The sequence below is a fragment of the Methylocapsa sp. S129 genome (genome assembly GCF_009765995.1).
Taxonomy (GTDB): domain Bacteria; phylum Pseudomonadota; class Alphaproteobacteria; order Rhizobiales; family Beijerinckiaceae; genus Roseiarcus.
This window is the reverse complement of record NZ_LMUI01000011.1, coordinates 174640-231706: the sequence shown is the minus strand read 5'-3', so window position 1 is coordinate 231706 and position 57067 is coordinate 174640. Positions and strand designations below refer to the sequence as shown.

At 62.4% G+C, this 57067-nt stretch carries 52 protein-coding genes (2 of these 52 running past the window's edge); 28 read left to right on the top strand and 24 right to left on the bottom strand.

What is annotated here, in order from left to right:
• Window positions 1-733, bottom strand: the 5' portion of a protein-coding gene (locus GSQ90_RS03575) for a LysR family transcriptional regulator (protein ID WP_158813386.1). It extends 167 nt beyond the left edge of the window; the window shows 733 of its 900 coding nt (coding positions 1-733); its start codon is at window positions 731-733; its stop codon lies beyond the left edge, outside the window.
• A gap of 101 nt (window positions 734-834) precedes the next feature.
• Here GSQ90_RS03575 and GSQ90_RS03570 point away from each other — a divergent pair, with 101 nt between their 5' ends.
• Window positions 835-1983, top strand: a complete 1149-nt coding sequence (locus GSQ90_RS03570; RefSeq protein WP_158813384.1) for a TauD/TfdA family dioxygenase — start codon at window positions 835-837, stop codon at window positions 1981-1983.
• Window positions 1980-2579: an HD domain-containing protein gene (locus GSQ90_RS03565; RefSeq protein ID WP_158813382.1), complete on the top strand. Its 600-nt coding sequence runs from the start codon at window positions 1980-1982 to the stop codon at window positions 2577-2579. Before GSQ90_RS03570 ends, GSQ90_RS03565 begins: the two co-directional genes overlap by 4 nt.
• A gap of 49 nt (window positions 2580-2628) precedes the next feature.
• On the opposite strand, the gene GSQ90_RS03560 is transcribed toward GSQ90_RS03565, so the two are convergent.
• The gene (locus tag GSQ90_RS03560) at window positions 2629-3192 is read right to left on the bottom strand and encodes a methylated-DNA--[protein]-cysteine S-methyltransferase (RefSeq protein WP_158813380.1); all 564 of its coding nucleotides are present in this window, start codon (window positions 3190-3192) and stop codon (window positions 2629-2631) included.
• A gap of 264 nt (window positions 3193-3456) precedes the next feature.
• Here GSQ90_RS03560 and GSQ90_RS03555 point away from each other — a divergent pair, with 264 nt between their 5' ends.
• Window positions 3457-4281, top strand: a complete 825-nt coding sequence (locus tag GSQ90_RS03555) for an alpha/beta fold hydrolase (protein ID WP_158813378.1) — start codon at window positions 3457-3459, stop codon at window positions 4279-4281.
• A 97-nt stretch (window positions 4282-4378) separates the two neighbouring features.
• Here the strand turns inward: GSQ90_RS03555 and GSQ90_RS03550 are convergent, their stop codons facing one another.
• On the bottom strand, window positions 4379-5278 hold the full coding sequence (locus GSQ90_RS03550) for a LysR family transcriptional regulator (RefSeq protein WP_158813376.1): 900 nt from the start codon (window positions 5276-5278) through the stop codon (window positions 4379-4381).
• Window positions 5279-5397: 119 nt separating this feature from the next.
• Here GSQ90_RS03550 and GSQ90_RS03545 point away from each other — a divergent pair, with 119 nt between their 5' ends.
• From GSQ90_RS03545 to GSQ90_RS03530, 3 genes are all read left to right on the top strand, one after another.
• Window positions 5398-6276: an NmrA/HSCARG family protein gene (locus tag GSQ90_RS03545; RefSeq protein ID WP_158813373.1), complete on the top strand. Its 879-nt coding sequence runs from the start codon at window positions 5398-5400 to the stop codon at window positions 6274-6276.
• Window positions 6277-6357: 81 nt separating this feature from the next.
• Window positions 6358-7272 (top strand): alpha/beta hydrolase, encoded by a 915-nt coding sequence (locus tag GSQ90_RS03540; RefSeq protein WP_158813371.1) that lies wholly within the window; start codon window positions 6358-6360, stop codon window positions 7270-7272.
• A 148-nt stretch (window positions 7273-7420) separates the two neighbouring features.
• Window positions 7421-7636 carry a type II toxin-antitoxin system HicB family antitoxin gene (locus GSQ90_RS03530; protein WP_158813367.1) on the top strand — a complete coding sequence of 72 codons (216 nt, stop codon included), beginning with the start codon at window positions 7421-7423 and terminating at the stop codon, window positions 7634-7636.
• A gap of 125 nt (window positions 7637-7761) precedes the next feature.
• On the opposite strand, the gene GSQ90_RS03525 is transcribed toward GSQ90_RS03530, so the two are convergent.
• The 3 genes from GSQ90_RS03525 to GSQ90_RS03515 form a co-directional block, all read right to left on the bottom strand.
• Window positions 7762-8163 (bottom strand): nuclear transport factor 2 family protein, encoded by a 402-nt coding sequence (locus tag GSQ90_RS03525; protein WP_158813365.1) that lies wholly within the window; start codon window positions 8161-8163, stop codon window positions 7762-7764.
• Window positions 8164-8403: 240 nt separating this feature from the next.
• On the bottom strand, window positions 8404-8907 hold the full coding sequence (locus tag GSQ90_RS03520; protein ID WP_158813363.1) for a ferritin-like domain-containing protein: 504 nt from the start codon (window positions 8905-8907) through the stop codon (window positions 8404-8406).
• Window positions 8908-9009: 102 nt separating this feature from the next.
• Entirely contained in the window at window positions 9010-9921 is a 912-nt protein-coding gene (locus tag GSQ90_RS03515; protein ID WP_158813361.1) for a hypothetical protein, read from the bottom strand.
• A gap of 577 nt (window positions 9922-10498) precedes the next feature.
• Between GSQ90_RS03515 and alaS the strand changes: the two genes are divergently transcribed.
• Window positions 10499-13171, top strand: a complete 2673-nt coding sequence (alaS, locus tag GSQ90_RS03510; protein ID WP_158813359.1) for an alanine--tRNA ligase — start codon at window positions 10499-10501, stop codon at window positions 13169-13171.
• Window positions 13172-13184: 13 nt separating this feature from the next.
• Window positions 13185-14330, top strand: a complete 1146-nt coding sequence (locus GSQ90_RS03505) for an alpha-hydroxy acid oxidase (RefSeq protein WP_158813357.1) — start codon at window positions 13185-13187, stop codon at window positions 14328-14330.
• 41 nt (window positions 14331-14371) lie between these two features.
• On the opposite strand, the gene GSQ90_RS03500 is transcribed toward GSQ90_RS03505, so the two are convergent.
• Window positions 14372-15586 (bottom strand): NADP-dependent isocitrate dehydrogenase, encoded by a 1215-nt coding sequence (locus GSQ90_RS03500; RefSeq protein ID WP_158813355.1) that lies wholly within the window; start codon window positions 15584-15586, stop codon window positions 14372-14374.
• 199 nt (window positions 15587-15785) lie between these two features.
• Here GSQ90_RS03500 and GSQ90_RS03495 point away from each other — a divergent pair, with 199 nt between their 5' ends.
• Together GSQ90_RS03495 and dmeF are read left to right on the top strand one after the other, a co-directional pair.
• Window positions 15786-16064, top strand: coding sequence for a metal/formaldehyde-sensitive transcriptional repressor (locus GSQ90_RS03495; protein ID WP_158814204.1), 279 nt, complete (start codon window positions 15786-15788; stop codon window positions 16062-16064).
• A gap of 8 nt (window positions 16065-16072) precedes the next feature.
• Window positions 16073-17302 carry a CDF family Co(II)/Ni(II) efflux transporter DmeF gene (dmeF, locus tag GSQ90_RS03490; protein ID WP_158813353.1) on the top strand — a complete coding sequence of 410 codons (1230 nt, stop codon included), beginning with the start codon at window positions 16073-16075 and terminating at the stop codon, window positions 17300-17302.
• Window positions 17303-17769: 467 nt separating this feature from the next.
• Here dmeF and GSQ90_RS03485 read toward each other — a convergent pair whose 3' ends face one another.
• Window positions 17770-18576: an alpha/beta fold hydrolase gene (locus GSQ90_RS03485; RefSeq protein ID WP_210254807.1), complete on the bottom strand. Its 807-nt coding sequence runs from the start codon at window positions 18574-18576 to the stop codon at window positions 17770-17772.
• Window positions 18577-18719: 143 nt separating this feature from the next.
• Window positions 18720-18995, bottom strand: coding sequence for a hypothetical protein (locus GSQ90_RS03480; RefSeq protein WP_158813341.1), 276 nt, complete (start codon window positions 18993-18995; stop codon window positions 18720-18722).
• A 148-nt stretch (window positions 18996-19143) separates the two neighbouring features.
• On the opposite strand from GSQ90_RS03480, the gene GSQ90_RS03475 reads away from it, so the two are divergent.
• The 4 genes from GSQ90_RS03475 to GSQ90_RS03460 all read left to right on the top strand — a co-directional run bounded on the left by GSQ90_RS03475 (window position 19144) and on the right by GSQ90_RS03460 (window position 23333).
• Window positions 19144-19482, top strand: coding sequence for a hypothetical protein (locus tag GSQ90_RS03475; protein WP_158813339.1), 339 nt, complete (start codon window positions 19144-19146; stop codon window positions 19480-19482).
• A 283-nt stretch (window positions 19483-19765) separates the two neighbouring features.
• Window positions 19766-20848, top strand: coding sequence for an AraC family transcriptional regulator (locus GSQ90_RS03470; protein ID WP_158813337.1), 1083 nt, complete (start codon window positions 19766-19768; stop codon window positions 20846-20848).
• A gap of 128 nt (window positions 20849-20976) precedes the next feature.
• Window positions 20977-21678, top strand: a complete 702-nt coding sequence (locus GSQ90_RS03465) for a GIN domain-containing protein (protein ID WP_158813335.1) — start codon at window positions 20977-20979, stop codon at window positions 21676-21678.
• 74 nt (window positions 21679-21752) lie between these two features.
• The gene (locus GSQ90_RS03460) at window positions 21753-23333 is read left to right on the top strand and encodes a serine hydrolase (protein ID WP_158813333.1); all 1581 of its coding nucleotides are present in this window, start codon (window positions 21753-21755) and stop codon (window positions 23331-23333) included.
• A 129-nt stretch (window positions 23334-23462) separates the two neighbouring features.
• Here the strand turns inward: GSQ90_RS03460 and GSQ90_RS03455 are convergent, their stop codons facing one another.
• Complete coding sequence (locus GSQ90_RS03455) at window positions 23463-23723, bottom strand: hypothetical protein (protein WP_158813331.1); 261 nt, start codon at window positions 23721-23723, stop codon at window positions 23463-23465.
• A 214-nt stretch (window positions 23724-23937) separates the two neighbouring features.
• Window positions 23938-25377, bottom strand: a complete 1440-nt coding sequence (locus GSQ90_RS03450) for a serine hydrolase (RefSeq protein ID WP_158813329.1) — start codon at window positions 25375-25377, stop codon at window positions 23938-23940.
• 161 nt (window positions 25378-25538) lie between these two features.
• Here GSQ90_RS03450 and GSQ90_RS03445 point away from each other — a divergent pair, with 161 nt between their 5' ends.
• Window positions 25539-26303 carry a LytTR family DNA-binding domain-containing protein gene (locus GSQ90_RS03445; protein WP_158813327.1) on the top strand — a complete coding sequence of 255 codons (765 nt, stop codon included), beginning with the start codon at window positions 25539-25541 and terminating at the stop codon, window positions 26301-26303.
• A 42-nt stretch (window positions 26304-26345) separates the two neighbouring features.
• Here GSQ90_RS03445 and GSQ90_RS03440 read toward each other — a convergent pair whose 3' ends face one another.
• Window positions 26346-27143: a helix-turn-helix domain-containing protein gene (locus GSQ90_RS03440; RefSeq protein ID WP_158813325.1), complete on the bottom strand. Its 798-nt coding sequence runs from the start codon at window positions 27141-27143 to the stop codon at window positions 26346-26348.
• Window positions 27144-27259: 116 nt separating this feature from the next.
• Between GSQ90_RS03440 and GSQ90_RS03435 the strand changes: the two genes are divergently transcribed.
• The 4 genes from GSQ90_RS03435 to GSQ90_RS03420 all read left to right on the top strand — a co-directional run bounded on the left by GSQ90_RS03435 (window position 27260) and on the right by GSQ90_RS03420 (window position 31058).
• The gene (locus tag GSQ90_RS03435; protein ID WP_158813323.1) at window positions 27260-28810 is read left to right on the top strand and encodes a carboxylesterase/lipase family protein; all 1551 of its coding nucleotides are present in this window, start codon (window positions 27260-27262) and stop codon (window positions 28808-28810) included.
• On the top strand, window positions 28704-29615 hold the full coding sequence (locus GSQ90_RS03430; RefSeq protein WP_371418324.1) for a metallophosphoesterase: 912 nt from the start codon (window positions 28704-28706) through the stop codon (window positions 29613-29615). The genes GSQ90_RS03435 and GSQ90_RS03430 overlap by 107 nt, the downstream gene beginning before the upstream one ends.
• Window positions 29612-30073 (top strand): hypothetical protein, encoded by a 462-nt coding sequence (locus GSQ90_RS03425; protein ID WP_158813319.1) that lies wholly within the window; start codon window positions 29612-29614, stop codon window positions 30071-30073. Before GSQ90_RS03430 ends, GSQ90_RS03425 begins: the two co-directional genes overlap by 4 nt.
• Before the next feature lie 190 nt (window positions 30074-30263).
• A complete protein-coding gene (locus tag GSQ90_RS03420; RefSeq protein ID WP_158813317.1) occupies window positions 30264-31058 on the top strand; it encodes an extracellular solute-binding protein in 795 nt (264 codons plus the stop codon).
• Between the two features lie 126 nt (window positions 31059-31184).
• On the opposite strand, the gene GSQ90_RS03415 is transcribed toward GSQ90_RS03420, so the two are convergent.
• Window positions 31185-32714, bottom strand: a complete 1530-nt coding sequence (locus GSQ90_RS03415) for an MDR family MFS transporter (protein ID WP_158813315.1) — start codon at window positions 32712-32714, stop codon at window positions 31185-31187.
• 118 nt (window positions 32715-32832) lie between these two features.
• Between GSQ90_RS03415 and GSQ90_RS03410 the strand changes: the two genes are divergently transcribed.
• Entirely contained in the window at window positions 32833-33486 is a 654-nt protein-coding gene (locus GSQ90_RS03410; RefSeq protein WP_158813313.1) for a MarR family winged helix-turn-helix transcriptional regulator, read from the top strand.
• A gap of 184 nt (window positions 33487-33670) precedes the next feature.
• Here GSQ90_RS03410 and GSQ90_RS03405 read toward each other — a convergent pair whose 3' ends face one another.
• Window positions 33671-34630: an AraC family transcriptional regulator gene (locus GSQ90_RS03405; RefSeq protein ID WP_158813311.1), complete on the bottom strand. Its 960-nt coding sequence runs from the start codon at window positions 34628-34630 to the stop codon at window positions 33671-33673.
• A gap of 90 nt (window positions 34631-34720) precedes the next feature.
• On the opposite strand from GSQ90_RS03405, the gene GSQ90_RS03400 reads away from it, so the two are divergent.
• Both GSQ90_RS03400 and GSQ90_RS03395 read left to right on the top strand, forming a co-directional pair.
• Complete coding sequence (locus GSQ90_RS03400; protein ID WP_158813310.1) at window positions 34721-35071, top strand: nuclear transport factor 2 family protein; 351 nt, start codon at window positions 34721-34723, stop codon at window positions 35069-35071.
• A 20-nt stretch (window positions 35072-35091) separates the two neighbouring features.
• A complete protein-coding gene (locus tag GSQ90_RS03395) occupies window positions 35092-35514 on the top strand; it encodes a DUF6640 family protein (RefSeq protein ID WP_158813308.1) in 423 nt (140 codons plus the stop codon).
• Window positions 35515-35574: 60 nt separating this feature from the next.
• Here GSQ90_RS03395 and GSQ90_RS03390 read toward each other — a convergent pair whose 3' ends face one another.
• The 8 genes from GSQ90_RS03390 to GSQ90_RS03355 form a co-directional block, all read right to left on the bottom strand.
• Window positions 35575-36171 (bottom strand): transposase, encoded by a 597-nt coding sequence (locus GSQ90_RS03390; protein WP_246731392.1) that lies wholly within the window; start codon window positions 36169-36171, stop codon window positions 35575-35577.
• 242 nt (window positions 36172-36413) lie between these two features.
• Window positions 36414-36962, bottom strand: coding sequence for a hypothetical protein (locus GSQ90_RS03385; protein WP_158813306.1), 549 nt, complete (start codon window positions 36960-36962; stop codon window positions 36414-36416).
• Complete coding sequence (locus GSQ90_RS03380; RefSeq protein ID WP_158813304.1) at window positions 36952-37833, bottom strand: RHS repeat-associated core domain-containing protein; 882 nt, start codon at window positions 37831-37833, stop codon at window positions 36952-36954. The genes GSQ90_RS03385 and GSQ90_RS03380 overlap by 11 nt, the downstream gene beginning before the upstream one ends.
• Entirely contained in the window at window positions 37830-38195 is a 366-nt protein-coding gene (locus tag GSQ90_RS03375; protein ID WP_158813302.1) for a hypothetical protein, read from the bottom strand. The genes GSQ90_RS03380 and GSQ90_RS03375 overlap by 4 nt, the downstream gene beginning before the upstream one ends.
• Before the next feature lie 108 nt (window positions 38196-38303).
• Complete coding sequence (locus GSQ90_RS32805; RefSeq protein WP_158814203.1) at window positions 38304-38795, bottom strand: RHS repeat-associated core domain-containing protein; 492 nt, start codon at window positions 38793-38795, stop codon at window positions 38304-38306.
• Between the two features lie 403 nt (window positions 38796-39198).
• Window positions 39199-39768 carry a hypothetical protein gene (locus GSQ90_RS03365; RefSeq protein WP_158813300.1) on the bottom strand — a complete coding sequence of 190 codons (570 nt, stop codon included), beginning with the start codon at window positions 39766-39768 and terminating at the stop codon, window positions 39199-39201.
• A gap of 269 nt (window positions 39769-40037) precedes the next feature.
• Complete coding sequence (locus GSQ90_RS03360) at window positions 40038-40604, bottom strand: hypothetical protein (protein ID WP_158813298.1); 567 nt, start codon at window positions 40602-40604, stop codon at window positions 40038-40040.
• 3 nt (window positions 40605-40607) lie between these two features.
• Window positions 40608-44597 carry an RHS repeat-associated core domain-containing protein gene (locus GSQ90_RS03355; protein ID WP_158813296.1) on the bottom strand — a complete coding sequence of 1330 codons (3990 nt, stop codon included), beginning with the start codon at window positions 44595-44597 and terminating at the stop codon, window positions 40608-40610.
• A 1078-nt stretch (window positions 44598-45675) separates the two neighbouring features.
• On the opposite strand from GSQ90_RS03355, the gene GSQ90_RS03350 reads away from it, so the two are divergent.
• From GSQ90_RS03350 to rplA, 3 genes are all read left to right on the top strand, one after another.
• Window positions 45676-46242 (top strand): hypothetical protein, encoded by a 567-nt coding sequence (locus GSQ90_RS03350; RefSeq protein WP_158813294.1) that lies wholly within the window; start codon window positions 45676-45678, stop codon window positions 46240-46242.
• Window positions 46243-46871: 629 nt separating this feature from the next.
• Window positions 46872-47318, top strand: a complete 447-nt coding sequence (gene rplK, locus GSQ90_RS03345; RefSeq protein WP_158813292.1) for a 50S ribosomal protein L11 — start codon at window positions 46872-46874, stop codon at window positions 47316-47318.
• Window positions 47319-47321: 3 nt separating this feature from the next.
• Window positions 47322-48035: a 50S ribosomal protein L1 gene (rplA, locus tag GSQ90_RS03340; RefSeq protein ID WP_158813290.1), complete on the top strand. Its 714-nt coding sequence runs from the start codon at window positions 47322-47324 to the stop codon at window positions 48033-48035.
• 65 nt (window positions 48036-48100) lie between these two features.
• Here the strand turns inward: rplA and GSQ90_RS03335 are convergent, their stop codons facing one another.
• Both GSQ90_RS03335 and GSQ90_RS03330 read right to left on the bottom strand, forming a co-directional pair.
• Window positions 48101-49618, bottom strand: a complete 1518-nt coding sequence (locus tag GSQ90_RS03335) for a hypothetical protein (RefSeq protein ID WP_158813288.1) — start codon at window positions 49616-49618, stop codon at window positions 48101-48103.
• Between the two features lie 33 nt (window positions 49619-49651).
• The gene (locus tag GSQ90_RS03330; protein ID WP_158813286.1) at window positions 49652-51148 is read right to left on the bottom strand and encodes a hypothetical protein; all 1497 of its coding nucleotides are present in this window, start codon (window positions 51146-51148) and stop codon (window positions 49652-49654) included.
• Window positions 51149-51811: 663 nt separating this feature from the next.
• Here GSQ90_RS03330 and rplJ point away from each other — a divergent pair.
• From rplJ to rpoB, 3 genes are all read left to right on the top strand, one after another.
• Complete coding sequence (gene rplJ / locus GSQ90_RS03325) at window positions 51812-52327, top strand: 50S ribosomal protein L10 (RefSeq protein WP_158813284.1); 516 nt, start codon at window positions 51812-51814, stop codon at window positions 52325-52327.
• Window positions 52328-52378: 51 nt separating this feature from the next.
• Window positions 52379-52753: a 50S ribosomal protein L7/L12 gene (rplL, locus tag GSQ90_RS03320; protein WP_158813282.1), complete on the top strand. Its 375-nt coding sequence runs from the start codon at window positions 52379-52381 to the stop codon at window positions 52751-52753.
• Between the two features lie 245 nt (window positions 52754-52998).
• A protein-coding gene (rpoB, locus tag GSQ90_RS03315) for a DNA-directed RNA polymerase subunit beta (protein ID WP_158813280.1) crosses the window boundary here: on the top strand, window positions 52999-57067 show its 5' portion. Its footprint extends 53 nt past the window's final position; 4069 of the gene's 4122 nt are visible here — the first part of the coding sequence; the start codon lies at window positions 52999-53001; the stop codon falls past the right edge of the window.

The window sequence follows — 57067 nt, the reverse complement described above, 5'->3', positions numbered from 1 at the left end:
TCGCGGCCTGGCAGAGCGCCAGCGACGCCAGCAGAACGCCCGCTCCAGCCTCCGCCGCCGCCAATGCCTGCGCGAAAGTGTCGAAACGGAGCAAGGGCGCCGGCGGCGGCGGCTCGCCCATCGCGTTCGACCAATCCCGCCAGCCTGATCTTGGCCCGGAGGTCGCGATACGCGGCAGCGCCCGCCAGTCGTCCGCGATATCCCTAGCCAGAGCCGGCGACGCGACGGGCGCAAGCTCCTCCGGGAAGAGGCGACGCGCGTCGCGTCCGGGCCAATGGCCTTCGCCGAAACGAATCTCAAAATCAGCGTCCGAGCGCTCATAATCGGGCAGACGCTGGATCGTTTCAAAGGCGAGCTGAACATGCGGAAGACGGCGCGCAATAGGGAGAAGGCGCGGAACGATCCACAGCTCGATGACCGAAGACGACGCTGCGATCGCGATCTTGCGACGCGGCGATTCAAAAAGATTGGCGGCGCTATGCCCGAGCTGCGCGAAAGCGGCCTGCACATGCGGCAGCCACGCCTCTCCCGGCGTCGACAGGCTGACCCCTCGGGCCTGCCGATTGAACAGTTGCGCGCCTAATCGCAATTCCAGATGCCGGATGCGCTGGCTGACGGCGGCCTGCGTGAGCCCCAGCTCGTGGCCTGCGGCGGTAAAACTGCCCAGTCGCGCCGCGGCCTCGAAAACCCGGATCCATTCGAGCGGCGGCAATGTTTGACGATGCTCAGCCATAACGGATTTGATGCCTTCTTATCGATATTCGTTGTTTGTGTTTATGGCTTCTCGCGTCGCATATGTCGAGGACGCTGTCGATGCGCACACAGGAGCAGGGAATGCCGGAGCCATTGGAAATCCTCGACGGGGGCGCCGCCATCGCCCTGACTTTCCCCGGACGCGGCCGGCGGCGCTTCCATGCGATCTGGCTGCGCGACAACGCCTGGGACGAAGCCACCCGCGCGCCAGGCAACGGACAAAAGCTGATCGCGCTGCGCGACATCGCGGCCGCCACCCACATTTCCGCCGCCACGCGCGAGGCGGACCGGCTGCAGGTGACGTTCCAGCCGGAGAACCGGACTATCGCCTATGACATGCGCTGGCTGGCCGACCATGCCTATGATCACGCCGAGCCGCGCGCCTCAGGCTGGACAGCCCCGGCGATCGAGACCTGGGACGCGGGCCTTGGCGCAAGAATCACGCTGGCCGATTTTGGGACTGTCAGCCGCCATCAGGCGGCGTTGGGCGCCTGGCTGCATGGGGTGCGCCGCTACGGCTTTGGCAAGCTCACGGGCGGGCCTGTCGAAAGCGGCGCGCTGCTGCGGGTGGCGGCGCTGTTCGGCTATGTCAGGGAAACCAATTACGGCAAGCATTTCGAGGTCAGGACGGAAGTCAATCCGTCCAATCTGGCTTTCACCGGGCTTGGCCTTCAGGCCCATACGGACAACCCCTACCGCGACCCGGTTCCGACCCTTCAGATTCTCTATTGCCTGGAAAATTCGGCCGAGGGCGGAGAGAACATGGTGGTTGACGGCTTTCGCGCCGCCGAGCGGCTTCGGGAGGAAAACCCGCGCGGCTTTGAGCTGCTGACGCGCTATTGCGCGAGGTTTGAATATGCCGGCGGCGCGGGCGTCTGCCTGCGCGCGCGCCGTCCGATGATCGAACTCGCCCCTGATGGCGAAATGATCGGCATCAGATTCAATAACCGGTCGGCGGCGGCGATCACCGACGTGCCCTATGACGACATGGCCGGCTATTACGCCGCTTACCGGCGGCTGGGAGAAATCATCGACGATCCCGCCATGGAAGTGACTTTCAAGCTTGTTCCGGGCGAATCTTTCATTGTCGACAACACCCGCGTTCTGCATGCCCGCAAGGGCTATTCAGGGGCAGGCTCGCGCTGGCTCCAGGGATGCTATGCGGACAAGGATGGGCTGCTGTCGACCCTCGCCGCCATTGAAACGCAGCAGAAGGAGGCCGCGGAATGACGCCGCCGAAGCACGACGCGCTGTCGCCCGAGACGATCGTCGCTTTCCTCGGCGATATTTTCGAACGCCGCGGCGGCGAGGAATATCTCGGCGAACCGGTGACCATGGCCGAGCATATGTTGCAGGGCGCCTGTCTCGCGGAGCGGCAAGGCGAGGCGGAAATCATCATCGTCGCCGCGCTCCTGCATGACATCGGTCACTTCACCAGCGAGTTCGGCATGTTTTCGATGGAGGATACGCATGACAAACATCACGAAGAGGCCGGCGCGCGGGTGCTTGAACGTTTCTTTCCCAGCCTCGTCACCGACTGCGTGCGCCAGCATGTCGCCGCCAAACGATACATATGCGCGACGGATCCAAACTACTTTGCGCAGCTCTCCGAGGCCTCCGTTCATTCGCTGAAGCTGCAGGCCGGCCCGATGGATTCCGCGGAAGTCGCGGCGTTCCAGAAGCATCCGAACCTCAGGGAAATCGTGCGGGTTCGCCATCTCGACGACGCCGGCAAGATCGCGGGCATGGTCACGCCGGAATTCGCGCATTACGCGCCGATGTTGCAGCGCATTGTCGACGCCCATTGCGGCGTTGGGGCGAACTGACGGACAACGATAACGAGGGCGTTCGTAAAGCGCCGCCCTAATTTCGCGTTCAAAACTCAAACGCGCGCTGCGCTGGCGGCGGTGGCGCGACCTGAACGCCCTCGAGCGCCAGCATCCGCATCTTCGACTCCGATCCCCCCGGCGCGGAGAAGCCGCCGATCTTGCCGCCGGCCGCCAGCACCCTGTGACAGGGGATGATCAGCGCGACCGGATTCCTGGCCATCGCTTGTCCGACATCGCGCGCGGCCTCCGGCCCGGCGCCGACTTGCTTGGCCAAAGCGCCGTAGGTAGTCGTGCGGCCCCAGCCGACCTGCCGCGCCGCCGCGTAGATTTGCGCAAAGAATGCGTCCTGGCCGCCAAGGTCGACCGCGACATGAGAAAAGTCCGTCTCCTCGCCTGCGAAATAGCGCTTCACCGCGGCGATCGCTTCGGCGATTTCGGCAGTCGGCGCGCCAGGTTCCGCGCCGGGCGCCCGGCGCAGCAGAAGGCGTTGGGTCGCCTCGGCGCTTTTCGTCGGCAATTGGAAGCGCGTGACGCCCAAGGCGCTCCAGGCAAGGCCGCAAAAGCCGCTTGCCGTTTCGAAGATAGAATAAAACTGCGCGGCTTGGCCCATCTCGTGGCTCTCATATCTCAATGCGTTCTGAACATTGTGGAGCGGAGGATGAAATTCAACCCGGCTTTCGCGCCAACGCATGGATCGCGGCAAGTTGGGAACTGGGATAGGCTAGGACGCCAATCTCCGTCGGGGCGTCGCTGGTCGCCATTGGCAGTATCGCCTCGAGGAATGTCAGTTTCGCCAATCCGCATTATCGACCATGCGGCCTATCTCTTCCACATTGGAGGCGCTCAGCTCCCAATCAACAAAAGGATCAGCGAGATGCCCACGATCGCCACCAAGGACGGCGTCGAGATTTTTTACAAGGACTGGGGCGCCGGTCAGCCCATCGTTTTCAGCCACGGATGGCCGCTGTCGGCGGACGATTGGGACGCGCAGATGATGTTCTTCGTCGGGAAGGGCTTCCGCGTCATTGCGCATGACAGGCGCGGCCACGGCCGCTCGAGCCAGGTCGGGGGCGGCCACGACATGGATCACTACGCCGACGACCTCGCGGCGTTGACGGCGCATCTTGACCTCAAGAACGCGGTGCATGTCGGCCACTCCACCGGCGGCGGCGAAGTCGTCCATTACATTGCCCGCCATGGCGAAAGCCGCGTAGCGAAAGCGGCGCTCATCAGCGCGGTGCCGCCGCTGATGGTGAAGACGGCGGCCAATCCGGGCGGCCTGCCGAAGGAAGTGTTCGACGGCTTTCAAGCGCAGCTCGCCGCAAACCGCGCGCAATTCTATTACGATGTGCCGGCCGGACCGTTTTATGGCTTCAACAGGCCCGGCGCGAAACCATCGCAAGGCATCATCTGGAACTGGTGGCGCCAGGGCATGATGGGCGGCGCCAAGGCGCATTACGACGGCGTCGTCGCCTTCTCCCAGACCGACTTTACCGAAGACCTGAAGAAGATCGCCGTGCCAGTGCTGGTGATGCACGGCGACGACGACCAGATCGTGCCCTATGCCGATTCTGGACCGCTGTCGGCGAAGCTGCTGAAAAATGGCGTACTGAAAACCTATAAAGGCTTTCCGCATGGCATGCCTACGACCGAGGCCGAAACCATCAACGCCGACCTGCTGGCTTTCATCAAAGGCTAGAAGTTGCGCGGCGCCGGGCCTTCGATCCCGGCGCCAAAGCGCCGATTTTGTCGTCCTGCTTACGATTTACCAATGCGCGTGGAGTCGATGTCTTTCTTCAGGATGGAGGAACGAAGCTCTTCTCCGGAAAGGTCTTTTCCATCACGTCCAGGAATGCGCGCACTTTTGCGCCGATGAGCCGGCGTGAGCTTTGCAGCGCCCAGATTTCCACGGAAGGCGCGTCATGGGCGCCCCAGAGAACAAGCCGGCCCGCCGTAAGATCGTCCGCCACGAGTAGTTTCGGCAGCAACGCGGCGCCGGCGCCAGCCAGCACAGCCTCGCGCACCATCAACAGGGACGAAAGACGCAAGACCGGTTGAGGTCTGAGCACAAGGATGTCCTTCGTCCCGGTTCGTAACCGCCAGACGACGTCAGGAGGCGCGGCGCTCAACAGTACAGCCTTCACCAAAGTTTCCGGCGAACCGTTGGTTGCAGCGGCCGGGCGCGGCACATGGGGCGCCGCCACGATCAATCGCTCGTCGTTCAGGAAGCGGCGGCCAACGAGGCGGTCGTCGGGCGAAGGATCGATCCGGATGATCAGGTCGTAGCCGTCCTCGACCGGATCGACCTTTCGGTCATCGGCGACGATCTCGAGCTGCACCTCGGGATAGGCCAGCGCGAAGCGCGCGCCGATCCGGCCAAGCGCGACATGCGCGAAGACGACCGGCGCGCTGACGCGCAGCCGCCCGCGCGGAGTCGAAGCGCCCAAAACAACCGCCTCGCCCGCTTCGGCGACTTCCGTGAGCGGTCCCTGCGTGCGCTCATGCAGCGTCCGCCCTTCCTCGGTCAGGCGCAACGTTTGGGCGCCGCGCTCGATCAACCTGACGCCCAGACTCTGTTCGAGTTCAGCGACCCGGCGCGACAGCGTCGCCTTCGATCGCCCGGAGAGGCGGCTGGCGCGGCCGAACCCATTATGGGCCGCCACGAGATTGAAATCGGCCAGGGCTTGCAGATCCATCGTGCTGTTCCGAAAATGAGACGTGTTGTCCAGATTATGGCGTCTTCCTTGCGAGAATGGAACGGGTATCTTTCGCCTCAAGGCACACGGCTTTCGCGGCCTTTTGAGGAGTTCTGGTCATGACAATTCTGGTTACCGGCAGCACGGGGACGATCGGGTCCCAGGTTCTCTCCCACTTGCAGGGTGGGGACGTCGAGGTGCGCGCGCTGACGCGCGCGCCTGAGAAGGCGCAAATCCCGACCGGCATGATTCCGGTCCGCGGCGATCTTGCCGATGTGGATTCGATGCGTGCGGCGCTAAAGGGCGTCAGCACGCTGTTCCTGCTGGCGCCGAACGTCGCCGACGAACTGACGCAGACGATGCTCGCACTGACCGTCGCGCGCGAGGCTGGCGTCAAGGGCATCGTCTATCTCTCAGTGTTCAAGGGCGAGACCTATGCCGACGTGCCGCATTTCGCCGGCAAGCACACGGTCGAGCGGATGATCGATGACCTTGGCCTTCCCGCGACGGTGCTGCGCCCGGCCTATTTCATTCAGAACGACCTTCGCCAGAAGGAGCCGTTGCTGACCTATGGCGCCTATGGCGCGCCGATCGGCGCGAAGGGGGTCTCGATGGTCGACATCCGCGACATTGGCGAGGCCGCTGCGATCGAGCTTGCGCGGCGGGAACGGGCGCCCGCGCCGCTGGGCCGCGAGACCTATGCGCTGGTCGGTCCCGACAGCCTGACCGGGGAGGCGATCGCCGCCATTTGGAGCGAAGCGCTCGGCCGCGCCATCCGCTATGGCGGCGACGATCTCGGCCTGCTCGAACAGCGCTTCAAGACCATGCTGCCGAGCTGGCACGCGCTCGACCTGCGGCTGATGTTCGGCCGCTACCAGAGGGATGGCGCGGTGGCGACCGCCGCCGACATCGCCCACCTCACGGCCTTGCTTGGCCGGGCGCCGCGCTCGTACCGCGATTTTGCGCGAGACGCTGCGGCTCAGTGGGCCAGGGGCTGAGGCCAGACGATACATCGCCGCTTTCCGGCCGCGTGGCGGCGTAGCGGCGCCGGGACGACCAACCAGAACAGGAGAAATATCATGACCATCATCCATCCCCTATCGTCGCAGGACGCCCCCGCCGTCGCGGCGATGCGGCAGGCCGCCGCCGCCCACAAGGGCGAGATTCTCGGCCCGGACGCGCGACCGATGTTCGACGCCATGCTCGCCACGACGCCCGCCGCCGACCATGTGCGGCTGGAGCCGGGAACTGTCGGCGGCGTCCCCGGCTTTTGGGTCCGCCCGGCTAACGCCCAACCCGGCGCACGCCTGCTCTATGTGCACGGCGGCGGCTATGTGCTGGGCTCGGCCGCGGCGTTTGGCAATTTCGCGGGCCAGATCGCCGCGCGCGGCGGCGCGGACGCCTTTCTGCCAGACTATCGGCGCGCGCCCGAACACGCCTTTCCGGCCGCCATCGACGATGCGGTCGCGGCGTACAAAGGCCTCGTCGCGGAAGGCGCCGAGAAGATCGTGATCGCGGGCGATTCCGCCGGCGGCGGCCTGACGCTCGCGCTGCTGTCGATCCTCGCCGGCGAACGGGCGCAGGGCGCTCGGCAGCCGCTCGGCGCGGCGGTCATGTCGCCCTGGACCGACCTCGCTTTGACCGGCGCCAGTATGGAAAGCCGCGCCGAGGCGGATCCGATCTTCACCCGCGGCGTGCTCGCAGCCTTCGCCGATTCCTATCTGCAGGGCCGTGATGCCGCCGACCCCAAGGCGTCGCCGCTTTATGCGGCGCTCGCAGGCTTGCCGCCGATCCGCATCGACGTCGGCGACGATGAATTGCTGCTCGACGATTCCCGGCGCTACGCCGAGCTGGCGCGCGCGGCGGGCGTTGACGTCACGCTGTCGGTCTGGACCGGCATGCCGCATGTCTTCCAATCCAGCCTCGGCCACTTTCTCGCCGCCGAACAGTCGGTGGACGCGATCGGCGGGTTCTTACGGGAACGGCTCGGCTAATCCGCGCTGTCCGGCGCGGGACGACCGGCGCGCCTTCGTTGTCGATTGCATTTTCTGATATCTTCCACCGTCCGCATCCAGACAAAGAGGCCTCGGGATATCAAGTCAGGCAAGCCAGGGATTTCCTGGCGCAAATTGGAGTCAGGCCATGAGCGCCATGCGCCACAAGAGCTATGCCGCCCACATCGAATATGACGACGAGGACGGCATTTTTCACGGCAAGATTGCCGGCATCGATGACGTCGTCAGCTTCCACGCCACCAATGTGGGCGATCTGCGAGCCGCCTTTCGCGAGGCGGTCGCGGACTACATGGCGACCTGCGCCAGGATCGGCAAGCCGCCGCAGAAAGCGTTCTCCGGATAGATGATGCTGCGCGTCGATCCGGAGATACACACCATTGCTGCGCGAAGCCATCAAGGCAACCGCTTCGCGGGTGCTTCGCGCGCTTTGATTGCTTCCCGCGCCGACGAGATGGCGTCAGCCCAGCCTCACCCTGCCGATCCAGCCCCGCCCGCCAGCCGCGCCCCCATCGCCTGATGGATCGCCTGGATTGCTTTCAGCGGCCGCACCATCACCTTGAAGCTTTCGATCTCGCCCGCCGCGTTCCAGCCGATGAAATCGGCGCCGTTGATTTTGACGCCGTCGATAATTGTGAAAAACTCCAGCACGGCGGAGCTTTCGCCGATCCATTCCTCGCCATAGCGGAAGGCGTCGCCGCCGAGCACGGCGAGGGCGGCGGTCAGATATTTCAACGTGATCGGCTTGCCGCGCTGCGGCGTGCGGACCACCGGCGAGGTGAACACGACATCGTCGGCGAGCAGGGCGTCGAGGCCCGCCATGTCGCGGGACTTGGCGATTGCCTTCCAGCGTTCGATGGCGGGAGGCGGCATGGGTCGTTCCCTCAGGTCGCGGCGCGGCGGGATCGCCGCATTGGCCGCGCGCGCCACGCTATCGGCTTCTGCCGGGCAAGGCCATAAGACGCGCCAGCGGTCATTGCGCTGCGACTCGAAGAGCGCGTCTTATGGATCGTTGCGCGAACAAGGAGCATCCCCTCGTTCGCGCACCGATGTCGCGCATCTCAAGCATGGGTGAGGGCGACACATGGCCGCCGCCCACTTCGCCAGTCGTCGTCAAGCGGCCATCTTCGTCATCGCCATTTTGTCGACCTTGCTGGCCCCAATCTGGTTCAGCAATTGATCCGCCTTCATTTCCTCCTGCAGCGTTTCGTTCAACAGGCTGGCGGCCTTCGGCATGCCGAGCTGTTTCGCCCAGGCGATGAGCGCGCCATAGCGCGCCATCTCGTAGTGCTCGACCGCTTGTCCCGCCGCGACCAGACCCGTCTCGATCGAAGCGCTTTCGCCGAAATCTTCGATCGTCTCCTCACCTTCCGCGATGATGCCGTTGATCGCTTCGCAGGCTTTGGTTTGCGGGCGCTTGCCGATCATTTCGAACACTTGCTCGAGGCGCTCGATATGGCCTTGCGTCTCTTCGCGATGCGCGGTGAAGGCCTGCTTCAACTCGGGGACTTTTGTCGCCTTGGCCATCTTGGGCAAGGTTCGATAGATTTTCTTTTCGGCGAAATAGATGTCTTTCAACTGTGCAAGAAACAAGTCATTGAGTGTTTTCTCAACCATGAGGAATCTCCTTTTTAAGAACACCCGGGATTACGTCCGGCGGAGCGCTATGGTTCCTGCGGTTCCTGCACCGCCGGCGTTCTTTTGTCGCGAAGCAGAGGGCTAACCCGTCATCGGGAGATCGTCGCGGATGCGTCCGCCCACAGTCGCCATGTAGCTGGCGGAAAACGCGCCGACCAGGAGCGATATGAAGGCCCAGAGCGCGACATAGACGCCCGTTTTGCGCGCCGCTTCGGCGGCCGTTTTGGCGGCGTCGATCGCCTTGTCCTTCGCGCTCTTGGCCTGGCCCACGACGTCGGACACGCGCTTTTCCGCGTCCGCCTGGCTCAGGCCGGTTCGGGCGGCGACGACCTGCGCGACATAGGTCTTGTCCGCGGCGGGCATATCGCCGGACAAGGCGTCCGTGGCGAGAATGCGTTTCATCTCGCCTTGCGACGCGGTCGAATCTCCGGGGGCGGCCGGATGATCGGTGCGAAAGAGCATGTCGGTAAAATAGGCGGTCGGGTCGCTGGCGTTCGAAGCCGCCCGGCCTGCGAGTTCGGAGGCCGGTCCGGCGGCGGCGCTTCCGGCGGCCTGCGCCACTGAAGCGCCGGCATGAGCGACGCCGCTCGCGACCGAGGACGCGGCGGAGGTCAACAGCAAGGCGGTGATGACCGCGCCGACGGCCCAGACAATCAGGCCATGCGCGGTATCGCGAAAATAGACTTCATCGGTGTGGACGCTGACCCAACGTGCGCGCAGCCGACCGGCGAGATAGCCGCCGACGCCGGAGGTGAACAGTTGAACCGCTATGAACCATGCCGCCGCCAGCATGCCGAACGTTGCGACGGAGACGTTGGCGTTCGACCACGGCGAAACGGAGACCAGTCCCAGACCTGCGCCCAGCATGAGAAGCGCGAGCGACAAAGCCGAAGCGACCATCGCGCCCGCGATGATCGCCGGCCACGAAACGCCCGAAGACGCCGCCTCGTTACCGTCTGGCGCGGCGCGCGAAATAAATCTTGAATCCGTCATGGCAATCTCCAAATATTCGCGCGACCATTGGTCGCAAAAACCCACCTCAGTGGAAGAAAAGTGCAAGAATAATGATAACCGGGATCGGCACGCCGATAAGCCAAAGCAAGATTCCGCGACCCATAGGGTTTCTCCGTTGCTGTGCATTGCCCATAAAACGGGCGCCGGCGGAATTCGTTCCCAGTCATTTCGCACCTTTCTCATTTTTCGCGGAAGCTTCATCAACGAGGCGGCGCCCGACCGCGCGGCGACGTCGAACGGCTTTCGCGCGCCATTGATACTCCGCTCAGTGGGCGCCTCAGCGCTGCCCTGATCCCGGGGCATCGCGATCCGCTTCATCGCCGCCTCTCTCGACGGCGCGCAGCGGAACGCTCCCGTCGCCTCCAACACGGTATTTCTGATAAAGAGAACATCGCGCGGGCAGGAGGGCCGCGCTAAACGCGCGATCCGTCGGAAGGGCCGATTTGCGCTGTCGAATTTCGATGGGAGCCTGAAGAGAAGCGCGCCGCGCGCGGTCCCGCTTCCAATTCCTTCAATTCATGCTGTAGAAGGAAATCATCCGTCAAAGCGAGGGTTCATGAGCGGCGTCAGCGAGATCAGGTCGGCCTTCACCGGCTATTTCAACAAGCACGGCCACGAGATCGTGCCGTCGAGTTCGCTCGTGCCGCGCAACGATCCGACCCTGATGTTCACCAATGCCGGCATGGTGCAGTTCAAGAACGTCTTCACCGGCGTCGAAAAGCGCCCCTACAGCCGCGCCACCACTTCGCAAAAATGCGTGCGGGCGGGCGGCAAGCATAACGACCTCGACAATGTCGGCTATACCGCGCGCCACCATACGTTTTTCGAAATGCTCGGCAATTTCTCGTTCGGCGATTATTTCAAGCCGCAAGCGATCGAACTTGCCTGGAACCTGATCACCAAGGAGTTCGGGCTGGCCAAAGACCGCCTCTGGGTGACGGTCTATCACGACGACGACGCGGCGTTCGATCTGTGGAAAAGCATCGCCGGCCTGCCGGAATCGCGCATCATCCGCATCGCGACCTCAGATAATTTCTGGGCGATGGGCGATACGGGGCCTTGCGGTCCCTGTTCGGAGATTTTCTACGATCACGGCGATCATATTCCCGGCGGCCCGCCAGGCTCGCCCGACGCCGACGGCGACCGGTTCATCGAGATATGGAATCTCGTGTTCATGCAGTTCGAGAGCCTGCCGGGCGGCGAACGCATCAACCTGCCGCGCCCCTCGATCGACACCGGCATGGGCCTTGAGCGCATCTCCGCGGTGCTGCAGGGCGTCCACGACAATTACGACATCGACCTGATGCGCGCGCTGATCCTGGCGAGCGCCGCCGCGTCCGGCGTCGATCCCGACGGGCCGCATAAGGTCTCGCATCGCGTGATCGCCGATCATTTGCGCGCTTCGTCCTTCCTCGTCGCCGACGGCGTGCTGCCTTCCAACGAGGGGCGCGGTTATGTCCTGCGCCGCATCATGCGCCGCGCGATGCGCCACGCGCAGCTCATCGGCGCGAAAGAGCCGCTGATGTGGCGGCTCGTCCCCGCGCTGGTGCGCGAAATGGGCCAGGCCTTTCCCGAACTGATCCGCGCCGAAGCGCTGATCGCCGAGACGCTCAAGCTCGAAGAGACGCGTTTTCGCGCGACGCTGGTGCGCGGCCTCGCCATATTGGAGGACGAGACGCGCGATCTGGGCGCCGGCGCCAAATTGCCCGGCGAAGTCGCGTTCAAGCTCTACGACACCTTCGGCTTTCCGCTCGACCTCACGCAGGACGCCCTGCGCGCGCGAGGTTTGAGCGTCGACACGGACGGCTTCGCATCCGCGATGGAGCGCCAGCGCGCCGAGGCGCGCAAGGCCTGGTCCGGCTCGGGCGAGGCGGCGACCGAAACGGTGTGGTTCGGCCTGCGCGAGCGGCTCGGCGCGACGGAGTTTCTTGGCTATGAGACCGAGGCCGCCGAAGGCGTCGCGCTCGCCATTCTCAAAGACGGCGCCGAGGTGCAGAGCCTTGGCGCCGGCGAGAAGGGCGCGCTGATTCTCAACCAGACGCCGTTCTATGGCGAATCGGGCGGCCAGGTCGGCGACACCGGCACGATCCTGGGCGCCAAATTCCGCGCCCGTGTGACGAACACGCATAAGAAACTCGGCGATCTCTTCATCCATGACATCGAGATCGAAGAGGGCGAACTGATGCTCGGCATGGCGCTTGAACTGAAAGTCGATCATGCGCGCCGCCTCGCCATTCGCGCCAATCATTCGGCGACGCATCTGCTGCACGAAGCCTTGCGCATGGTGCTGGGCGATCATGTCGCGCAGAAGGGTTCGCTCGTGTCGCCCGACCGGCTGCGCTTCGACATCGCCCATCCCAAGCCCGTGACGGCGGCCGAATTGACGCAAGTCGAAGACATCGCCAATCGCATGATCCTGCAGAACGAGCTGGTGGTCACGCGCCTGATGGGCGTCGATGAAGCGCGCGCTTCTGGCGCCCGGGCGCTGTTCGGCGAGAAATATGGCGATGAAGTGCGCGTTGTGTCGATGGGGACGATCGAAGGCGGCGACAATGGCGAGCGGCCCTATTCGATCGAACTTTGCGGCGGCACCCATGTCGCGCGCACCGGCGACATCGGCCTCGTCTCGATCACCGGCGAAAGCGCGGTGGCGGCAGGCGTGCGCCGCATCGAGGCGCGCACCCGCGATGGCGCGCGCAAGCGGCTCAACGAAGAAGCGCATGCGCTCGCCGAAATCGCCGCCACGCTGCGCACGCCGGTCGCCAAAGTGGGCGAACATCTCAACGCGCTGATCGAGGAGCGCCGCAAGCTTGAGCGTGAATTGAGCGATGCGCGGCGCAAGCTGGCGATGGGCGGGGGCGGTGGGTCCGCCGGCGCCGATGCGGTGCGCGATGTCGGCGGCCTGAAGCTCTATGCGCGCGCGGTCAGCGGCGTCGAAATGAAAGACCTCAAATCGATGGCCGACGAGGCCAAGCAGAGCATCGGCTCGGGCGTCGTCGCCATTGTCGCGCTCGCCGAGGACGGCAAGGCGAGCGTCGTCGTCGCGGTCACCGCCGATCTCGTCGCGCGCCATAGCGCCGTCGATCTCGTGCGTCTCGCTTCGGCGGCGCTGGGCGGCAAGGGCGGGGGCGGGCGCCCCGATATGGCGCAGGCGGGCGGCCCCGACGGCGCCAACGCCGAAGCGGCGCTGGCGGCGATCGAAGCCGCGCTGCGCGACAAAGCGGCCTGAACGGGAATCCACGATGAACCTCGCACGCGCCATCAATATCGCGGACCTGCGTCTGGCCGCCAAGCGACGGCTGCCGCGCATTCTGTTCGACTGGATCGACGGCGGCGCGGGCGATGAGGCGGCGCTGGCGCAGAGTCTGGCCCAGTTCGCCGCGGCGCGCCTGATGCCGCGCTATCTCCTCGACGTATCGAAGCTCAGCCTCGCCAAGACCCTGTTCGGCCGCACCTATGATGTGCCGTTCGGCGTCGCGCCGGTCGGGCTCGCGGGCATGTTCTGGAGCGGCGGCGAGATCGCGATGGCGGAGGCGGCGCGCCGCGCCAACGCGCCCTTCATCCTCTCGGGCACTTCGATCGCCAGCATCGAGGAGGCGGCCAAAATTGCGCCGGAGCATGTCTGGCACCAGCTCTATCCCAGCCGAGACATCGCGGTGAGCCGCGATATCATCGCGCGCGCCGGGGCGGCTTCCGCGCAGGCGCTCGTCGTCACCGTCGATCTTCCCGTGCAGGCCAAGCGCGAGCGCGACATCCGCAACGGATTCGCGCTGCCGATTCGCTATGACGCGCGCCTGATCCTCGATGGGCTGCTGCATCCCGCCTGGTCGCTGCAATGGCTCGCCAACGGCGGCATGCCGCGCATGGGCAATTGGGCGCCTTATGCCGGCGAGGGCGCGAGCCCGACCAAAATTGCTGAATTCTCGCGCGCCCAGAGCTTTTCGCCGCAGACCTGGGACCATCTCGACCAATATCGCAAATGGTGGGGCGGCAAGCTGGTCGTCAAGGGATTGCAGCATCCCGACGACGCCAAGCGCGCGCTGGCGGCGGGCTGCGACGGGATCATCATTTCCAATCACGGCGGGCGCCAGTTCGATCGCGGGCCGACGCCTCTCGATTCGCTGCCGGCGATCAAAGACGCCGTCGGCGACAAGATGGCGGTGATGCTCGACGGCGGCGTGCGCCGCGGCGCCGACATTGCGGTGGCGCTGGCCAGCGGCGCCGATTTCGTCTTCTGCGGCCGCGCCATTCTCTACGGCGTCGCGGCGGCGGGACTGCCCGGCGCGACGCGCGCGTTCGACATCTTGCGCGACGAGCTTAGCCGCACGATGGGACAGATCGGGCGGGTGAAGATCGAGGAGCTGGATAAGGACGCGCTGGCGCGGTAGGCGGCGAAATCGACCTTCTCCCGCGAAGCGGGAGAAGGGGATTATGCAGCCATCGCCGCCTTCAAATTCGCGTCGACCTTGTCCAAAAATCCCGTCGTCGACAGCCATTTCTGTTCGGGGCCGACCAGCAGCGCGAGATCTTTCGTCATAAAGCCCGCCTCGACCGTATCGACGCAGACCTTTTCCAGCGTCGCGGCGAAACGGCCGAGATCGGCATTGTCATCGAGCTTGGCGCGATGGCTGAGGCCGCGCGTCCAGGCGAAGATCGAGGCGATCGAATTGGTCGAGGTCTCGCGGCCCTTCTGATATTCGCGGTAGTGGCGGGTCACCGTGCCATGGGCGGCTTCGGCCTCGACCGTGCGTCCGTCGGGCGACAGCAGCACGCTGGTCATCAGGCCGAGCGAGCCATAGCCCTGCGCCACCGTGTCCGACTGCACGTCGCCGTCATAGTTCTTGCAGGCCCAGACGTAGCCGCCCGACCATTTGAGCGCCGAGGCCACCATGTCGTCGATCAGGCGATGCTCATAGGTGATGCCGGCGGCGGTGAATTTGGCCTTGAAATCGGCCTGATAGACTTCCTCGAACAGATCCTTGAAGCGGCCGTCATAGGCTTTGAGAATCGTGTTCTTGGTCGAGAGATAGACCGGATATTTGCGCATCAGGCCGTAGTTGAGCGAGGCGCGCGCGAAATCGCGGATGGAATCGTCGAGATTGTACATCGCCATCGCGACGCCCGAGCCCGGGAATTTGAACACTTCCTTCTCGATGACCTTGCCGTCCTCGCCTTCAAAGCGGATGGTCAGCCGGCCCTTGCCCGGAATCCTGAAATCGGTCGCCTTATATTGATCGCCGAATGCGTGGCGGCCGACGACGATCGGCTGCGTCCAGCCGGGCACGAGGCGCGGCACATTCTTGCAGATGATCGGCTCGCGGAAGATGACGCCGCCGAGGATATTGCGGATCGTGCCGTTGGGGCTCTTCCACATTTCCTTGAGCTTGAATTCCTCGACGCGCGCCTCGTCGGGCGTGATCGTCGCGCATTTGACGCCGACGCCGCAGGCCTTGATCGCCTCGGCCGCGTCGACCGTGACCTTGTCGTTGGTCGCGTCGCGATGTTCGACGCCCAGATCGAAATATTGAAGGTCCACGTCGAGATAGGGGTGGATCAATTTATCGCGAATCGAATGCCAGATAATCCGGGTCATTTCGTCGCCGTCGATTTCAACGACCGGGTTCTTGACCTTGATCTTAGCCATGGATCGCGTGCCTTTCATGGGGACGGGTTGTGCGGTGCAGCGGGAGCTTAAGCGCCTATAGCATTGGGCGCGGGAGAGGCAAAGCGGCGCGGAGGAAATCGCCGATCCCACGCGATCAACCCTGGTTGAGCGCCGCGGCTCGCGGGCTGCTTGTTTTTTGTGCGGTTGAATAGGATGGGGGGCTATGCTATATCGCGGCATGTCCCATACGATCCGCGAAAAACAAAAGCTGCTCGCCCGCGTGCGCCGCATCCGCGGCCAGGTCGAGGCGATCGAGCGCGCCCTGGAGGGGGAGGCGGGTTGCGAGCCGGTGATGCATCTGATCGCCGGCGCGCGCGGCGCAATGGCGGGGCTGATGGCCGAGGTCGTCGAGGATCATGTGCGCGAGCACCTCGTCGACGCCGAGCGCCATCCCGGCGCGCTGAACAAAGAGGCGGCCGAGCAATTGCTCGGCGTCGTGCGCTCCTATTTGAAATGAGGCCGATCATGACGACCAGCACTATGGCGCCCGCGCATAGCCACATGTTTCTTGGCGCGGATCATGAGAAGAGCGAACGCAAGACCTGGGCGGTGATTGCTCTCTGCGGCGCCATGATGATCGCCGAGATCGTCGGCGGCCTGATGTTCGGTTCGATCGCGCTCATCGCGGATGGTCTGCATATGAGCACGCATGCGGGCGCGCTGCTGCTCGCCGCGCTCGCCTATACCTATGCGCGCAAACATGCCGGCGACGCCCGCTTCACCTTCGGCGCCGGCAAGCTCGGCGATCTCGCCGCCTTCGCCAGCGCCGTCATCCTCGCGATGATCGCGCTGCTGATCGGCTATGAAGCCGTCGCGCGCTTCCTGGCTCCCGCGCCGATCGATTTCGCTGAGGCGATCCCGATCGCTTGTCTAGGTCTGGCGGTGAATGTCGCGAGCGCCTGGCTGCTGAGCGGAGACGGCCATTCTCATGGTCACGGCCACAGCCATGCGCATGGTCATGCCGTGGCGCATGACGAGACGCATCGCATTGCGACTGAAGACGGCGACGTCATTCTTGAGGTGTTCGAGGATGGCGTACCGCCGCGCTTCCGGCTGCGCGCGCCAAGCCGCCCCGCTCTGTCCGCGCAGGCGGCGTCCGTCGAGACCGTGCGCCCGGATGGCGCGCGCCGGCTTTTTGCGATGGCGGATCGCGGCGCCTATCTCGAATCTGTCGACGAAATCCCCGAGCCGCATGCTTTCGCCGCGCATGTGCGGCTCGGCGAACAGGTCTATTCCGTCGCTTTTGAAGAGCATGAGCACGCGCATGGCGCGGCGGCGCGCGACAATAATATGCGCGCCGCCTTGACCCATGTCATCGCCGACGCCGCCGTCTCCGTGCTGGTCATCGTCGGCCTGCTGTTCGCCAAGCTTTTTGGCTGGCTGTGGATGGACCCGCTCGCCGGCCTGATCGGCGCGTTCGTCATCGCGAGCTGGTCCTGGACCCTCATCCGCGACGCCGGCGCCGTTCTCCTCGATATGAATCCGGACCCGCATCTCGCGGCTGATCTGCGCGAGACGATCGAGAGCGACGGCGACCGTCTCGCCGATCTCCACCTCTGGCGCCTCGGGCCGGGGCATCTTGGCGCGATTGTCTCGGTGGTGACAAGGCGCGCGAGGAGTGTGGAATATTACCGGAGGCTTCTCGCGCGGTTTCGCGGGCTGTCGCATGTGACGATCGAGATCAATGCGGGGTAGGGGCGGGGGCTCGGCCCAATTTCTCGCTTCCGCACGAGGGTTGGCGTGAGCACACATCTTGCGGAGGCCACATCGGCCCGTCGTTATCAAGCGGCTGCGCCGCTGCTTCACTTCGTTTCGCCCCTTGCCGGACGAATGCTTCGCATTCGCCGAGGGATGACAACGCCGATCCGATGCGGCCTTTGGCTATCCATAGTCTTTGCTGACCAAAGTCGGCCTGAGGCCGTCTTTGCGCAGCAAAGACTATGGAAAGCCTAAAGCCTGAGCCGCGCGGACCCGTCAAGCCTCGCGAGCGGAGCGAGCGACCCGCGCAGCGGGCTTGGGCTTTACGGGGAGCACGACTCAGGCACGCAACCAGTTGAGCGCAAACGGCGCGGCGCGCGCACGGTATTTCGAGATGTGTGCTCACGCTGGCCCATAAGGAGGAGTAAATCTTCGGCGTCCCGTTAATTTCCTCCTCGGGCGCTCTAACTCTCCCGCATGAACCGCAGGATGTCGGCGTGCAGGCGGTCCATATGGGTGAACATCAGGCCGTGCGGCGCGCCCTCGTAGATGTGGAGCTGGCAGCCGGGGATGAGCTCGGCTGAAGGTTTTCCGGTGATCTCGACGGGCATCGAGCGATCGCGGTCGCCATGAATCAGTAGCGTGGGAACCTTGATCCGCCGCATCTCGGCGCGAAAGTCCTCTTCCACCATGGCGCGGCTGCAGGCCAGCGCCGCCGGAATGGATATCTGCAGCAGAGTGGCGCCCCAGCGCATCATCGCCGGCGACGTCTCCGGGATGAAGAACGGCGCGATATTGTCGGCGACCCATTTGGGATAGTCCCGCCGCCATTGCGCCCAGAGCGCCTCGAAGCCGGCGAGGGGGACGCCATTCGGATTGTCGTCCGTCTTGAGCAGCATTGGCGTTGTCGACCCCAGCAGCACGATGCGCGCCACCCTTTTGCTTCCATGCCGGGTGAGGTAGCGCACCGCCTCGCCGCCCGCCATCGAATGGGCGATCAGGGTGACATCCGAGAGGTTGAGCGCATCGATGAGCGTCGCGATATCGTCGGCGAAAGTGTCGTAATCATAGCCGCCGGCCGGCTGATCGGAACGGCCATGACCGCGCCGGTCGAAGCCGATGCAGCGGAAGCCCTGTTCGGCGAAAGCGGCGATCTGGTAGTCCCACATCTGGCTGCCGCAGCCCAGGCCGTTCAGGAACAGGATCGGCGCGCCCTGTCCCCATTCCCGCCAGTAAAGTTGCGTGTCGTCTTTTGTCGCGATGAAGGGCATCTCGTTCTCCTCGACAAGGGTTGTTGGCATTTGTCGATAGAACGGATCATGGCGAGGCGGGGGAGGCGGGTCGATGACCTCGCAGGTCAAAAAAGCGCGGGCGGCGCCGGCAAATTGGAGGTCCGCTGAACGGCGCTATTTCGTCACTTATCCTGCGCCGGACGGTTGGCGGGCGGAAAGAGACCGAGGGAATCGTGGACCCAGAGCGCGGCGATGCCTTCTTTCTCGCAGAGCGCGAGCGCGTCGAGAAAGGCCTGCGCCACGGGCTCGCTCATCTCGTCCATCATGGCGTGACCCAAAGCGAGATCGACGGGAACGACACAGGCGCGCACCGCGCCGTCCTGCAATTTGAACACGCGCAGTTCGAACACTTCCTCGCCGGGGGCGGCGTCCTGCCGATGCTCGATGATGCGGGTCATGGGCTGTCCTTATCGGCCGCGCGATTCTCATTCTAGCAGAAGCGGGGAGGCGGTTCCGAGTTTTTCGTCGAACGCCGGCTTTCCGGCCTCGCGCATTTGACGGGTGCGGCGGCGATGCTAGGGGTGGGCCGACAGGAGAATCGGCCCCATGAGTCTTTCGGCCCTGCTGCAGCTTGCAGCCTCGACGGCGATCTATGTGCTCGCGGCGGGCAGCGCCAAATCCTGGGCTTTGGCGCCCAGTCTCGCCAAGATCGCGCTGACGCTCGCGCTTTATTCGGTCGGCAATCTCATCATGCTGCGGCTCGTCCGCACTTTCGGCATGTCGGCCGCCTTCAGCCTGACGGCGGTGATCCAGCTCGTCGCGATCAACGCCGTGGCGATCCTGGTGTTCGGCGAAAAGCTCGGGCGGATCGAGGGGATCGGCGTCGCGCTGGCGATTGTCTCTGTCACCCTCATCATGCTCGGCCCGGCGCTGAGCCGGCCGTGACGGGGCGGGCGGCGCGCCGCCGCGCCGGCAACCGCCGACCACAAGCTGAAACCGCCTTGTCGCGCCATTAGCGTGTCTTAACCAAAGGGTGCGCTTCAGGAAGCCGCCGCCGTAAACTCTGGCTTGTCCGGAACCCAAAATCGTCGCAGATTGGGCCTGAACGGACGGCTCCAGGGGATGTCGGTTTAACCCGCGTGGCGGAAGGGACGCCCCAAGAGTGAATAGCGCGGGTTTTATCGCTCTCGATGATGGCTGTCGCGGCGCGGCTGTCGGACTGTTTTTGATGATCGCCGCCGTTCTGCTGCGGGATCGCGCTAACAGCGCAGCCGTTCGTTTGAGCATCGCGTTGTATGTCTGCGCGATCGCTTATGCGATCCGTGAGGCGCCGACGTTCCCGCGGCCGTGGCCATGGTGGAGTCTGCCGCTGGCGGTAGTCGGCTGGGGTTCTCCGGTCGTCTTCTGGTTATGGGCGCGGGCGACTTTCGATGACGAATTTGCCCTCCGGCGCTGGCACGCGGGGCTGTGGGCGGCCTTGGTCGGCCTGGGTTTCTTGGCCTGGAAGGGCGGGGCGATATGGCCCTCGCTGGGTATGGCGAGCGATCGAGCCGAGGCGCTCGCGGAGCTTGTCCTGGCGTTGCTGGCTGTCTCGCAGACCTTCGCGACCTGGCGAGCCGATTTGGTGGCCGGACGGCGTCGGCTGCGGATCGTGGTTTTGATTGGCGCGCTTGCCTATACCGTGGCTTGGCCACTTTCCGATCTGTCGATAAGGTTGATGGCTTCCGGTTCGCTTATGGGCAGCCTCGTCGATGCCTTCGGTCTCTGCGTCTTGGCGATGGTCAGCGCTTGGAGCCTACTTCAAGCCGAGGGGCGCGATCAAGGCGCCCCGCTCGTTTCCGCGCTCGGCGATGGCCTTGATGAAACAAGGCCGATCATTCCCGCTGGAGAGGACGGGCGCTCTTCGGTTGAGCCCTCTCTTTTGCGCCGCCTGGAGCGCCTGATGACGGCTGAGCGCGCCTATCGTCAGGAGGGGCTGACCATCGGCTCTCTCGCCGGGCTGATGGGCGTGCCGGAATATCGGCTGCGCCAGATCATCAACGAAGGCCTCGGTTGCCGCAATTTCAGCGCCTTTCTCAACCGCTATCGGATCGACGAGGCCAAGACGGCTCTCGCTGATTCCGGCCAAAAAGACGTGCCGGTTTTGACCATCGCCATGGATTCCGGCTTCCAGTCGCTCGGCCCCTTCAACCGCGCCTTCAAGGCCGACACCGGCCTGACGCCGACCGAGTTTCGCCGCCTCGCGCTCGCCAAAGCGCCGTCCAAACCGTTGAGCGAAACAAGGAATTTCGAAATCGGCGAGGCGCGTTGAGAAATCGGCGAGCCGTTTTCTAATATCTGGCGAGAACGCGCCGCCTTGCTTCGGCATTGTCTCTGCGAGATCGGGGCCGCGTCTGCGCTTGAGACCAACGGGCCCCCATCGTTGAAGGAAAGCTCGCCATGAGGAGAACTTCGATATTGATCGCTGCTGTGGGAACTCTCGGCGCCTTCGTCTTCCTCGCGCCCGGCGTTGTGCTCTCGGGGCAGTATCGGGCTCATGCAGCGACCTGGTCGCGCGTATCGCAATTACCTTGCGAATCGACGGCGTCCAGCAGGACGCAAGTCATCCTGCCCTTTACCCCCGGCGACAGCCTGACGATCACGCTGCCAGGGTCCGTCCGATACCGGCCGGGGGACAAAGCGGAGGCTGTCGTCACCGGAGATGCGGCGCTTCTCGATCATGTTCGCTTGGAAAACGGCACGTTGAGTTTGGACTGCGAGCCCAACTCGTCGAAGCTCGAAATCGACTTGACCGGCCCAGCAATCGCGGACTGGAAATTACAAAGCAGCGCCAACCTCACATTAACAGACATAAGCCAACGCCAATTGCGGTTGACGATCACGGGAAGCGGCAATGTCATGGCTGCGGGCGCCGTTGAAACGGTCGGATTGAAAAGCACCGGTTCAGGCAATGCGGAACTGAAAAGCCTGGTCGCAAAATCTGCGGAGATCGCGACGACCGGCAGCGGCGGCGCCCGACTGACCGCCGAGACGAACGCGAACGTGTCGATCACTGGAAGCGGCAACGTCGAATTGTTCGGGAACCCGACTTTGAGCCGTTCGAAGGTGACGGGCAGCGGCAGAATTATAGAAATACCTTAGCGCCCGACTCATACCGGCGCGCGACGTCCTAAACGTCGGCGACGTCAACATTCCCAGGAATGATGGAGGCGAGCATGATGCTCACGAGAATCAAGAAACATTTCATTTTAAGCGCGGCGTTGAGCTTATCCGCTCTGCTGGCTTGCCTTCATCTCGTGCCTGCGCGCGCGCAGGACCTCGATAAATCCCCGTGGCCGACCAAGGGATGGCTGACGTCGCCGCCGGAAGAGCAAGGCATGGATTCGTCTGATCTCGCCAAGCTTGTCGGCTATGGCGCAAGCCACAGCTTCGACAGTCTCATCGTCGTGCGGCATGGGCGGATTGTCACCGAGGCCTATTACGCGCCCTACACGGGAAACATTGTGCACGAGATATTCTCTTCGACAAAAGCGGTTACCGGCACGCTTCTCGGGATGGTCGCCAAGGACGGCCTGCTCGACCGTCTCGATCATCCCCTGCTGGATTTTTTCGCCGATCGCCGCGTCGCCAATGTCGACGACAGAAAGAAAGCCATCACGATTCAAAACCTTTTGGACATGACCTCCGGGCTCGACTGCGATCAGGGAATTGAGGGCGGCAAGCAGCAGACCATGGTCGATACGTACCGAAGCTCCAATTGGACCCAATTCATTCTCGATCGCCCGATGGCCCATGCGCCGGGAGAGCTTTTCAATTACTGCAACGGCAATGCAAATCTGGTTTCAGCCCTTATCACCCGGCTTACGGGCAAGCCCGAGGAGGATTATGCGCGAGAAAAGCTTTTTGCGCCGTTAGGCATCGCCGATTGGCATTGGGATCGCGATCCCCAAGGCCTCACAACAGGAGAGGGGGAGCTGTTCTTGCTGCCGCGCGATATGGCGAAAATCGGCTATTTGTATTTGCGTCACGGCGAATGGGAGGGAAAGCCTCTTCTGCCGCCGGGCTGGGCGGATGTTTTGAATCACACGCTCGTGAATATGCATGCGTCATGGGATGCGAAGCTGAACTACTCGAACTTCATCTGGGTATTTCCCGACAAACACGCTTACATGGCGAATGGCAAGGACGGCCAGTTGATCACGGTGTTTCCCGATCTCGATATCGTGGCGGTGACGACCTCAAGAAAATTCGTCAAATTAGAGGCCCTGATCGACGCTGTTTCTGGCGCTGTCAAATTCGAGTCGGCGCTGCCGTCGAATCCGAACGCCGCTGAAGAGCTCGCCAGTGCGATCAAGGACGCCGCGGTCGAAAAACCAACGCCGGTTGGCCCAACGCCCGAGACGGCTGCCGCCATCTCCGGAAAGACTTACAAATTTCCTGACAACAACCTCGGGCTAAAGTCGCTTATCCTCCAACTCACCGACCCTCGTCCGCATCTCGAAATTGAATTGTCGTTGCGCAATCCGGCGGGTTCGTCACTCACGTACGACACGCCGATCGGACTTGACGGGCTCTACCGTAAGGGAGCGCCGGCGCTTGACGGCCTCTACCCCGGCCACATCCCGGCCGCCAAAGGGACGTGGCTGAACGGGCAGACATTCCGGATCGACACGCAAGATATCGGATACGGCACGCAGATCAAATATGTCCTGTCGTTCAATGGCGACAAGCTCAATATTCGCCGCACGGACGAGGAGGGCTGGGAAGTGTCGGTCGATGGCGAACAGGGCGATTAACGAGACTCAGGACCCATTCATTTGGATTGAAATGTGATTCGCGGGCTCCGAACAAACGGAGTGCGCAAATACCCGCCGACGGGGCCTCTCCGTCGGCGGTCCTCTTAGATTGCGCGTGTTAGCGACCCCTCAAAATTCCTTCCATTCCCCGCCCTTCCAATAGCCGCGGCCTTCGTGTTCGCGCCAGGCGTGCTTTTCGCCTTCCTTCCACTTCCAATCGTCTGGGTGGACGACCAGGCCAAAAGCCGGTTTGTATTCATAGTTGGCATGAGCGTGCCAGCAGTCTCCCTCTCCGTTGCAGACAATGCTCGCCGAAGCGCTCGTGGACGCCATGGCCAGAGCGCTCGCGCCGGCCAGCGCGGCGAATGCGATTGTGCCGAATATCTTCATGCTGAACTCCTTTTGTCGCATGCTAGCCCCAACCCGGCCAGAACGTGATGGGTCCGACTTGGTTCCTGGACAATTCGACGCATGCGGCGCCGATGCGCGGCGAGGGCCTATCCGCGTGCTCGACAGCCAGTTTTACGGCGACAGTTTGCTCAATGCCTATTGAGAATTGAGTGGCTGGATTCAATTGAATGCGTCGTCCCCGTAACGCCCAAAATCATCCGTTTCCGCCATCGGTCGAACGGATCGCGGCGGCGATGAGGAAAACGTCGTCCTCCAAGCCGAAATCCGGCCCCTGCGAATAGCCAAAGCGGGCGATCACGAGATGTTTCGACGGCACGATGTAGATGCGCTGACCTTGAATTCCGCTGGCGAAAAACCCGTCTTTTGGAAAACCATGCGCGATCCGCCACTGCGCGTAACGACTCTCTCCGTCGTTGGTCCAGAACCCTGCGCCGTACGGCGCGCCATGTGTTGAACGATGCGACCAGGCGACCCAGCCCTCCGGCAGAATGCGGCTTCCGTCGGGGGCGAGACCGTCGTTGGCGTAAAGGGCGCCGAAGCGAGCGAAGTCTCTGGCGCTCGCGAAGGCAAAGGAAGAGCCGACAAAGATGCCGTTGCCGTCGAATTCCATCGTTACATCCGTCATATGCAAGGGATCGAACAGTTCACGCCGAGCGAACGTCCGCATTCCCATGGCGCCCCCGCCTACGGTCTGGCCCAACAGGCGGTCAAGAATCAGCGTATTCGCCGATGTGTACTCCCAAGTTGATCCAGGCGGCGCCTTCAGCGGATGCTGTGCGGCAAAGCCGGCCATATCGCTTTGTGAGAATTCCATCCGGGATACCGGATCGAGTCCAGATCCCGTTTCGCCCGCATCGAGGCCGCTTTCCATTCGAAGCATCTGTTCGATCGTGATCGCGCCCCTAGGATCGCCCGGCGTTCGCCACTCCGGCGCATGGACGGGCTGGTCGATGGCGAGACGACCTTGGCGCACCAGCACGCCCAGGATCGCGTTGGTGAGCGATTTCGCAACAGACCAACTCAGGACCGGCGTGTGAATATCGAAGCCCGGCGCGTAACGCTCGGCTATGACGCGACCGTTGCTGACGACAACCACGGCCTTGACGTCTTTGATCGGCTCGCCTGGCCGCTGCGTGAAAAGACGATCAAGCGCCTCGCCAATCGCCGGGTCGGTCGCTTCAACAAGATGCGGCGGCGCAAATCCATCAACCGGCGTCGCCGCTCCGGGCGCCAGCGGCGGGGGCGGCGGCTCATTCGAGGAATAGTCGAGCCGGCAACCGTATCCGGCCGTGAAATCGGCTCGAGCGCTCAGGACGCCCGCGAAGCTCGCCGTCACGCTGCGCCTTTCGCGGTCGATCCGATCATCGATCAATCTCCAGGCGAAGCCGAGGAGCGGCCGGACCATCTCCCGATCGGCTGCGCTGGGCTCGATCCCTTGCACAAAGACAGCCGAACACAGGCTGTGCGCCGCCAAGCCCGCGGCGACCCGCGCCAACCTGTCGGGCCGAAGCGTGACCGCCAGAACAGCCGCGGCGAGCAGAATTCCGGCGCCGACAATCCAGCCGAGGCGGCGCGGCCCAATCGTCCTGCCAACAAACAGCCCGTGGCGGGCGGGAGGCGATGAATGATCCATGGTGGAAGCCGATCGGTTCTCGAAGTCTCAAGTCAGGCTGCCGATTACCGCCCGATTCGTCGCGATTCCATGCCAATTGGGCGAATGGGCGAATGGATTTGCCGGCCGGACCAACGGCGCCCTAAGGTTTCGCCGCATGAATCCTGAGTGAACGTTGGCCGATGCGGATTGAGGGGTGGAACGGCGAGATCGGCGACCCGCGCTGGTGGGCCCGAGCGCTTGGCTTTGCCGCTGTCCTGGGCATCTTGCTTGGCGTCATCGGGCCGTTTGGCAGCTATCTGAACCCGCTCCCCCTGCGTATCTTCGATTACGTGGCGACGATGCTCGCCGGAACCGTTCTTGCGGGATTTCTCATCCCGCTCCAATTGCGCGTGGGCCTAAAGCTTCGACTGCCCCGTCTGTTCGTCCTTGCCATCGGCATCGCCACAACGGCTGCGCCCATATCCGTACTATCGGCCATGGTGGCGCATTCGCTTTGGCCGGCGCATGTCAACAATTTCGGCGCTGTGGACTGGTATTTCCAAGCCGTCCTTGTCGAAGGTTCGGTCGTCGCGCTTTGGCTAATCTTTGAAACCGCTCGCCATGTGTGGGAAACTGCGGCTCCCGCCAACCCAAAGCCGCCGACGAGCGCGGCCCGCGACGGCGGCGCCGCGATCTGCTTACAGATGGAAGACAATTATGTCCGCGTTCACCGCGACTCCGGATCGAGCCTTGAATTGATGCCGCTGCACGAAGCGATCAAACGTTACGGTCAAACCGAAGGTTTGCAGGTGCATAGGAGTTGGTGGGTGGCAGCCGCCGCGGTAGACGGCGCAGAGCGCGACCTGCGCAATTGGCGTCTGCGTCTGGCGAATGGACTGCGTGTCCCGGTTGCGCGCAACCGCATCGCCGCGGTTCGCGCGAGGGGTTGGATCATCGAACCCTAGGGAAAGGCGTCAAGCGTCGTATTCGGTTCGCCAACTAGAGAATCAGGATCCGGTATTTTGCGTGACGCTGTTGAGATATTTGGCCGGCGGCTTTCCCAGCGCTTTCTTGAACATCGTGATAAAGGCCGTCACGGATTCATAGCCGAGGTCGGCCGAAACCTGCTGTACGCTTGCGCCGGAAGCGAGCTCTCGTATAGCGACGATCAAATGCAATTGCTGACGCCAACGGCCGAAGGTCAACCCTGTCTCCTTGACGACGAGACGTGCGAGGCTGCTCTCGCTGAGGGCGACGCGATTGGCCCATTCAGCCAGTGTGCGGCGGTCGGAAGGGTCTTCCGCCAGCCTTGCAGCGATCCGGTTCAACCGCGGCTCAGGCGAAAGCGGCAAATGTAAGCGCTGAACAGCCATCCGGGGTAGTTCCCGCAGCAGGATCCTCGTCAAGAGGTCCTCTCTCTTGTCATCATCCGCTACCTGATCGGACAATTCGACGATCAATTCGCGCAGCAGTGGCGAGATCGAAAGCGTGCAACATCGATCCGGCAGGTCGATAACCTCCGGCTCGATATAGACGAAGAAGAGCCGGGCATTGGCTGTCGCCAGGTTGCTGTGGCGCATGCCCCCGGGAACCCAAACCCCGCAATGAGGCGGCACCATCCACAAGCCGCTGGGAACGCGACATGTGACGCCCCCTCCCAGCGCGAAGACGAGTTGCCCCTTGCGATGACTATGATCGGGCGCCTCCGCCTTCGTCCCGATCACGTCAACGCGCACGGCAATCACCGGCGCGGAGCGGTCATCCACATCGAGATTGAGCCAGGGGTAGCGGAGAGGTTGTCTCATGATTGACGGTTTTTAGCGATCGGTTGATAGAACATCTAAATTAATCAAAGGAGAAAGTCGATAAATTTCTGACCTATGCCGGGTAGGCGCCCAAAAAATAATAAGGAGATACGACCGTGAACGCCTTCATGACCGCGAAAGCAGCCGAACTGGGACGACAGGTTCGCACGCAAGCCGGTCCCGTGCGTGGCTGCCCACGGGATGGTAGCGGCGCGCTGGCGTTCAAGGGCATACCGTATGCGGCGCCGCCGGTCGGGCCGCTTCGTTGGCGCGCGCCGCAGCCGCCGACGCCTTGGGACGGCGTGCGCGATGCCTCGACATTTGGCGCAGGGTGTCTGTCGGCGCTCGAAAATGATCAGCGGCCGGGGCCGCGCAGTGCGGATTGCCTCTATCTCAATGTCTGGACCGCCGCGAAACAGGCCGACGAGAAGCGGCCCGTGATGGTGTGGATTCACGGCGGCGGCTTTCAATTCGGCTCCTCGGCTAATCCCGCCACCAATGGCGGCCCGTTGGCAGGCAAGGGCGTCGTCGTCGTCAGCTTCAACTATCGCCTCGGCGTCTTCGGCTTTTTCGCCCATCCCGATCTCGATTCGGAAGCGCCATCGGGCAATTATGGCCTGCAGGATCAACTGGCGGCGCTGCGCTGGGTCAAAGCCAATATCGCCGGCTTTGGCGGCGATCCCGACAATGTCACGCTGTTCGGCGAATCCGCCGGCGCCATGGCCGTCGGCATCTTGATGGCTTCGCCGCTGGCGCATGGACTGTTCCACAAAGCCATTGGCGAAAGCGGCGCATTCTGGGATGGCAGACACGGGCCGCTGCAAGGCTTTGATGAAGCTAGAGCGCGCGGCCGCGCTTTCGCTCGTCAGCAAGGCCATGCGTCTATCGCGGCTTTGCGCGCCGTGCCGGCCGAACAATTGAACGCAGCCGCGCCCTGGAGCTTTCAGTCCGATCACGTCGTAGCGGCGTTCTCCCCCAGCATCGATCATCATGTGATACCCGACGCGCCCGCTGCGCGCTTCCTGCGCGGCGAGCAAATGCCCATCCCCTTATTGGCGGGTTGGAACGCCACGGAGGAATTCCCTTTCCTCTCACAATCACTCCCCGATCAATCGGCGCAAGCCTTTTGCGCCGCGGCCGAGGCGATGTTCGGTAGGGAACGCATGGCGGATTTCCTGGAGGTCTACCCTGCCGACACCGACGCGCAGGCCAAGGCTTCCGCCGCCGCGCTCACGGGCGACATTGTGGTCGGCGAGCAGTGCTGGCAGTGGCTGCAACTGCATCGAGCAGGCGGTCGCGCGCCCGTCTATGGCTACATGTTCAGTTACACGTCGCCCTACACGCCGATCGCCTCGCACGTCACCGAGATCCCCTTTGTCTTCGGCACTTTGACGCCGCAACAGGTGATCGGCGGCGGCGCGCCGCCGGCCGAGGCGGATCGCGCTCTGGCGCAGACAATGATGAGCTATTGGGTGAATTTCGCGATGCACGGGGATCCCAACGGAACTGGCCTGCCAGAATGGCCGGCGTATGATGAGGAAGACGTCGTACAGATCCTCGATGCGACGATCGAAGCGCGTCCCAATCCGCAAGCTGCGCGCTTCCGCTTCCTCGGCAGTTTCAGACAGAACGGCATTCTGCCGATGCGTTGGCGCGAAGCGCCCTAGACGCCATGATGGGCGACGTGGGTCGCGAAGCCGCTCACTTCCAACGATACGGATCGACAGTCTCATGCGCATCGCTGTTATTGCTGACGTTCACGGAAACGCCGTGGCCCTTAAAGCCGTCCTGGCTCACATACGCGCATCTGCGCTCGACCAAATCGTCAATCTTGGCGACCTCGTATCGGGACCATTCGATCCGGCCCAAAGCGCTGACCTCCAGGTTGGCCTCGAATGCCCAACGATTGCCGGAAACCATGAGCGACAATTGTTGCAGGGCGGGATGGGCGTTTCGGATGCTTTCGCCAGACCTCTCCTGACGAACGCTCATCTTGATTGGATAGCGAGCCTGCCAAAAACGCTCGCGCTCGCGGATGAACAAGTCTTCGCCTGCCACGGAAGCCCAGCGGGCGGAGACCTCGAATATCTTCTCGAGGATGTTCGTTCGGGCCACCCCATTTTGGACAGAGAGGACGCCATCGTTGCAAGACTCAAAGGGATAGGGAAGGCGAGCGTCGTACTCTGCGGCCATACGCATATTCCACGCATCGTCGCCGCCGGAGGCGTCTTGATTGTGAACCCCGGCAGCGTCGGAATGCCTGGCTATCGAGATAATTCGCCAATTCCGCACGTCATGGAGGCCGGCGCGCCGCACGCAAGATACGCCCTCCTTGAAAGACTTGCTGATGGTTGGGCTGCAGAGCTACGCGCCGTGCCATACAATTTCGAGGAGGCCGCACGCCAAGCGGAAAGAGCAGGCAGAGACGCCGTCGCATTCTCCATCCGCACCGGGCGAATGCCTCCTGCATGAGCGGCTATGCGCTTTCCGCCCCGGCGACGGCTCAACCACCGGCGTTTTGGAAAGTTGCAACTATTTGTCGCGGCGTTCGGCTTGGCCGGCGCTGGCCGATGTTGGGCGATCTTCTCTGGGCGCGCCGTCGTCCAGCATCGCAGCGTCATTCAAAATTAATTCGGCGCACCCGGAACTCAGTCGGTTGCTCAATCATTAGGCAATCGCGATCTTCCATCGCCGAAACCGAACGGGAGGACAAGATGCACGGCACAGTCGCTCCGCCGTCTCATATTCGCTCCGAAATTGGAGAGCGGATCGCCGATTTGCGCGATTCCTTGGCGTTGACGCGAGAATTATTGTGCCGCGCGGTCGCCGAAAGCGCATCCGAAAACGAAGTTCATAAACTTCGCATGCGCGTCATGGCGACCTTGGAGGCCATCGACAAGCTCCACGCCTTTGAGCGGCCCAGACTGTAGAAAAAAGCTTCCGGTTCCGAGGCGCCGATCATTGCTCGTCCCGCAATGCTTGCACGAGCGGCGGCCGTTGCAGGTCGCAGAACTTTTGCTTCCCGTCGCCGCCCGATCGGACGCAATATCGCGCTGAGACCAGCGATGCCGGCTTTTCAGAACAATGGCGTTTTTGTCCTCGCAGTCTCGGGGAGAAGCGATGAGATCGCAGCTAAGCCTTGTCCGCGCCGCAAGCATCGCCTTGGCGAGCGCTCTTTTCCTCGTCAGCGCGGCCTTCGCCGGCGAGGTCAGGGTGGTCAGCTCAGGGGGCTTTGCCGCCGCCTACCGGGCGCTGGCTCCCGAATTTGAGCGCCAGAGCGGCGACAAGCTCGTCACGAATTGGGGGCCTTCGATGGGGAATACCGCGGACGCGGTTCCCTCCCGGCTGGCGCGCGGGGAGGCGATCGACGTTGTGATCATGGTGGGATATGCGCTGGGGGACCTTGTCAAGCAAGGCAAAGTGGACGGGGACAGCCGGGTCGATCTCGCGCGTTCCGGCATCGGAGTCGCGGTGCGCGCGGGCGCGCCCAAACCCGATATCGGCTCCGTCGACGCGCTGCGGCGAACGCTGCTGGCCGCCAAATCCATCGCCTATTCGGACAGCGCGAGCGGCGTTTATATCCAGAACGAGATGCTGAAGAATTTGGGCGTCGCCGATGCGGTCGCCGCCAAAGCGCGCATGATCCCCGCCGAGCCCGTCGGCGCCGTTGTCGCGCGCGGGGACGCCGAGATCGGATTTCAGCAGATCAGCGAATTGAAGCCCATCGCGGGCATCGACATTGTTGGACCCCTGCCGCCCGAGGTGCAAAAATTCACCGTCTTTTCGGCTGGCGTTGTCTCGGGGAGCCGGGAGCCCGAGGCGGCCCGAGCGCTCGTTCGGTTCCTCGCCTCGCCCGACGCCGCTCCCGCCATCGCGGCCAGCGGCCTGGAGCCGATGGCGGGCGGCGCCAAATGATCGGGCGTCTCAAACGATCATTGACGCTCTTTGGACTGCGCCCCTCTCGTGAGACACGACTCGTTCTGTGTCACGATCACCGTAACGCCGCGTTATGGCGAGCGGCTTCGCCAGGAATCGGCGGGCTCAGCTTCGCTTAGGGATCTGGACGTCCTCCAGCAGAAGCGTCAGCGCCATGGCGACGAAATAGAGCGCCGCCACCCAGACGAACATCGTGTTGAAGCCGCTCGAATAATGGCCGAACACCACTTCGCGGACACTATCCGGCAGGCTCCATGCGAGGCGCGGGTTCAGTCCGGTTAGGCCCTCGGGCAGCAGCGCGGCCGCATCGGCGGGAAGCTCGGCCGTCTGTCGATTCAGCGCCCAGGTCATCACGGCGCCGTTCAGCGCCAGTCCCAGCGACGCCCCGATGGTCCGCGCCTGAGTGATCAGCGAGGTGACGGCGCCAATGTCCCGCAGCGGCGCGGCGGCCTGGATCGCCACGATCAGCACCTGGAACTGCAGACCCATGCTGACGCCGAACAAGCCCATCATCGCCGCCAGCAGCCAGATAGGCGTGTGCGCATTGACGAGGACAAAGCTGAGCATCAGCAGCCCGCCGATACCCATCGCCGCCACCGGCATCCATTTGTAGCGGCCGGTCGCGGCGATCACCCGTCCTGCAACGATCGAGACGATCATCGAGGTGACGGAAGCGGGCAGGAACAGGAAGCCGACCGCCGCCGGGCTCAATCCGGTCAGCGTCTGCATGTAGAGCGCGAAATAGAAGAACATCCCCAGCGTCACGGATCCCGAGACCAGCGACACGCCCGAGACGATGCTGACCGTCGAAATGCCAAACAGCCGCAAGGGCACGATCGGCTCCTCGGCCCGCCGCTCGACCATGATGAACGACGCGATCGCGGCGAGCGCGATTATCGGCAGCACGAAGGTGAGGAGGTCCGGCCCGGCGGGATCGAGCACATGATAGCCCCAATAGACGATGGCGGTCGTGCCGATGGCCAGCAGCGCGCCGCCAAGATAGTCGACGCGATGCCTCTTCTGGCTGGACCGGCCGCGCATGGCGACGGCGAGCACCGCCAGCACGACGATTCCGACCGGCAGATTGACCAGGAACACCCAGCGCCAGCCGAACAGGCTGGTGATATAGCCTCCGGCCAACGGGCCGAGGACCGACGACAGCGCGAACACCGCCGAACTGTAGCCTTGATATTTGGCGCGGTCGCGCGGGCCGAACAGTTCGCCGATCATCGCGAAGGCCGAGACCATCAGACCGCCGCCGCCTATGCCCTGCAGAACGCGCGCGGCGATCAGGCTCTCCATCGACCATGCGGCGCCGCAGACCAGCGAGCCTAGCAGGAACAAGCCGATCGCCGTCAACACCACGTTTTTGCGGCCAACCATGTCGCCAAGCTTGCCGTAGAACGGCGCAACCGCGGAGGTCGAGAGCAGGTAGGCCGCGCCAACCCAGCCGAACAAATGCAGATTGCCCAGTTCGCCGGCGATGGTGGGCAAGGCCGTGACGACGATCTGCATGTCGATGGTGGCCATGAACATGGCGATCAGCGCGCCGAAATAGACGATCAATGTTGCGAGGTCGGGCCCGGCTTCGGCCTCGACGGGCGCCGCATCGGGAAGGGTCGAGTCAAGAGTCATCGATATCTCCGTGGACCGGGCGCAGTTTATGTGCCCATAGCAGATACATGTCAACATCAAATATATGTTTCAGGCATATATTTGACATTGACACGTATTTTTGCTAGCGCGCTGGGATATGAGCGACAATGCTTCCGGACCGGGCACGCCTGACCGATTTCCCGCCCTGTGCCAGGGCGATCCGGACCTCGCGGATTTGGCGCTGAGAAGCGGCCTGTCGGAAGCGGCGGCCAAGGCCGTCGCCGCCATCGATGCGGTGATGATCAAAGTGCGCCGCTCGATCCAGCGCCGGGATTTTGGTCGTTTGATCCTGGCCCGCATCGATCCCTCGCTGGAAGTGAGCCATCTCGACGCGATCATCGCCATCGCGCACAATCCAGGCGCCGGCGCCGCCCCGCAGGACGAGGTGACGGTCGGGATCATCGCCGAGCGCTTAGGGATCGACCCCTCCCGCGCCAGCCGCATCTCCGCCGATCTTGTCGAGCGCGGCTACGCCTTCCGCGTCGCATCGCAACTCGACGCCCGACGCATCTGCCTTCAACTCACCGCCAGGGGCGAGCGCTTCGTGACGGCGGTGCGCCAGACCAAATGGCGGATTTTCGCAGGCTCGCTGGCGCAATGGGACGAACAGGACCTCGTGACGTTCGCCGCCTTGCTGGAGCGCTTTGCGGGTTGGGCGATCGACGAAGCGGGGATGAGCCGGTCGGCCGACGCCGTCAAGCAGATGATGGACGAGACGGAACCCGGCGTGGAGCTATCCCAAGCGAAATAGAAGAAGGCGCCGCCGAAGCCTCGCCAGACTCCAACCGCCTGACAGTCTGTTCCTTGAACGTGCTCGAAAAGATGCGCATCGGATGATTGGACATAAGGCCTCCTAAAAGGCCATGTCACTCAATCTGCGTGTCTCACCTGAGGGGCGCAGCCCACCTCTATGTGTATGGCGGCCATGTTACGCCTCACAATGAGGGCTGCAGAGCGCGCACGAAACTTTTCGGCGAGCATCCGATCGCACGCGTAAACGCCGTGCTGAAAGCGCTCGGCGACTTGAAGCCGATGGCGAAGGCAATCTCGCTGCTCGTCATCGCGCCACGGCGCAGCGCGTCCTTGGCGAGCGCCATCCGCCAAGCCAGCAGATAGTCGATGGGCGCCGCGCCGACGATGCTGCGGAACCGCGCTGCGAATGTGGAGCGGGAGACGCCGCATAATTTTGCCAGCTCGGCGACGGTCCACTCATGCGCCACGTCGCGATGCATCGCGATGAGCGCGCGCCCTGCAACGGGGTCCGCGAGGCCGGCGAGCAGACCGGTCTGCGCCTCGTCGACGAGGCCCCGTTTGCTTCGCAGGATCTCCACGAGGATCAGCTCGACTAATCGCAGAATGACGAAGGCGCTGGCGGGGCCGGGCTGCCGGGCTTCAAGCTCGTTCAGGTTAAGCAGGGCACGCACGCGGCCGAGCGACGTGTCGCCGGCGGCGAGGTGTACGAGCGATGGCAGCAAGGGAGCCAGCAGGTCCTCGTTCGCGGTGTCGAAGGTGAACTTGCCGGCATGCAGCACAACCCGCCGGTCGCCGCCAGATCCCACTCTCAGGCGCACGTCGCCGTTCGCGGCAACGGCGGCCTCGCTGTCGATAGGCTCGACCGACGCATCGGATGCGAGCGTGAAGGGCGTGACCGTCCTGATCAACAGGAAATCGCCCTGTTCGATGCAGAGTGGCGCGCAGTTTGGGCGCAAAAGCAGGCATGCGCCGCTCTCGATCCAGCAGAACAGGAGGTCGTTGCGCATACGAAACGAGACGCCCCAGTCGCCCGCGGCATTGAGGCCGCCGCCGAACAGCGCGGCCCGTGGCCGCAGCAGACGGATTAGGTCGAGAAGAGGATCGTTGACGCTTTGGACGCTGTATAAAGTTTTTTCGCGCATCGATTATCGACCATGTGGATACGGCGCGATATCTCCTCGGCGTGCGGGCGTCAATCCAGTGCGCCCGATAGCGAGCCAAGAGAAGAAGCAATGGACAAGGATGCTTTTGAGGAGCGGTGGAACGCCTATTTCGCCGCCTATGCGACAACCGATGAAGCTGAACGCCAGCGCCTGCTCGAGCGGTGCGTGTCGGATGACCTCGTCTTTACAAATCCGGGTGGTGAAGGCAAGGGCCGCGCAAGCCTGCACGCCCACATCGGCAATTTTCAAAAGCACATGCCGGGAGCCACGTTTAGCACCGACAGGCTGCTCGTTCATCATGGCGAGCTGCTTGCGGTCTGGTCTCTCCACAAGCAGGACGGAACCAAGGTCTCGACGGGTTATAATTTCGTTCGTCCCGATAAGCTCGGCCTGTTCAGCTACATGGCGGGTTTTTTCTGACCGAAACGAAAGGACCAGTCATGGAAGCCGCACGCATTATAATCGTGATCGTCGCCGCTGTGACGGCGATCGGCGGCCTTTGCGCTGACTGGCTCATCCCGCTGGGCGCGCGCCAACACCTGAAGAATCCAGCTTGGCCGCCGCATGCCAAATTTCACAACGCCCAAGCGATCCTCATGGGGTTTGGCCAAGGCGCGTTGGCGATTGCGGTACTCTTCCTAGCGCCTTTGAGCCTCCCAGCGATCCTGATCGCCGCCGCGATCACGTCGCTCTACTGGGACGCGATCATGATCGCCCCCTTTCTTCCGGGTACAGCCTGGGTGGATCCGGAGTTCGCCGCCGAGACACCGCGGCCGCTCGGCCTATATCCGCAGCAGTTCATCGGCTACGTTCTGCTCGGCCTGCTTATCGCGGCGGCGGCCTTAGCACTCATGGTCCGTTGATCAGCCTGACCGCGCGAGCGGAATTACGGCGACACGCCCGTCAATACCTTTTTACGACGGCTACGCTTTGCCTTGTCTTTCGGCTTGGGCCCGCGCTTGCCCGGCGTCACGACGCGGCCGAGTTGGCGACCGATCGCCTCCATGAAGCCTGGCGCGCCGAGCGGGCGGCCTATGAGCTCGCTGCGGCGAAGCGGCGCGAATGAAACCGAGTCGGGCTCGCTGTCCAGAAGATCGGCGAAGCGCGGCGCCCGGTCGAGCAACGGCCGCACGCTGACCAGCGCGTCGTCGCGCCCGCACCGGGTTCAGCGCGACATAGCGCGCCGCGACCATCAGGTGGTCCTCGTCCATCACCACCGAGCCGAACCGTCCCTGAAACAAATGCCCGGTCTGGCGCGCCCGCGCATTGACATAGCCGGCGTAGAGGCGGTGGGCGAGCGCGAGACCCGAGGAATCCTCCGGCGTGAGGATGAGATGGACGTGGTTGGGCATGAGGCAATAAGCCCAGCAGGAGACGCCGAATTGGCGGCAGGATTGGGCGAGCCAATCGCGATAGAGCGCATAATCGCTGTCCTCGAAGAAGATGCGCTCGCGGCGGTTGCCGCGCTGGGTCACATGATGCGGCAGTCCGGGGACGACGATGCGGGCGATGCGGGTCATGCGCGGCAGGCTAGCCGGCGCGCGGGAATAGGTAAAGACGGGCGTGTCACCGTAATTCGCACCGTAATTTCCTGCGTCGCGCGATTGCCGACGGCATCATAGGTCCAGGCCAGCGAACCATAGGCGCCGCTCGCCGAAGCCAGACGATGGTATAGGTGAAGGCCTCGCTATTGGCCGGCGTCACGGCGTCGGTGATCGACGTCAGCTCCTCGCCCGTCCAACGGCACTACGGCTTTACTTTGCTAGCTCCCCAAACCCAAACCTGGGTACCCGGGTGGTCTTGCGATTTGTACGCCATGAAGGCTCTGGAATGTCGTTGCCACATCGTCCGGGCTGCCCAAGCATCCCCAAGAGTCGTGGCTAAAATAAAACCAATGCCGAGAATCGCATAATATCACTCCACCCCACCCAAATTGAAGAGCAAGCTGTAGAAATGAGATCAGGGTCTCGTCATCGTGTTTTGCAACTTCAAGAGCGTCTCCGAAAGTAAACTTACCGTTGCCAAGACAATAATCGCACAATGCGCTAAATAAATATCTATTCTCCGACGATGGCCAAATTCCACGTTCGTGGAATTGAACGTATCGCAACGTCCCTCTAAACAATTCCGCAATCTTTTTTGCAAACGAATAGTACGCTATATTTTGCTCCCACTTCAAATCAAAATTTCTCGCGCCAATATATAATTTCTTGAACGATTCAATATCCTTGATGCGATCATCCCCAATCGCGCGAGCAAACATTTCATCGACCTGTATGAGGCGGCTGTTGCTTTTCGATTTAGGTTCCACCGCCGCACACCTCCGGCATGACCGAACAAACAACCGAAGGAATGAGAGGCGGTACCGCTGGCCCTCTCAATGGCGGCCATGTCGGGGTATACGGTCCAGGGTTATGGGCCTCATTAGGATCAAGCGGCGCCCCTCGCCAACTGTAACGCTGGCGTTTCCCAGTTGGATCGTCGCAATCCCAATGTTTACCTTCTCTATCCCAACTGGCGATGTTCCCGTTCGGGTCCGTATAGGCTCCGCCTCGCGAATTTCCCTCGTCTGGCGACCATTTCCAAGGACCGCCTGGTATGCTCGGGTCAGGTGGATTGTAAGGCGCAACAGGATCATTTCCGCTGGGATCGACCCACACGTTGGGCGAGCTTCTGGCGTACGCATAAACGCTCGGTCGGTCGCTGAGCAATGTTGCTAACCCCACAGGATCGACCTGCACATACCTCCCTGTGCTCGGATCATAATGCCGGTTCCAGTTCCAGTTCAACCCGCTCTCGATCTGGAACCATTGGCCCGGAAACCGCGCGTCATAGGTCAGCGTCCCCGTGATCGCCTGCGGCGCGCCGAAGGGGGTCCAGATCGCCTGCCAGACGCTGGCGCCGGTGCTGTCGGTGACCATGATCGGGCGGTTGAGGTGGTCGGCGTGGACGTAGTAGAGGACCGGGCTGGCGGTGTTGACCTGGTCGATGATCGCGACGGGTAAATCGTCCAGCCAGATATATTCGCGCAAGGAATTGCCGGCGCCGTCGGTCTCGACGATGACATGGCCGGATTCGTCATAGAGATATTGCGTCGTCCCCGCGGGGCCGACATTGCTGACCACGCGCTGGACGAGGCGCGAGAAGGCGTCATAGGCGTAAGTCCCGTCCGTCGTCCTCACAAGGTGTGCTTATTCTCTGCGCTGAGAAGGCGGATAAGATCGGGAGCGTACGTGCGCAGGGAGCTCCAACTCGGATGGCGCATGGCGCCAACTTGTATTTCCGGCTCATTGGCTACGTTTACCGCCGTACTGGGTATTAATTTCAACATTTCTATGAGCTTTACGATCCCCGCACGTTGCTCGGGAGATAATTTCAGCTTTTCAAGATTTAACATGATACTTGCGTCTCTATATGCATCATCTTTAATTTCCCACGCTATATTGAAATAAATTATATCTTTATCACAGAGAGTTTTCAATAGGTCTAGGAGACGAGATCTGGCGTTTATATATGCCTCATATTCCGATATTTCATTGGTCATAGGTCTATTCCCTCTCACGCAATGAACTAAATTTGATGAGCTTAATTTATATTATTACAGCACGGCTATTGTGTTCAGAAATAAGAACTCCGCCAAGTGTCATCACCGTCAAGGATGAGCTTGTTCAGGTGTAATCGGGTTCGCCTCAGAATCCCAGCGCTGCCATTTTCCTGGTCCGATTAGGGTTTTCCAATACCCGATTGAGCCAGGGGGACCGCCTTGACCTTCGGGGGGCACATACCTGCAAAACGGCTGCGGCCCGCTAGGCTGTTTAGGACCATAAAAGTCACCAGGCAGTTGGCCCGGTGCAGGCCCCCAAGGACCTCCCGGAATCCCCGGCGGAGGTAACTTCATCGGATCTACGGGCCGCCCATCCTCGATATCCTGTTGGTCCGTATTTTCTCCTAGTGTATTGCTTAATTGCTGTTCTTTCGGAGTCCTCGGATCGTTGACCACCGAGCCTTGTGGATCGATCCACACTTGGGGGGAACTCTTGGCATATGCATAAACACTCGGCCCATCAGCGAATCCGGTCGGGTCCGGTTGCACATACCTCCCCGTGCTCGGATCATAATGCCTGTTCCAGTTCCAATTGAGAATTACGGTGACACGCCCGTCTTTACCTTATAACGCGCCTTCTGCTATCTGCTTTCTAATTAGTTAAATACGGGCGTGTCACCGTAATTGTTCACATGGGGTCTCGACAACATCCATCTTGGCACGCTTGATGCCGTCGGGGCGCAGTCCAACCCCATCACCGTAATTTCACTAAATTATCAGCGAACGCCCCAATTTTTTAGTTCAGGGAAATCTCTAATTAATTTTGGCCTAACAGCATAATCCACCTCGTCAATGAGAGCGACGCAGATTTTAACAACACATTTATGATATTCATCGGTGCAATAATCATTGGCAACCCGTAATGGAATGTTCGATTGCTCTACAAGCAAATCGAGAGATTTCATCAATAGTTGCGCGTCTCTCAGTTCCATAACTAAAATCCTTAAAAATCATGACAGCCGTATCCCGCCATACATTCACGAACACATAGCCGATATGGACCCACGTCCGGCGCTCCAGTCAATAAATCAAAGCATTGTTCACGACACAAAGCCAAGATAATCCTGCATTCGGGCTCGCCAGGTCCTTCCGGAGTAACGAGGCATTGTTTTATGTCCGGGTTTCGTGGAGCCGGGGTATAATTCGTAGCCAATCCACTTCGATCAAACTTGGCCAGCGGCGCCTGCTGCGCATAGCCATATCGGCTTGGTCCATCAGGGAAGACCGCATTGGCAAGGAAATTACCCCTCGTCGGATCGCCGAGTGGTTCAAGCAGATCGTCCGCTATGGTTGGCGCGGTCGGCAGCGCCGCACCGCGAATCGTGGCGTTGACCTGTCCTAACGCGGAGCGCGAGAGCGCATCATTGAAGCCACGCACAAGATTGCCAGCGAAGCCTCCCGCGCCCGCGAGCGCGCCCGCCTGAGTCTGATCGCGCATTTGCGTCGACAACGGATCAACCTGCACATACCTCCCCGTCGTCGGATCGTAATGCCGGTTCCAGTTCCAGTTCAACCCGTTCTCGATCTGGAACCATTGCCCGGGAAAGGAATTACGGTGACACGCCCGTCTTTACCTTATAACGCGCCTTCTGCTATCTGCTTTCTAATTAGTTAAATACGGGCGTGGACTGCACCCCGTAGGTGAGACACGGTAATTTCTGTGACAGGGCTGGAGTGCACCCCGCAAGTGAGACAGGCTAATTGAGTGACATGGCCTCCGTTGAACTTGCCCCCAACGCTGGACCAGGCCGGCTGGGAAACTCTGGCTGAGACTCACACACTTTAGGAGTTACCACCTGCGCGGTGACGAAGTTCGTTGATTAACTCTGGGCGAACGCCCAGAGCTTCCGCCGCGTCCATCCAGTCCATCTCCAACTGGCAATCATCGGTTGATTTTCCCAACTTCAACGCGAGGAACTCTTGAGAGACGGAGTCTATCGTTTCGACATCCACGACGCTCACCGCCGCTCGCATAAGCTCCCCAAAAGTGTAATTGATAAGTTCGCCGCTTTCTGCAGCCAGGTGAAACGCTTTTTTAAATTCCTCAATGGCGTCCAGATGACGGTCTAGATCCAAAAGCGCTCGCGCGAAAACGCCGCGCGAAACGATATCGCCGAACTCAGCCAATCTAATCCTGCCACACTCCAAGGCGCCCGCAACGTCACCCAATATTCGCAGTTCGACGCCTAGGGTATGATACACGAAATATCTATCTTCAGGGTCTGACAGATGAAATAACATGTCTCGCAACCAAACCACTCCAAGCGACTTCTCCGCATCGTCTCTTCTTGGTGGCTTTCGCAGACGATTCAGTTCAGAGACAATCTTGACGCGATCCAATCGAGCCATCAGCTACTTCCTTCTTCCGGGAGGCTTCGGAAGCGGTACGCCGTCCACGTCGGGATCTTTCCAAACGGGTATCTGCGGCAATCCTCTCAAACACAAGTCGAGGTTGGTGGCAGCTCTGGTAGTGCAACCGCCATAAGCGGAGCTTGAAAAACTATACCGCTCGCCACAATACTTCATATCGTTATCATATTGTCTGTAACAATGATCATCGTCTCCACATTTGCTCCCATCGCCCGGTGGGATCGGCGGGTCCGACGGCCTGCGAAAATGCGTCCAAATCCAAGTGGCAACCCCAACCCCGATCGCCGTTTCACCAATACACAAGTCTTCAACACATAACCCCCTTGGATCCGTCCACCCGAGTGGAGCCTGCCCCGCATATCCGTAGACGCTAGGCCCGTCACTGAGCAGTGTCGTCAGCCCTAACGGATCGACCTGCACGTACCTCCCCGTCGTCGGATCGTAATGCCGGTTCCAGTTCCAGTTCAACCCGTTCTCGATCTGGAACCATTGCCCGGGAAAGCGCGCGTCGTAGGTCAGCGTCCCCGTGATCGACAGCGGCGCGCCGAACGGCGTCCAGACGGCCTGCCAGACGCTGGCGCCGGTGCTGTCGGTGACCATGATCGGGCGGTTGAGGTGGTCGGCGTGGACGTAGTAGAGGATCGGGCTCGCGGTGTTGACCTGGTCGATGATCGCCACCGGTAGGTCATCGAGCCAGATATATTCGCGTAAACTGACACCATTGCCGTCGGTCTCGACGATGACATGGCCGGATTCGTCGTAGAGATATTGCGTCGTCCCGGCCGGGCCGCCGCTGCTCACCACGCGCTGGACGAGGCGCGAGAAGGCGTCATAGGCGTAAGTCCCGTCCGTCGTCGAACCGTTCTGGAACGTCGCGAGATGGCCGTGGCCGTCGTATCCGGCGTTGAGAACGCTGGCGCCGGTCGTATCGCTGGCGCGATTGCCTGAAGCGTCATACGCAAAACTGCGCGTCGCCGCGCCGGTCTGCGCAATGCTCGCAAGCTGGTTCGAACTCATGGGATAGGCGTAGGTCTGCGTCGCGGAAGCTGCGACCTGCGTCGCGCGATTGCCGACGGCATCATAGGTCCAGGCCAGCGAACCATAGGCGCCGCTCGCCGAAGCCAGCCGATGGCTCGGCGTATAGGTGAAAGCCTCGCTATCGGCCGGCGTCACGGCGTCAGTAATGGACGTCAGCTCCTCGCCAGTCCAGGAGAGCGCGCGGTTGATCAGGGCCGGCCCGCTGGCGGGCGCGACTTCAACCGAAGTCACGTGATAGTCGGTGTCGACGCCATAGGTTCCAACGAGGCCGTTGCCGAAGCTCAGCGAAGCGACATGGCCATAGGGATTGAACGCGACCGGATTGGCGACGTCGGTCCAGTTGGGAAAGCCAGCGCCCCCCTGGATCGCGATTTCGTTGACGCGTCCCTGCCCGTCGCGGATCCAATTGATCTGCCGCCCGGACGGCAGCGCCATCTGGATCAGGTTGCCCGAGAGATCATGGGTGAAGCCGACGCTGAGCCAGGGCGCCGAACCGGTCAGGCGCGACTCTTGCGAGAGGTAGCCCTGCTGATCGTAGGTGCGCTGCAATTGTCCGGCTGAATCGAAGGCCGTCGTCAGCCGGCCGATCGGATAACTCCCCGCGGCGGGTTGATCATAGACATACCAGACATTGTCGCTGGCCTGCGCAAAGTTCTGTTCGCCGAGAATGCGCCCCGCCAGATCGTAGGTGTAAGTGAAGCTCACGCCGCGCGCGTCGGTGCGCTGAATGACCTGCCCGCGCGCGTCGCGCTGATAGACGAGGGTTCCCCGGTCCGGCGAGGCCTCCTGGATGATTTCGCCGAACCCGTTGCGCACATAGCTCGTCGTCAGATTGCGCGGGTCCTGATAGGCGGTGATGTCGTCGACGCCGTTGCGCGTCAGGTTGACGATAGCGCCGTCCTCGTTGGTCTGGCTGATCAGCCGGTTCAGCGCGTCAAAACCGTTGGAGAACACATTCGACTGCGGGTCCGTGACGGAGGTGACATTGTCGGTCCGGTCATAGCCGAAGGCATAGGTCTGGCTGGAGACGCCGATCGACTGGAACAGCCGGCCGAGCTGGTCGAACACCTGCGATTTCGCATAGGCGGTCGTCGTATTCGCGCGGACGAGCGTCACAGACGTGGCGTTGCCCATCGCGTCGCGGACATAGGCAGTGGCGTTGCCGAGCGAATCGGTGACCGTCGTCAGCCGCCGTGCGTCGTCATAGGCGAAGGCCTGCCAGGCGCCGTTCGGCTCGGTGATCTTGGTGATGTCGCCCGCCACGCTCCAGGCGATGATCGTGGTGGCGGGCGTGTCCGATCCGACGCCAACCGCGATGGTGAGGACGCGGCCATCACCGTCATAGGTGATGTCCGTCACGATTCCGTTAGGATCGGTCAACGAGGCCGGCTGGCCCAGGCTGTTCCACGCCGTGACCGTGGTGACATGGCCGAGTTCGTCGGTGATCGTCTGGATGAACCCAGTGGAATTATAGGTGTAGCTCACCACCTCGCCCGCCAGCGGCCCGGTGACGCTGGCGAGCAGGTTATTGGCGCCATAGGCGTAGGTCAGCGTGCGGGTCTGGCCGTTGGTCGAATAGGGGATTGTCGTCGTCGTCGTATCGGTCACGGTCGACGAGGTCAGTTGCCCGCTCGCGCTCCAGGCGTAGACACTGGTGCGGCCCGGCTCGACGACCTGTGTCGGCACGCGCCATTGATCGTTCCATGTATAAGTCGTGGTCGACGCTCCGGCAGTTCCGTAGCCGCGCGTGATCGATGTCGGCAGGCCGGTGGTCGGGTCGTTCACATCGCTCGTGATGCGCCCCTCAGCGTCGGTGATCTGAGAGAGAAAGTCATTGGAATCATATTGGAACGCCGTCGTGGAAACCGGCAAGGAGCCGACAGCCTGTTTTTGAATCTGCGTCGGCAACGCATTGTTACTGGCGGAAACCGAGTAGGTGAGAACCTCCTGCTCGCCGAGAGCGTTGGTGGTTGTGGTCGTCTGGCTTGTCGGATTGTAAGCGATGGTCGTCTGCCCGACCGGGCCAGCCAGCACGCTCGAAATCGCTTGGAACTGCGCGTTGTAAGTCCAGGTGGAATAGACGACGCCGCGCGCATCGGTATAGCTGGTCAGCGCATAAGGATTGTTCGCGTCGGCATAGGCGTAAGATGAGGTTTCGTTAGCTGGCAGAAGCGTCGCGCTGCCAAGCATTCCTGTCATCTGGCTCACGTTTGGCGGTATGCCGCCTGTAAAAAAGGGAGCCAGGGGGGCATTGGCTTGGGGGTTGCCGACGTAAGTGTAGGTCGCCACATTTGCGCCGCCGGCCGTTACGGCGGCGAGGTGCCCGTTGGTGTCGTATTGAAACCCCAGGCTGCGTCCGAGGCTATCGGTCACTGTCGACAACAAACCGGAAGTGGGAGCGTAGTTCACATTGGAAGTGTAGTAGGTCAACGATTGTGAATATCCGCCCCTGAAATTAATCGTGGTGAGGGCGCCGCCCGTCTGGCTGAAAACGTAATTGGCTCCATCCGTTGTCGTCAGCGTAATTTGTGAAGTCGTCGTGTTGAGCGAAAGACTTTCTCCAACGCCTTTTCCGCCGGCGACGGAAGCGCTGCCGGAAATGAGTCCCGGAACATAATTGCCGGCGCCGGTTGAATCGACGAAGAGCAATTGACGCCCGTTTGGCAATGAAAAATACAGGGCGTGCGGATATGTTGCCGATCCATATGGATTGAACATCGTCGCATCGAAATTGGATCGCCACCCGCCGTTACCCAGCGTCGTATGGCCGAAGGTCGTAAATCTGGGGCGGCCGTTATTCGAATAATATCTCTCGAATTTGAGGGGGAATGGACCTGAGGTTTCGTAGTCGACGAAATGCTCGGTCAGATAGCCAAGGGGCAGGTCGATCGGGTCTCCCTTCTTGCACTGACAACTTTCGGAGGAGGCCGGCACGGCGCGCGCGCATCCTTCACCGCTTGCAGACACGTCGCCGGGATCACAGCCGGTCCATATCGAGTATCCTTCCGCAAGGTAGTCGCAAAATAGGGGGTCGCCAAAACAGTTTCCATAAAAAGTCGCCGAGCCAATAGTCGTCTGAGTTTGCTGGCAACCGAAAAAATAAGGGTCGGGTACGCCGCCGGTGAAGTTTATCGATGAGTAGATCGCCGCCGAGCAAGAATCACTTGCGACAAAAGTGCCCGACCCATGTGTGATTACCGCGGACCACTGATCGGCTTTTGCGGGCGTCTCGATCGCGCCCGCGACGCCGAAGACGAGAAAAATCGCCAAGATCCAGGTCGGATGGAAACCAGCCCTGCGCTTGGTCAGCGCGCGCAACCAACGAGGCCCGATCCAGGGTCTGGCTTGCAAATCGTCAAAAGCGTTCAGAGCGAAATCGGCGCCCATCCCCTTCTCCGCGATCGATGACATGGTGACGACGTGATGAGAGGGACTTTTCCATTTCCCGCCCCTCGCGCATCGGCCTCGCGGCGCAAGGCTTCGAAGCACATGAGTGCATGATCTCAACACGAGAGCTTCCGTATCGGAAGCGATCCATTTGAACAGCCGCTGTTCAGAATTGCGCAACAACCCGCGGCGCCGGCCTCTGCTCAACCAGCATTATGGCGACAGGTGTGGCGTGCGCCCCGAAAGTGAGACACGGCTAGTTGGGTGAGAAAGCGATTTCTGCGTTTGGTGTCGCGATGATCGCTCACCCCATTCCTATTTATGATTTAACGCGTAGGTTAAGTGAAGCGTCGCCGTAAGCCGTAAATCGGAACCGACCCCTGATTCCGTGGGCGTGGCGGCGGCGCGTGAGGACGGAATTAGCGCGAAATATGCGCCCAGAACGGTGAAAAGCCTGCGCCGGGCGCGGGTAGGCGATGTCGCGACGCGTTCAACATGGGCCGAAAGGTGGCGGTCGTGGCGGCGGCCGCCCGCAAATGGCGGTTAGGCGCGGCAATGTCTTTCTGAAAATCAATATTTATGCTATCATTCCTTCTTGTTTTCCATTAAGCAGGAGCCCCCAGCCATGAACGAACCCGCCCGACAAGCCCCGCGCCGCAAACCGCAGATGAACGCCCATGAGCGCGAATTGCGCCGGCGGCGGATTTTCAGGCAAGTGCAGGACGGCCTGACCCATGAGGAGATCGCCGAGGCCGAGGGGCTGACGCGCCAACGCATCCGCCAGATCGTCGCCCAGAGCATCGAGCGCCGCGTGTTCGATACGGGTCCCGATTATTTGCGCATGCAGGTCGCCCGGCTCGATCCGGCGCTGCGGCTGGCGGCGGCCAAAGTGGCGGACGGCGATCTGCGCGCCGTCCATTGCCTGATCAAAGTGCTCGACCGGATCGACAAATATCGCACCGCGGGGAGGGGGATGGCGATGGTGGACGAAGACGACGCGGCCAAATTCGACGCCAAGCTCGCCGATCTGGTGCAGCGCGCTGACGACCAAAGGGCGCGGGAGGCCGCGGCGGCGGCCGCCGTCGCTGAGGAGGCGGCGAGGGCGGGGGAGGCCGCCACGGCGGCGACGGGGGCGGGGGAATGGCTGCAGCGTCTGCAGGCGGCCGCTGCGCCCGATTTTTCACCGCGTTGATTTTTTTCGTTTTTTCTCTTGCAAACTATTGATTTTGTTGAATCGCGCCTGAAAAACCTTGCGGAAATTTGGCGATTCCGGCGGTCGTTGTTTGAAAAACGGCGCTTATCTTGGTTCAGACGCATGTGAGACTGGCGCTGGTCTCAGCGCCGCCTATCCATTGATTGCATGGAGGCGATTATGCGCGGAAGGAATTCGAACTCAAGGACGGCCCTTCGGGCCGCCGCCGGAGGCAGTCGCCTAAAGGCGATCCTTGACTTCGAATTCCTTCCGCGCGCCGCTCCGCCAAGCAAACAATGGATAATTCCGCCTCCGTTGATCGTCTCATAGGAGATGAACTCGGACACGGCGTTGACTTCGAATTCCTCTCGCGCCTCGCTCCGCCTCGCATAGGCGTCTCATATGTCATGAGCTCGGACAATCTCGCTTCAATCGCCAAGAGGTCCAATCATCTCCCACGCCGTGAGCCCCACGCGGTTGCGCCTTCGGGACAAACCTGTTAGCACCCGCGCCTCGCGCGTGGGAGAGCGCCCGGTCGCCAGCCGGGGTCGACGCTCGCACCACGCAACTGCAACTGGCGTCGACGCGGTCCCTCGGGCTGCGCAGGCGCCGCCATTGGAGCAGCATTCATGGCTAAGAAAATAACAGGTTACGTCAAACTGCAGGTGCCGGCGGGCGCCGCCAATCCGTCGCCGCCGATCGGTCCCGCGCTCGGACAGCGCGGCTTGAACATCATGGAATTCTGCAAGGCCTTCAATGCGCGCACCGCGCAGATCGAGAAGGGCACGCCGATTCCGGTCGTCATCACCGCCTATCAGGACCGCTCCTTCACCTTCGAAATGCGCAATGCGCCGGTCACCTTCTTCCTCAAGAAGGCGGCGGGCCTGAAGATCGGCAAGAAGCCGGCTTCCGGCTCCAAGACGCCGGGCCGCGGCTTTGTCGGCAAGGTGACGAAGGCGCAGGTTCGCGAGATCGCGGAAAAGAAAATGCCCGATCTCAATTGCGCAACGGTCGAGGCCGCGATGGCCATGATCGAAGGCTCCGCCCGTTCGATGGGCCTCGAGGTGGTGGGGTAAATCATGGCACATTCAGGCAAGAGAATCGTCAAGGCGCGCGAGAGCGTCGAGCGCGTCAAGCTCTACAAGCTCGATGACGCGGTGAAGCTGGTCAAAGAGCGCGCCACCGCCAAATTCGACGAGACGGTCGAACTCGCCCTTAATCTGGGCGTCGACCCCAAGCATGCGGACCAGATGGTGCGCGGCGTCGTCAATCTGCCCAACGGCACCGGCCGCGTCCTGCGCGTCGCGGTGTTCGCGCGCGGCGCCAAGGCCGATGAGGCCACGGCGGCGGGCGCCGATATCGTCGGGGCCGAGGATCTGGTGGCCATCGTCAATGGCGGCCAGATCGATTTCGATCGCTGCATTGCGACGCCGGACATGATGCCGCTGGTCGGCCGCCTCGGTAAGGTTTTGGGCCCGCGCGGCCTGATGCCGAACCCGAAGGTCGGCACCGTGACGACGGACGTCACCGCGGCGGTCAAGGCCTCCAAGGGCGGGGCGGTCGAGTTCCGTGTTGAGAAGGCTGGCATCATCCAGGGTTCGGTCGGCAAGGCTTCGTTCGGCGAAGCCCAGCTCGCCCAGAACATCCGCGCCTTCGTCGACGCGGTCGCCAAGGCCAAGCCGGCGGGGTCGAAGGGGACCTATCTGCAGCGCGCCGCGATTTCTTCGACGATGGGGCCGGGCGTCAAGCTCGACCTCTCGACGATCACGACGGCGGGCGCCGTCGGCGCTTAAAAGCGCCAAAAGCGCGCTGTTTCGCGATTGAAGGCCCCGCGCTTCGCATCAGGCGCGGGGCTTTTTTATGGCTTGGCGGCGGCCGGCGCCGGCGCGCCGTCGCGCCGATAGAGGGCCCAGGGGACTTTGGCGAGGCCCCAGGTGGCGTAGCGGCCCGCCAGGGCAAAGGTCACGGGACAGCCTTCGCCGAGTTCGATCCTGTCAGGGATGATTTCGTCGCCGTTCGACCAGGTCAGCAGCCAATCGGGATTCGTCTCGCAGATCTCGCGTTCGGCGACCGTCTCGATATGCGTCCGCTCGCGCAGGTTGTAATAGCGCCTGAATATGCCGATCCGGTCCTCGAAATCGGTGGCGACGACCGGATGCGGCGAGGCGGCGATGATCGCGAAAGCGTCGGTCCAGGGATGGGCCTGCGCGGCCTGGAACCGCGCGATCTGCGCGGCGTCGCCGGCGAAGATCGCGAGCAGGGCGAGGCCCGCGGCGACGCGCCGCGGTCCGCCGGCGTTCCACCATGCGCCGATGAGATCGGCAAGCAGCAGGACAAGCGTGAGCGGAATGATCAGGTAGTAGCGTGGGATGTGGACATTGACCGGCCGCGCGGCAAAGACCATGGCGGGCAGGCCGAGAACGATCATCGCATAGAGGATCTTCCGGTCGGGCGCGATCGCCGGGCTCGCCAGCGCTGCGAGGATCAGGGCGAGCGTCGCCGCGAGGGTCAAGGCGGCGGCGGCGATGGGGACGGCGGCGGCCGGAATGGCGCCGGGGACGCCGAAGGTCGTGTTGACCGCCACCGCGAGCGCGTTGGCGGCGAGCGCCGCGTCAAAAGGCAAAGCGGCGCCGATCTTGAACCAGCCGATGTTATGGACGCCCGCCAGGACGCAGGCGAGCGCGGGCGTCGCGGCCAATGCGGCGGGGAGGAAAACGCGGATCGCGGCGTCGATCGTCGGCCCGATCGCCTGGTTGCGCCGCCACAACGCCGCCGCGCCGCCAAGCCCCAGCAGCGCGAGGGCGGGAAACATCGCCAGATGCGCGAAGGTTCCGAAGGCCGCGGCGGCGGCGAGCGTGTAGCGCGCCCGCGATTGGGGATCGGCGATCGCGCGTTCGGTCGCGTCGAAAGCGATGGCGAAGGCGAGCGCAAAGCCGGCATAGCCGCGCGCCTCGATGCTGTAATCGAAGAAGAAATAGGAGCAGGCGGTGAGGGCGGCGGCGATCACGGCCGTCGCCGGGCTGGAGCGGCGGCCGACGACCGCCATGACGCCGATGAGCGCGGATCCGAACAGGATCGAGGGCGCTCGCAGCAGAAACGGCCCGGCCTGCGGGCTGGCGACGCCATAGAGCCAAAGCGAGTTGAGGAAATGATTATTGTCGTGCGATACGCCCCACAACACATCCCAGAAATGCGTCAGCGGCCGGATGAGCTCCATCGACACCATTTCGTCGATCAGCAAGGGGCCGCCAGCGCAGGCGAGGCGCAGCGCGGCGCCGGCGATGACGATCGCCGCGATGAGGAAGCCGGACGATACGCCGGCGAAATCGGCAAAAGAGCCTGCGCGGCGCTCGGCGCCCGCCTGGGTGATCGTCATCGCTGTTTCCTGGCGCTCGAGGGCGCGTGTGGCCTATCCATGGGGCGACGCCTCGCCGGCGCGGCGCAGCCGGTACAGCGCCCAGGCCGTCGGGGCGAAGCCGCCCGCCGCATAGGCGCTTTGGAGATCGAAGCGCAGGCGGCAGCCGTTCGCCTCAAGCGCCATTTCCGGCGGCATCGGCAGATGCGAGAAATCGGTAACCAGCCATTGCGGATTCCTGGCGCACCATTGGTCTTGCGCGATCAGCGTCAGCTTCGGCGAATGGCTCTCATTGAAGAAGACGATGAACTTGTCGAAATTGGAATCGAATGTCGTGGCGATGTCCGTCGCATCCGAAGCGGCGATCGCCGCGAGCGCGTTCGGCCAGGCGCCTTCCATCGATTCCTGCTGGCGAACCAGCAAGTTTGCGCTGCCGGTGAGCATGGCCGCTAGCGCCAGCAGAGCGGCAAAGCGCCGCCAGCCGCCCACGCGCCAGAGCCCGCCGAAGACTTCGGCGACCAGCAGGATCAGGAACAAGGCGCAAATCAGGTAATAGCGGGGGACATCGGAGTTTGGCGGTTGCAACAGGAAAACGGAGGCCGGCAGCGCCAGGAGAATGATCGCATAGGCGATGCGCCGGTCAGCCGATATCAGTCCCGAACGCAAGGCGGCGACGATCGCCAGCGGGCAGGCGATCGCGAGGAAGAGGAGGGGGGTTGCGACCGGCAGGCCGAGCGTCGAGAAGACCGTCATCATCATGGCCTTCAGCGCGAGCGCCGGATCGTAAGCGTCGATCTTGCCGATGGTGAAGCCGCCCATGACAAAAGCGCCCGCGACGACAAAGGCCAGCGCCGGCAGCAGGGCGAGCAGGCTCGGCCAGAAGATGCGGAAGGTCGCGGCGAGCGCAGCCCCCCATCCGCCCAGCCTTCGCTTCTGTTCGCCCAGACAAATCAGCGCGTAGAGGCCGATCGCCGGCGCGATCGCCAGATGGCAGAGCGCGCCAATGCCGGCGGCGGCGGCCAGCGCGAAGCGTTGCGGCGAAGCCGGTTCGGGGATTGCGCGCTCGAGCGCGTCGAAGGCGATGACCAGCGCCAGCGCGGCGCCGGCATAGCCGCGCGCCACCGCTCCATAGTCGACGAAGAAATAGGACGCCGCCATCAGCGCCCCGGCGGCCATGGCGGCGGCAGGGCTATGGCGTGCGCCGAGCCTGGCCATCAGCGGAATCGTCGCCACGCTCATCGCAACGGCCGGCGCGCGCAGGACGAGCGCATTGGCGGTCGGGCTGGCCGTAAAATAAAGCCAGAGCGAATTGAGGAAATGATTGTTGTCGTGCGAAACGCCCCAAAAGACCTGCCAGAAATGGGTCAGCGGGGCGAGATTCTGGATCGACCATATTTCGTCGATCCAGAGCGGATCATTGGCGACCAGGATGCGGACCGCAAGGCCGGCGATCAGAACGGCCGCCAGGAAAGCCGACGCAAAGGCGCGCCTGAACTTCACGGCATCCAACGCCGCGTCGGTCAGCCCCAGCGTCCATGCTTCGGCGGTCAAGCTCAGGCTCCGGTTTCGCGCAGTGCGTGGGAAAAAGGGCGTCGGCGCAGAGCTAACAGCTATTTCCTAAGGAATGACCACCGGAATGTCAGAGGCAAGATAGAACATTGAAACAAGAGGTTAGATCGCCTATGTCAATGTCGCGCGCCACCCTGCGGCGGCTTGTGCGCGCGCTCATGCAGAAATCTCTCGCGACCCCCTTGGCAGAAGGGTCCGGGCAGGATAAACAACCCGTTCGGGGTCGGCGGCGCAATGCGACCCTAATGACAATTTTGGCTTCCGCATCGCCCGGGTTCATTCCAAGCAATTGGATTTTCACGGGGGAGAGCGGTGGATAGGCCGGAGGACCCGGGGCCATGCCCTGTGTCTCGTCCGGCCATGTCCTGTCCGAGACTGCCGGCGCGCGCGACTCACTTTCGTGGGAAGCCGCTTAATTCCCTCCCGCCGCCCGGCGGGGCCAAGGGGGCCAGCATAGACGGGGAAGACCGGGTTTTTGCTGAACCGTCCTTGCGGCGGTTCGGTGGTTTCGGTTCGAACCTTCTGTCCGGTGGCGGGCTTATCGCCCGGCTCCGGGGACAGGCGCAAGTCGCTGCGGCGCGTTCCTTGGGACGCGGCGCGGCATGTGCAGTAGGCGGGGATGCCCCGCCAACCGGAGATAGCACCGTGGATAGAGCGGAGAAAAAAGAGGCCGTTGCGACGCTTCATGAAGTCTTTTCGAAGACTTCTGTCGTGGTCGTGGCCCACTACTCCGGCCTGACGGTCGCCCAGATGCAGAATTTGCGCAAGCAGATGAAGCTGGCGGGCGCGCGCGTTCAGGTCGCCAAAAACCGCCTTGCCAAGATTGCTCTCGAAGGCACGGACGTCGCTTCTGTCGGCTCCCTTCTCAAGGGGCCGGCCCTGATCGCCTATTCGGACGATCCGGTGGCGGCGCCGAAGGTCGCCGTGGCCTTCGCCAAGGATTACGAGAAATTCGTTCTCCTGGGCGGCGCCATGGGCAAGACCGCTCTGAATGTCGATGGGATCAAGTCGCTCGCGACTCTGCCCTCCCTCGACGAGTTGCGCGCCAAATTGCTGGGCCTGTTGCAGGCGCCGGCGACCAAGCTCGCCCAACTCTCCACCGCGCCGGCCGCCAAGCTCGCGCGCGTGTTCGGGGCCTATGCCTCAAAAGACGCAGCCTGATCAGAGGCTCTTCACAAACACTATGGTTCGAACCATATAGGGATTAAAGACATGGCCAATTTGGAAAAAATCGTCGACGAATTGTCGAGCTTGACCGTCCTTGAGGCGGCTGAGCTTGCCAAACTTCTGGAAAGCAAATGGGGCGTTTCGGCCGCCGCCGCTGTCGCGGTCGCCGCCGGTCCTGCCGCCGCCGCCGCGGCTCCGGTTGAGGAACAGACCGAATTTTCGGTCATTCTGACCGCCGCCGGCGACAAGAAGATCGAAGTCATCAAGGAAGTGCGCGCCATCACCGCTCTTGGCCTCAAGGAAGCCAAGGATCTGGTCGAGGGCGCTCCCAAGACCGTCAAAGAGGGCGTTGGCAAGGAAGAAGCCGCGAAGATCAAGGCCGCCCTTGAAAAGGCTGGCGCCAAGGTCGAGCTCAAGTGATGCGTTGCGGACCTCTAGGGGTCCGCATTTGAACAAGGACGGTCTCGGGCCATTGGCCCGGGGCCGTTCAGTCGTTCCGGCAAGCCGAAGAGGCGAGCGGGGCGATTTATCTGGAGATCGCGGCGGTGACGCGATGAGGTTTTTGGGGCGGAAAGCCCCGACCCGCTTGCCCTATCCCGAAGGGGCGCGGCGCCCGCAGACCTTTGAGACCAATGGTTTGACGGCTAGCAATATCGAGGAGCGACATGGCGCAGACATTCACAGGCCGCAAGCGTGTTCGCAAGTTCTTTGGTCACATCAAAGAAATCGCGGAAATGCCGAATCTCATTGAGGTTCAGAAGGCGTCCTATGACCAATTTCTGATCGTCGATGCGCCCAAGGGCGGTCGCGCCGACGAGGGCTTGCAGTCTGTTTTCAAATCGGTGTTCCCGATCTCCGATTTCGCGCAGACCGCGCTGCTTGAATTCGTCAAATACGAATATGAAGCGCCCAAATACGATGTGGACGAGTGCCGCCAGCGCGGCATGACCTATGCTGCGCCCCTCAAGGTGACGCTGCGCCTGATCGTATTCGATGTCGACCCGGAGACCGGCGCCAAATCGGTCAAGGACATCAAGGAGCAGGACGTCTATATGGGCGACATGCCGTTCATGACCTCGAACGGCACCTTCGTCGTCAACGGCACTGAACGCGTCATCGTTTCGCAGATGCACCGCAGCCCCGGCGTGTTTTTCGATCACGACAAGGGCAAGAGCCATTCGTCGGGCAAGTTGCTGTTCGCCGCGCGCATCATTCCTTATCGCGGTTCCTGGCTCGACATCGAATTCGACGCCAAGGACATTGTGCATGCGCGCATTGACCGGCGCCGCAAGATTCCTGTGACCTCGCTGCTCTATGCGCTCGGCATGGACGGCGAAGAGATTCTGTCGACTTTCTACAAGAAGGTTGTCTACACCCGTGACAAGAGCGGCTGGCGCGTTCCGTTCGACGCCGACCGCATGAAGGGCGTTAAGGCCACTGTCGACCTGATCGACGCCGACACCGGCGAAGTCGCGGTCGAAACCGGCAAGAAATTGACGGTCCGCACAGCCCGCCAATTGGTGGAAAAGGGCGTCAAGGCGCTGCGCGCGGCCGACGTCGATCTTTACGGCCAGTATATAGCCGACGATCTTTACAATCCGCAGACCGGCGAGATTTTCGCCGAGGCGGGCGATGAAATCACGGATAAGTCGTTGGCTGCGCTCATCGAAGCGGGTTTTGACGAATTGCCGATTCTCGACATCGACCATATCAATATCGGCCCCTATATCCGCAACACGTTGAAGGTGGACAAGAACAATTCGCGTGAAGACGCGCTGTTCGACATCTATCGCGTGATGCGCCCCGGCGAGCCGCCGACGATCGACAGCGCCGAGGCGATGTTCAACTCGCTGTTTTTCGATTCCGAGCGTTACGATCTCTCGGCGGTCGGCCGCGTGAAGATGAATATGCGCCTCGACCTCGACGCCGAGGACACGGTGCGCGTGCTGCGCAAAGCGGACATCCTGGCGGTCGTCAAGGCGCTGGTCGATCTGCGCGATGGTCGCGGCGAGATCGACGACATCGATCATCTCGGCAATCGCCGCGTTCGGTCGGTCGGCGAATTGATGGAGAATCAATATCGCGTCGGCCTGCTTCGCATGGAGCGCGCGATCAAGGAGCGCATGTCTTCCGTCGAAATCGACACGGTCATGCCGCAGGATCTGATCAACGCCAAACCGGCGGCGGCGGCGGTACGCGAATTCTTCGGCTCCTCGCAGCTCTCCCAGTTCATGGATCAGACCAATCCGCTGTCCGAGATCACCCACAAGCGCCGCCTCTCGGCGCTTGGTCCGGGCGGCCTGACGCGTGAACGCGCCGGCTTCGAAGTGCGCGACGTGCATCCCACGCATTACGGCCGCATCTGCCCGATCGAGACGCCCGAAGGCCCGAATATCGGCCTGATCAATTCGCTGGCGACATTCGCCCGCGTCAATAAATACGGCTTTATCGAAACGCCTTATCGCCGCGTCAAAGAGGGCAAGGTGACGATGGACGTCGTCTATCTCTCGGCGATGGAGGAGGGCAAATATAGCGTCGCCCAGGCCGATACGCCGCTGAAGGATGACGGCACGCTGAACGGCGACCTGATCGTTTGCCGTCACGCGGGCGATGTCGTGTTTTTGACGCCCGACCGCGTCGATTTCATGGAAGTCTCGCCCAAGCAGCTTGTGTCCGTCGCCGCCGCGCTGATTCCGTTCCTTGAGAACGACGACGCGAACCGCGCGCTGATGGGCTCGAACATGCAGCGTCAGGCCGTGCCGCTGGTGCGCTCGGACGCGCCGCTGGTCGGCACCGGCATGGAAGCGATCGTGGCGCGCGATTCGGGCGCCGCGATCGGCGCGCGCCGCGCGGGCATTGTCGACCAGATCGACGCTACCCGTATCGTCGTGCGCGCCACGGGCGAGACCGACGCCGCCAAGCCTGGCGTCGATATCTACCGCTTGATGAAGTTCCAGCGCTCCAACCAGTCGACCTGCATCAACCAGAAGCCGTTGGTGCGCGTCGGCGATATCGTGGCCAAGGGCGACATCATCGCCGACGGTCCTTCGACGGATCTGGGCGATCTCGCGCTTGGACGCAATGTGCTCGTCGCGTTCATGCCCTGGAACGGCTACAATTTCGAGGATTCGATCCTCCTCTCCGAGCGCATCGTCAAGGACGACGTGTTCACCTCGATTCATATCGAGGAATTCGAGGCGATGGCCCGCGACACCAAGCTCGGGCCTGAGGAAATCACGCGCGACATTCCCAACGTTTCGGAAGAGGCGCTGAAAAACCTCGACGAAGCGGGCATCGTTTATATCGGCGCCGAAGTGGTGGCGGGCGATATTCTGGTGGGTAAGATCACGCCCAAGGGCGAGAGCCCGATGACGCCGGAAGAGAAGCTGCTGCGCGCTATTTTCGGCGAGAAGGCTTCCGATGTGCGCGACACGTCGCTGCGCGTCCCGCCTGGCGTTCAGGGCACGATCGTCGAAGTGCGCGTGTTCAACCGCCACGGCGTGGATAAGGACGAGCGCGCCCAGGCGATCGAGCGCGAAGAGATCGAACGGCTCGCCAAGGATCGCGACGACGAACTGGCGATTCTCGACCGCAACGTCTTTGCGCGCCTCGCCGAAGTGCTCATCGGCAAGCGCGCCTTGTCCGGCCCCAAGGGGTTCAAGAAGGATCAGGTGCTGACGCGCGCGCTGATCGACGAACTGCCGCGTTCGCAATGGTGGAATTTTGCTCTCGAGAGCGACCAGACCATGACCGAACTCGAGCAGATGCGTAAGCAATACGACGAGTCGAAGAAGGGGTTGGAGAGCCGCTTCCTCGACAAGGTCGAGAAGCTGCAGCGCGGCGATGAATTGCCGCCCGGCGTGATGAAGATGGTCAAAGTCTTCATCGCCGTGAAGCGCAAGATCCAGCCCGGCGACAAGATGGCGGGACGCCACGGCAACAAGGGCGTCGTCTCGCGCATCGTGCCGCAGGAAGACATGCCGTTCCTCGAGGACGGAACGCCAGTGGATATCGTGCTCAATCCGTTGGGCGTGCCGAGCCGCATGAATGTCGGCCAGATCCTGGAGACCCATCTTGGCTGGGCCTGCGCGGGCCTTGGCAAGCAGGTCGGCGAGGCGGTCAACCTTTATATGCGCAAGGGCGATGTGAAGCCGCTGCGCTCCAAGCTCAAGGAGATCTACGGCGCCAACGAGACGATTCAGTCGCTCGACGACAAGGATGTCGTCGAGCTTGGCGAGAATCTACGCCGCGGCATCCCGATCGCGACGCCGGTCTTCGACGGCGCGCGCGAGAAGGACATCGTCGAAATGCTGAAGATGGCCAATTACGATTCGTCGGGGCAGGTGGTGCTGTATGACGGCCGCACCGGCGAGACCTTCGATCGTAAAGTGACGGTCGGCTATATCTACATGCTGAAGCTTCACCATCTCGTCGACGACAAGATCCATGCGCGCTCGATCGGCCCGTATAGTCTCGTCACGCAGCAACCGCTCGGCGGCAAGGCGCAGTTCGGCGGCCAGCGCTTCGGCGAAATGGAGGTCTGGGCATTGGAGGCGTACGGCGCGGCATACACGTTGCAGGAAATGCTGACCGTTAAATCGGACGACGTCGCGGGCCGCACCAAGGTTTATGAATCGATCGTGCGCGGCGACGACACGTTCGAATCGGGCATCCCCGAGAGCTTCAATGTTCTGGTGAAGGAAATGCGCTCGCTTGGCCTCAATGTTGAGTTGG

Coding starts and splice junctions, on each gene's coding strand:
- GSQ90_RS03395 (WP_158813308.1), top strand. CDS start 35,092: ATGGAAGCCGCACGCATTATAATCGTGATCGTCGCCGCTGTGACGGCG.
- alaS (WP_158813359.1), top strand. CDS start 10,499: ATGAGCGGCGTCAGCGAGATCAGGTCGGCCTTCACCGGCTATTTCAAC.
- GSQ90_RS03415 (WP_158813315.1), bottom strand. CDS start 32,714: ATGACTCTTGACTCGACCCTTCCCGATGCGGCGCCCGTCGAGGCCGAA.
- GSQ90_RS03450 (WP_158813329.1), bottom strand. CDS start 25,377: ATGGATCATTCATCGCCTCCCGCCCGCCACGGGCTGTTTGTTGGCAGG.
- GSQ90_RS03570 (WP_158813384.1), top strand. CDS start 835: ATGCCGGAGCCATTGGAAATCCTCGACGGGGGCGCCGCCATCGCCCTG.
- rplL (WP_158813282.1), top strand. CDS start 52,379: ATGGCCAATTTGGAAAAAATCGTCGACGAATTGTCGAGCTTGACCGTC.
- GSQ90_RS03515 (WP_158813361.1), bottom strand. CDS start 9,921: ATGACGGATTCAAGATTTATTTCGCGCGCCGCGCCAGACGGTAACGAG.
- GSQ90_RS03460 (WP_158813333.1), top strand. CDS start 21,753: ATGATGCTCACGAGAATCAAGAAACATTTCATTTTAAGCGCGGCGTTG.
- GSQ90_RS03550 (WP_158813376.1), bottom strand. CDS start 5,278: ATGGATCTGCAAGCCCTGGCCGATTTCAATCTCGTGGCGGCCCATAAT.
- GSQ90_RS03350 (WP_158813294.1), top strand. CDS start 45,676: ATGAACGAACCCGCCCGACAAGCCCCGCGCCGCAAACCGCAGATGAAC.
- GSQ90_RS03375 (WP_158813302.1), bottom strand. CDS start 38,195: ATGACCAATGAAATATCGGAATATGAGGCATATATAAACGCCAGATCT.
- GSQ90_RS03540 (WP_158813371.1), top strand. CDS start 6,358: ATGACCATCATCCATCCCCTATCGTCGCAGGACGCCCCCGCCGTCGCG.
- GSQ90_RS03405 (WP_158813311.1), bottom strand. CDS start 34,630: ATGCGCGAAAAAACTTTATACAGCGTCCAAAGCGTCAACGATCCTCTT.
- GSQ90_RS03440 (WP_158813325.1), bottom strand. CDS start 27,143: ATGAGACAACCTCTCCGCTACCCCTGGCTCAATCTCGATGTGGATGAC.
- GSQ90_RS03560 (WP_158813380.1), bottom strand. CDS start 3,192: ATGGGCCAAGCCGCGCAGTTTTATTCTATCTTCGAAACGGCAAGCGGC.
- GSQ90_RS03420 (WP_158813317.1), top strand. CDS start 30,264: ATGAGATCGCAGCTAAGCCTTGTCCGCGCCGCAAGCATCGCCTTGGCG.
- GSQ90_RS03520 (WP_158813363.1), bottom strand. CDS start 8,907: ATGGTTGAGAAAACACTCAATGACTTGTTTCTTGCACAGTTGAAAGAC.
- GSQ90_RS03485 (WP_210254807.1), bottom strand. CDS start 18,576: ATGCCCTTCATCGCGACAAAAGACGACACGCAACTTTACTGGCGGGAA.
- GSQ90_RS03475 (WP_158813339.1), top strand. CDS start 19,144: ATGAGTCTTTCGGCCCTGCTGCAGCTTGCAGCCTCGACGGCGATCTAT.
- GSQ90_RS03545 (WP_158813373.1), top strand. CDS start 5,398: ATGACAATTCTGGTTACCGGCAGCACGGGGACGATCGGGTCCCAGGTT.
- rplK (WP_158813292.1), top strand. CDS start 46,872: ATGGCTAAGAAAATAACAGGTTACGTCAAACTGCAGGTGCCGGCGGGC.
- rplA (WP_158813290.1), top strand. CDS start 47,322: ATGGCACATTCAGGCAAGAGAATCGTCAAGGCGCGCGAGAGCGTCGAG.
- GSQ90_RS03530 (WP_158813367.1), top strand. CDS start 7,421: ATGAGCGCCATGCGCCACAAGAGCTATGCCGCCCACATCGAATATGAC.
- GSQ90_RS03400 (WP_158813310.1), top strand. CDS start 34,721: ATGGACAAGGATGCTTTTGAGGAGCGGTGGAACGCCTATTTCGCCGCC.
- GSQ90_RS03465 (WP_158813335.1), top strand. CDS start 20,977: ATGAGGAGAACTTCGATATTGATCGCTGCTGTGGGAACTCTCGGCGCC.
- GSQ90_RS03500 (WP_158813355.1), bottom strand. CDS start 15,586: ATGGCTAAGATCAAGGTCAAGAACCCGGTCGTTGAAATCGACGGCGAC.
- GSQ90_RS03335 (WP_158813288.1), bottom strand. CDS start 49,618: ATGACGATCACCCAGGCGGGCGCCGAGCGCCGCGCAGGCTCTTTTGCC.
- GSQ90_RS03430 (WP_371418324.1), top strand. CDS start 28,704: ATGCGACGATCGAAGCGCGTCCCAATCCGCAAGCTGCGCGCTTCCGCT.
- GSQ90_RS03390 (WP_246731392.1), bottom strand. CDS start 36,171: ATGACCCGCATCGCCCGCATCGTCGTCCCCGGACTGCCGCATCATGTG.
- GSQ90_RS03445 (WP_158813327.1), top strand. CDS start 25,539: ATGCGGATTGAGGGGTGGAACGGCGAGATCGGCGACCCGCGCTGGTGG.
- GSQ90_RS03525 (WP_158813365.1), bottom strand. CDS start 8,163: ATGCCGCCTCCCGCCATCGAACGCTGGAAGGCAATCGCCAAGTCCCGC.
- GSQ90_RS03425 (WP_158813319.1), top strand. CDS start 29,612: ATGAGCGGCTATGCGCTTTCCGCCCCGGCGACGGCTCAACCACCGGCG.
- GSQ90_RS03455 (WP_158813331.1), bottom strand. CDS start 23,723: ATGAAGATATTCGGCACAATCGCATTCGCCGCGCTGGCCGGCGCGAGC.
- GSQ90_RS03470 (WP_158813337.1), top strand. CDS start 19,766: ATGATCGCCGCCGTTCTGCTGCGGGATCGCGCTAACAGCGCAGCCGTT.
- GSQ90_RS03480 (WP_158813341.1), bottom strand. CDS start 18,995: ATGACCCGCATCATCGAGCATCGGCAGGACGCCGCCCCCGGCGAGGAA.
- GSQ90_RS03410 (WP_158813313.1), top strand. CDS start 32,833: ATGAGCGACAATGCTTCCGGACCGGGCACGCCTGACCGATTTCCCGCC.
- GSQ90_RS03495 (WP_158814204.1), top strand. CDS start 15,786: ATGTCCCATACGATCCGCGAAAAACAAAAGCTGCTCGCCCGCGTGCGC.
- GSQ90_RS03360 (WP_158813298.1), bottom strand. CDS start 40,604: ATGGCTCGATTGGATCGCGTCAAGATTGTCTCTGAACTGAATCGTCTG.
- GSQ90_RS03505 (WP_158813357.1), top strand. CDS start 13,185: ATGAACCTCGCACGCGCCATCAATATCGCGGACCTGCGTCTGGCCGCC.
- GSQ90_RS03565 (WP_158813382.1), top strand. CDS start 1,980: ATGACGCCGCCGAAGCACGACGCGCTGTCGCCCGAGACGATCGTCGCT.
- GSQ90_RS03555 (WP_158813378.1), top strand. CDS start 3,457: ATGCCCACGATCGCCACCAAGGACGGCGTCGAGATTTTTTACAAGGAC.
- dmeF (WP_158813353.1), top strand. CDS start 16,073: ATGACGACCAGCACTATGGCGCCCGCGCATAGCCACATGTTTCTTGGC.